Source organism: Nonomuraea sp. CA-218870, from assembly GCF_050936535.1.
Taxonomy (GTDB): Bacteria; Actinomycetota; Actinomycetes; order Streptosporangiales; family Streptosporangiaceae; genus Nonomuraea; species Nonomuraea corallina.
In genome coordinates, this window is record NZ_JBNJMN010000001.1 from 4862731 (window position 1) to 4918772 (window position 56042).

The following is a 56042-nucleotide window of genomic DNA, read 5'->3' on the forward strand; positions in this document are numbered from 1 at the left end:
TCAATCGGGAGTGTGCATACCGATCAGTGTAGAGCCCGCGCCTGCGGCTCCACCTCTGCGTAACGCGTCGCGCACAGCAGAACGCCGGGCGGCCCCGCGACGATTCCGTCAGTCCTCCGGCAGGTGCGCGGCGATCAGGGCCAGGTTCTGGATCGCGGCCAGCCCGTACTGGGCGGCGTCGTTGGTGCTCACGAACGGCGCGTCCCAGACCGCCGCCGGCACGTGCGGCCCCTCGACGCGGGTCAGCCGCCACTCGGGCTCGCGCTGCAAGGGGTTGGTGTTGAGCTGGTCGCCCTCGTCGCGGAAGAACGCGCGCCAGGCCAGCGCCGCCAGGCCGGCGTCGCCCAGGCGGGCGGCGGCGTAGGCGGCCAGGCGGCTGTGCGCCTGGATCAACGAGATCCCGGTCAGCGGGCCGCCCAGCTCGGCCGCCTGCCGCTCGGGCGGGGCGAGGTAGAGGCGGCAGTAGTCGAGCCAGGCCCGTTCGAAGCCGGGCACGTCCAGATCGAGCGCGAGCAGCTCCGAGCAGATCTCGGGCAGGCCGAAGACGGCCGACAGGTGCGAGACGGCCACGGCGTCCACGGAGGTGTCGAACCGGCCCGTGGCCAGGTCGAGGAGGGCCTCGCCGGTGAAGAACCCGCGGGGCAGCGCGCCGATGCCGGCCATGGTGCCCAGCAGCTTGTCCCTGGCCCGTTCGTCGCCGTGCCGCTCCCAGCGGGTCAGCCAGGCGGCGGCCAGCGCGCCCCAGTCGGCGCCGAGCCCGATGGGCTCCGCCCGCCGGCCGGGCGGGAGCCCGTCCCGGCGCACCTTGCGCAGCGGGTCCAGGTCCGCGTACGCCTCCTCGGCGGCGGCCACCTCGTCGAGCAGGTCGCCGGTGCGCTCGTCGGCGGTCAGGTAGTAGTGGACGCGGCGGTAGGCGGCGTTCGAGATCCGCAACTGTTTGCAGCTGCATCCCCAGTGCTGCACGTTGTGCCGGCTGCCCAGGCCCTTCCACCGGCCCAGGTGGTGGACGTCGACCTCGCCGGTGTGCCGGCTCATGGCCTCGGCGAAGCGGAACACCTCGGCCCGCCCGGTGCGGAGGAACTGGTACCACAGCCACAGGTCGGGCGACAGCTCGGAGTTGTCCCAGGCGTAGCCGCCGACGTCGTAGCGCCAGGTGCGCCGGTCGGCGTCGTAGGTGTGCATGACGTCGCCGTAGTCCCAGAACCCGTACCAGCGGCGCTGCTCGCGCTCGCGGACGTACAGGTCGAACAGGAAGTCCAGGCGGTCCTCGATCGCGGCGCGGGCCGGGGTGGCGCGGTCGGGCGGCGCCCAGTCGCCGAACACCCCGGCCGCCCTGATCCGCTCGGGGCTCGCGACCAGCAGCGGGGGCTCGTTCATCGCGGCCGCGTGCGCGGCCAGCTCCGGGTGCGCGGGCGTGGCCGCGTACGCGCGCAGGGTCAGCTCGTGGGTGCGGGCGACGCCGTGCGGGTCGCCGAAGCCCGGCTCGTGGTCCTCGTACGTGATCTCCAGTCCTTCGAGCTGCTGGGCGAAGGTGTCCTGGCCCAGGCCGTCGTGCCAGAAGCGCAGGTCCATGGCGGGCGCGGACGGGGACCAGAGCCACACGGCGGCGGTGGCGGTGCCGGAGGCGGCGTCGCGGACGTCGAGCCTGGTCGGGTGCAGACGCCAGAAGTCGCGCAGGCCGAAGCCGAGCCCGCCGCCGGGACCGCCGACGTAGCCGTACCCGGCCGAACGGGTGCCGGACGGGACCGTCACCCAGGCGTGGCCCTCGGCGGTGCGCTTGCGCAGCAGGTAGCCGTCGGCGGAGTTCTGGTCGAGGGTGTAGTCGTTCCAGACGGGGACGAGGTGGAGGCGACCGGCGAGCTCCGGGTCGCCGATCGCGCCCACCGGCCGCCCCTCGACCTGGGCGCGCCGCGCCGGTTCGCCGGGGTCGCGGCGCAGGCCGGTGAGCCCGCGCACGGCCTCGGTGAGGAAACCGTCGCGGCCGGCCAGCCGGACGTGCCGGTCGTGCGGCTCGTCCCGCATCACCACGCCGGCGCGCAGGCCCAGCCCCGCGAGGAAGTCCCGGCCGGGATCGCCGTCCCAGACGAAGGTGTGCACGATCCGCACGTCCTCGGCGCCCGCGTAAAAGTACAGGCGCACGGTGAACGGCAGCCGGTCGCCGTGCCGCCCGGTCACCCTGATCACGGCGCGCACCGGCCCGTCCTGCTCGGCCACGGCCCGCTCGACCCGTCCGGTGACGCTCTCCCTCCGGACGGCGCCGCCCTCGTCGGGGGTGGGGCCGTCCTGGCGCAGGCTGACCAGGCGCACGTCGCGCAGGATCTCCCGGCCGTCGCGCCGGGCGGAGCGCACCAGGGTGTCCCCTTCCTCCTCGATCGTCCAGGTGACGGGTCCGGTGCTCACCCGGATCAGGCCGCCCTCGCGGGCGACGGTGACGGGCACGCGCGGCGCCGCGGGTTCCCTTCCCGGTACGAGCCGGTACGCGGCCCCCTCCCCCGGGCCGGGCCCGGCGGGGCGGGGGCCGATGGCGTGCGCGGACCATTTGACCGAGCCGTCCGGCCAGGTGGCCGTCACCCAGCTCTGCACCGGCACCTCCCCGCCGCCGGGCCCGGTCAGCGCGAAGGGGACGCCGGGGGCGACGGCGCCGCGCGGCCACGGGACCCCCCACGTCACCCCGGTCGCCGTCCCGCCCGGACGGTCCAGCCAGCGCAGCGGGGTCTCCACCGCGGTCACTCCTTCACCGACCCGATGAGCACGCCCTTGGCGAAGTGCTTCTGCAGGAACGGGTAGAAGAGCAGGATCGGCAGCGTGGCGATGACCACGACGGCGAACATCAGGCCCTTGGCGGGGAAGAAGACCGTGTCCAGCGCGCTGATGGCGTTGGCCGCGTCGGGGCTGGTGAGCTGCCGGACCAGGACCTGCAGGGTCCATTTGTCGTTGTCCTTGATGTACAGCAGCGGCGACATGTAGTCGTTCCAGATGCCCACCGCGTAGAACAGCGAGAACGTGGCGATGATCGGCTTCGACAACGGGAGGACGATCTTGAAGAACACGCCCATCTCGTTGCAGCCGTCGATCCGCGCCGCCTCCTCCAGAGCCTGCGGCAGCTCCTGGAAGAACGACTTCACGATGATCAGGTAGAAGGGGTTGATGGCCAGCGGCAGGATCAGCGCCCAGTAGCTGTCCAGCAGCCCCAGGTCGCGCACCACCAGGTAGGTGGGCACGAGCCCGCCGCCGAAGACCAGCGTGAACACCACCAGGTTCAGCACCAGGGCCCGGCCCGGCAGATACCGCTTCGACAGCGGATAGGCCATGGTGAAGGTCAGCGCCACCTGCACCACCGTGCCGACCGCGGTCACCGCGACCGTGGTGAGCAGCGCCCGCAGCATGGTGTCGTTGGCGAAGATGTAGGCGTACGTGCTGGTGACGAATTTCTCCGGCCACAGGAAGAACGGCCGCGTGGAGATCTCCGACTCACTGGCGAACGACCCGGCGACCACGTACAGCAGCGGCAGCACCGTGATCAGCGCGAGCCCGCCGAGCACGACGAGGTTCAGCGCGTCGAACACGCGGCTGCCGAGCGAGCCGTAGTGCTTGATCGGCGTGCCGGCGGGTTTCCCGGCCGGCGGCTTGACGGACATGGCCACGCGCTCCTTCAGAACAGTCCGCGCTGGCCCATGCGCTTGGCCAGCCAGTTGGCGCCGAAGATCAGGACGACGCCGGCGACGCCCTTGAACAGGCCGACCGCCGTGGCGTAGCTGTAGCCGGCCCCGGCGATGCCGACGTAGTAGACGAACGTGTCGAACACCTCCGCCGTGGAGCGGTTCAGCGAGTTGGTGAGCAGCCAGATCTGCTCGAAGCTCTGGTCGAGGAGGTTGCCGGAGGTCAGGATCGCCATGACCACGATCGTCGGGCGGATCGCGGGCAGCGTGACGTGCCAGAACTGCCGCCACCGGCCCGCGCCGTCCATCCGCGCCGCCTCGTACAGGTTGGGGTCCACCCCGGCCAGCGCGGCCAGGTAGATGATCGTCCCCCAGCCGGACGTCTTCCACAGCAGCTGCAGGATGACCAGCGGCCTGAACCACTCCGGCCTGGCCATGTAGTCGACCAGGGGGCCGCCGCCGCTCAGGCTGTGGATCCAGCCGGCGATGACGCCGAAGTCCACCGCGAACAGCAGGTACGTGAGCGAGAAGACGATCGTCCACGACAGGAAGTGCGGGATGTAGATCAACGACTGCACGTACCGCTTGTACGCGCTGACCCGCACCTCGTTCAGCAGCAGCGCGACCACGATCGGCGCAGGGAAGACGAAGACCGCGGTGAGCAGGGCGAGGAACAGCGTGTTGAAGAGCAGCCGGCCGAAGTCGGGTCCGGTGAACAGCGCCTCGAAGTGCTTGAGCCCGACCCACGGGCTGCCGGAGTAGCCGCTGAACGGCACGAAGTCCTGGAACGCGATGGTCAGGCCGTACATCGGCAGGTACCTGAAGATCGCGAAGTAGGCCAGGCCGGGGACGAGCATCACGTACAGCCAGCGGTAGCGCCGCAGCGCCGCGCGGAGCGGCACCCGTCCGGACCTGTCCCGGCGGCGCCCGGGGGCCGCCTCGGTGACGGGCGACGCCAGATCGGTGGCCACGACGGCCTCCTTTCCCCAGGAGGAGGCCCGGGTGTCCCCGGGCCTCCTGGTCGAGCCGGTCAGCCGCCCACCTTGGAGATCCCCGCCTGGAGCTCGGCCAGGATCCGGGTGCCGCCGCTGTCGTACCAGCGCTTGATCTCGGCCTTGAACTGCTCCTCGGTCAGGTCGCCCGCCAGGTACTTGATGCGGGCGTCGGTCGGGATCGGGTTGAGCGTGGCGCCCTGGTCGACCGCGGTCTGGGAGATCACGGGCAGCGACGGGTCGTGCACGGCCGTTCGCAGGTCGAGCTCCATGAGCTCGTCACGCTGCTTGAGCCAGTCCCGCTCGGCCTGGCTGGGGCGCATCCACTCGTACGCGTCGCCCGCCACGCCGACGCTGGAGGTCATGCCGAGCTGGATGAAGCCGAACTGGACGTCGTTGTTGATGACCTTGACGGCCGGGTCCGATTCATTGATCTTGACGGCGAAGCCGTCCTCGACCTTGAAGTTGCGGCCCTCGATGCCGTTGTTGAGCAGGATCGAGCCTTCTTTGGATGCCAGCTTGTCCAGCGTCCTCAGCACGTCGTCGAGCTGCTCCTCGGTCCGCACGCGCTGCTTGGAGACGGCGACGATGCCGTTGTAGCCGGTGAACGGGTAGGAGAACTTCTGCCCGTCGGGCCGTGCGAGGTTGCCGGCCATCGCGACCTTCTCGTGGTAGGTCTCCGGGTCCAGCTCCTTGAACTTGTCGAACAGCTCCCCTGCCCGGACGTTGACGTCGATGATGATGCCGCCCTTGCCCTGCAGGAACGGGTCGTTCCACTTGCCGGTGTCCAGGGTGGCCCAGTCGGGGTTGACCAGGCCCTCGTCGACGAACCGCTTGATGTACTTCTGGGCCTCCCAGAACTCCGGCACGTCGAACTCGGGGACGAGCCTGCCGTCGCGCACGCCGTAGTTGTTCGGGGTGCCGAACCAGACGTCGATGACGTTGTACGGGCTGGAGGCGGAGAAGACGGGGGCCGGCCACTTGGGCAGGATCAGGCCGTAGGTGTCCTTCTTGCCGTTGCCGTCCGGGTCCCTCTCGGTGAACGCCTTGGCGATCTCGTACAGGTCGTCGGTCGTCTCGGGCAGCTTCAGGTCCAGCTTCTCCAGCCAGTCCTTGCGGATGACGACCGCCGAGCGCAGCAGCGGGCGGACCCGGTAGACGCCGTAGTTGCGGCCGTCGGTCTTGGAGTTGAGCCAGGCCTGCGGGGACTTCGGCTTGAGGTTCGGATACTTGTCCAGCTTGTCGGTGAGGTCCCAGAACGCTCCCGCTTTGGCAGTCTTGACGAACGCCGTGCCCTTGTTGTCCTGGATGACCATGACGTCGGGCAGGGCGTCGGAGGCGAGCGTGACGTTGGTCTTCTCGTTGTAGTCGGCGTTGGGCACCCAGGTGATCTGGAGCTTCTTGCCGGTCAGCTTCTCGGCCGCCTGGTGGATCTCCCCCTGAGGGTCGGGGGCGGTCTGGAAGAGCGGGAGCATCAGGGTGAGCGTGTTCGCGTCCGCCGCCTCGCCGCCTCCCCCGGAGCAGGCGGTGAGAGCCAGGGCGAGGGCTAACGCGGCGGCGGCAGGCCGGCGACGACGGGATGCGGTCATCGGTTCCCTTTCGAGTGCAGGCGCGCCTCGTTCTCGTCGAAGAACCGCAGGCAGAGCCACGTGTTGAGGCAGATCCACGCGCCCACGCTGACGAGCGGCGCGAGGAGGGGCGCCGCCATCGTCGCGAAGACGATCGCGGCGAGCACGAACAGCAGCAGCGCGGAGGAGGCCGGGCGGGTGAGCGCCAGCAGCGACGCCTTCGGCAGGTAGGCCGGCAGCGGCAGGTCGTAGTGGGCGTAGAGCGGCCCCAGGTAGGACCCGACGCCGGCGAGCGCCACCAGCGCCACCACGGTGACCACCCGCCAGGCCGCCCCCTCGGGTCCCAGGGCCGTGAAGTACAGGTAGTTGCCGACCAGGACGGCGGCGGCCACCGCCGGCGGCAGGACGAGCAGGGACGCGCGGATGAACTCGCGCCGGTAGACGCCCCAGAACGCGGCCCATCCCTGAATCGATTCACCGTGAGCGTGCCTGCGGGCCAGGGTGTACGCGGCCACAGTGGCCGGTCCCAGCCCGAGCAGCACGCCGCCGAGAAGCGTGAAGACGATCCACTGCGCGTTCAGCCGGGCCGCCCAGACCACCTCGGAACAGGCGGCCTGGAACCTGATTGACATGGCGGAATGGCTCATCCGGCGGCATCTTCTCGTGGCGTGTGCGCGGGCCCGGGGACGGGACCCGTTGCCGGGTGGTTCCGGTCCCGTTACGCGGGGGTGAACGGCGGTCGGTTGCTGCGAAAGTAGTGTTGAATCGAATCAAAGTCAACCGTCTCCGGCGACGAATCCGAGGCTGGGGAAAACGCCTTCCGTCCGGACTCGTGGACGGCGGGGTCCGCTCAGGCGTCGCGCCGGACGGCCTTGCTCGACTCGCGCACGACCAGGTCGGGCTGGAAGATCACCTGCCGGTGGCGGTGCTCGTCCGCCGCCGAGACCTCCTCCAGCAGCAGCTCGATCGCGGTCCGGCCGAGCAGCTCGCGCGGCTGGCGCACCGACGACAGCGGCACGGCCGCGGCGGCGGCGAAGTCGATGTCGTCGTAGCCGACGATCGCCACGTCGTCGGGCACCCTCAGCCCGCGCAGCGCCATGGCCTGGAGGAAGCCGAGGGCGAGCAGGTCGTTGGCGCAGAAGGCGGCGGTGGGCCGGGCCGAGTCGGGCAGCGCGGCCAGGCGTTCGCCCGCGGCCCGGCCGGCGGCCACGCCGAGCGAGGCGATCTCGAGGTCGACGAGCTCGGCGCCCTCACCGGCGGCGGCGACGGCGGCCGAGGCCCCGGCGTGCCGGTCGGCGACCTGCTTGATCGACAGCGGCCCGCCCACGAACGCGATGCGCCGGTGGCCGCGCTCGACCAGGTGGGCGGCGGCCAGCCGGCCGCCGAGCCGGTCGTCGACCGCGACCGAGCACTGCGGGCCCGCGGCGGCGCTGTCGACCAGCACCACGGGCGTGCCCCTGGCGCTGAGCTGGGCCAGGCGCGGACTGGCGGCGTCGACCGGCGTGATCAGGACGCCCAGCACCCGCTGCTGCTCCAGCTGGTCGAGGTGGCGGCGCTCGCGCTCGGGGTCGGCGGCGCTGTTGCAGAGCATCATCATCGTGTCGTGCTCGTCGGCGACCGCCTCGGCGCCCTGGGCGACGTCGGCGAAGAACGGGTTGGAGACGTCGAGGACGACCAGCCCGACGGTGCGGCTGCGGCCGACGCGCAGGTGGCGGGCCACCTCGTTGCGGACGAAGCCGAGCTCGCGGATGGCCTCGAAGACCCGCTCGCGGGTCGCGGGCGAGACGATCTCGGGGCGGTTGAGCACGTTGCTCACGGTGCCGACCGAGACCCGCGCCAGCTGCGCGACCTCCTTGATGCTCCTGGTCCCCATTGATCCTCACGAGGCCGTGCCGCCGTGGACGGGGTCCATCATAGCGGCCTTGAAGATTCCTTTGAATCGTCTCAAAGCCTGGTGTCAGTGCCGCGCGGCCTCGGCGCTCATCCCGTCCAGCATCAGCCCGAGGAACCAGGTGGGCCGGGACGCCACGTGCGCGGGCAGCGAGCCGGGGTGGCAGGCGAACAGGTTGAGCAGCGCCACCACGTCGCCGGCCGTCACGTCGGCGCGCATCCGGCCGTCGGCCTGCGCCCGGCGGACCAGCCCGCCGAGCCGCTCCAGCCAGCGGTCCCGGATCTCCGCGAACCCGGGCCCGACGGTCGCCTCCTCGGGCAGGGCGGCGAGCGCGGCGGCGAGCACGCCCCGCCCCGACTCGCCCGCCCACAGCACGAACGCCCGCAGCGCGCTCCAGGCGTCGGGCTCCCGTTCGGCGGCGCGGTCGAGGGCCTCGGCCAGCGAGTGCGCGTAGTGCTCCCCCATGGCGGCCAGCAGCGCGGCCCGGTCGGGGAAGCGCCGATAGAGGGTGCCGACGCCGACGCCCGCACGACGGGCGATGAGGTCCATGGGCGCGGCCGGCCCGCGCTCGGCCATGACGGCCGCCGCGGCCTCCACGATCTTGCCCAGGTTCCGCCTGGCGTCCGCCCGCACGGAGGAAGCGTACCCGGAAAGAAATGGACGATGAGATTCCGTTTTCTGTTACGGTCGACTCAACCGGAATATCTTCGTCCGCTTAGGAGTGGTCATGATCGTGGTCACCGGCGCGACCGGCTCGATCGGCAGGGCGCTCATCTCCCTGCTGCCCCGCGACGAGGTGCTCGCCGTGGTCCGCGAGCCCGCCGACCTGGGCTGCCCGCACGCCCTCGGCGACTTCGAGCGCCCGGAGTCGATCGCCGCGCACCTGTCACCGGGGGACCGGCTGTTCCTCAACAGCTCCCTCTGGCCCGGCGTCGCCGACGCCCACCGCGCCGTGATCGACCTGGCGAGGGAGGCCGGGGCGGCGCAGGTGGTGACGGTCTCGGTACGCCACGCCAGACCGGGCGGCCGGCTCGGCCAGGACCCGCACGGCCGCATCGACGAGCACCTGCGCGCCTCCGGCCTGCCGCACGCGATCCTGCGGCCCGGCGGGTTCATGCAGAACCTGCTGACGGAGGTGCGCGACGGCCGCTTCCACGGCTCGTACGGAACCGCCCGGGTGAACCACATCGACGTCCGGGACATCGCCGAGGTGGCGGCGGCCCTGCTGACCCGGCCGGTCGGGCCGAGCGCGACCTACACCCTGACCGGCCCCGAGGCGCTCACCCACGAGGAGATAGCCGCGGCGATCACCGCCGCGACCGGCCGCCCGGTGACCTACGCCGACCTCCCGGTCCCCGCCATGACCGCCCACCTGACCGCCCAGGGGGTTCCGGAGGGCGTCGCCGCGCAGCTGGCCGCGATGATGCGGGAGATGGAGACGGAGGACTGGGCCTCCGTCTCCACCGTGGTCGAGGACCTCACCGGGCGCCCGCCCCGCTCACTGTCGGACTTCCTCGCCGGCCACGCCCACGCCTTCGACGCCTGACAGGCGCAGCGGTCCCGCCGCCCGCGCCTTCGACGCCTGACGACCGCGGCGGTCCCGCCGCCCACGGCTTCGGACCATGACGGTCGCAGGAGTCCCCCGCCGTGCGCCCGCGCCCTGGACGCCTGAGGGGTCAGGACGGGTCCACCACGCGCACCCGTACCGCCCGGAACTGGGCCGGGGTCTCCTTGAGCACCGCCAGCCTCGGGTCGGGGACCGTCAGGAACGGCTCCGCCTCCAGGGCCAGCAGCGGCGCCAGGCGGCGGTCGGCGCGCAGGGCGCCGGCCGCCGCGCGGTCGCCGCCCAGCACGACGGCGTCCAGTTCGCCCAGGTACGGCGTCAGCACCCGCAGGGCCGTCTCCACGGCCGCCTCGAACGCCTTGCCGGCCTGGTTGGACCTGCGGCGGGCGAAGCGCTGCTGGGACCAGCCGCCGGCCGCCGTGCGCCCCTGAACCAGCCGCGACCCGACCTTGGACGCGACCAGTTCGGTCCCGTCGAACACCCCGGCCGCGTACCCGCCGAGCCGCACCAGCACCACCCCCACCCGCCGGGCGGCGCGGGCGTGCTCGACGAGCCGCGTCACGTGCGGCGGCCCCGGCCGCATCGGCGGGAAGGGCACGTGCAGCTCGGCCAGCGCGCCGTCACGGGCCGTCAGCCGCACCACGCGCGCGTCGCCGGCGGCCTCGAACGGTCCGTGGCGGGCGGCGAACCCGTCGATCCACGGGTGCAGCCGCTCCGGCGGCACGGACACCCACCGGCCGCCGCCCTTCGCCGGTCGCGCGCTCATGCGGGAAGGCTAACGGAAGGCCCGGCCGGCGGCGGAGCCGCGGCCCGCGACCGGACCCGTGCGCTGACCTGTGCGCTGACCCGTGCGCTGACCCGTGCGCTGACGCGTGCTCTGACGCGGTGGGTAACGACTCGTCCGGTGCTCTGGGCAGATCGCGGCGGGCCAGGATAGGAAGGAGGCGTGACGCGATCGATCAACAGACGTGCCCTGCTCGGCACGGGCATGCTCGCCGGGGTGGCCGCCTGCACGCCCGCCGCCTCCCCTGCCCCCTCCCCGGCCAGTTCCCCCACCGGCGCACCCGCCTTCGACGCGAGTGACTGGGAGTCGGTGCGCGCGCAGTTCACCCTCGATCCCGCGTACGGGCAGTTCGCCGCGTTCGTGCTGGCCCCCGCACCCGCCCCGGTGCGCGCGGCGATCGAGCGGCACCGCGCCGGCCTGGACGCCGACCCGCACTACCTGCCCTCCGGCCGCGCCACCCCCGACGACGCCGTGCTGGAGGCCGCGGCGCGCTACATCGGCGCCGACGCCCGCGAGATCGCGCTCACCGACAGCACCACCATGGGCCTGGGCCTGCTCTACTCCGGCCTGCGGCTCACGAAGGGCCAGGACGTGCTCACCACCGAGCACGACTTCCTGGCCACCCACGAGGGGGTGCGGCTGCTCGCCGACCGCACCGGCGCGAAGGTGCGCAGGGTCAGGCTGTACGACGAACCGGCCAAGGCGTCGGCCGACCGGATCGTCGAGACGATCAAGGAGGGCCTGGGGCCGCGGACCCGCGTGGTGGCGGTGACGTGGGTGCACTCCAGCACCGGTGTGCGGCTGCCGATCAGGGCCATCGCCGACATGCTGGCCGAGGCCAACCGGGACCGCGACGAGGACGACCGGGCGCTGCTGTGCGTCGACGGGGTGCACGGGTTCGGCGCGATCGCCGACGGGATGGACGACCTGGGCTGCGACTTCATGGCCAGCGGCACCCACAAGTGGCTGTTCGGGCCGCGCGGCACCGGGATCCTGTGGGGCCGGGCCTGGGAGGCGCTCGCGCCGGTCATCCCGGGTTTCGGGCGGGCGTCGTTCGTGGCCTGGCAGCGCGGGGCTGGGCCGGGCGCGACCACGGCCGAGCTGGCCACGCCGGGCGGCTACAAGGCGTTCGAGCACCGGTGGGCGATGACGCAGGCGTTCAACTTCCAGACGGCGATCGGCAAGGACCGCGTCCAGCAGCGCACACAGGAGCTGGCCACCCGGCTCAAGGCCGGCCTGCGCGAGCTCCCGCACGTCCGGCTGGCCACCCCGGACTCCCCCGAGCTGTCGGCGGGGCTGGTGTGCTGCTCGATCGACGGCCTGGACCCGGCCGAGGCGGTGGCCCGCCTGCACGAGCGCAAGGTGATCGCCTCGACCACCCCGTACGTGCCGCCGCTCCTCCGCTTCGGCACCAGCATCGTCACCACCCCCGAGCAGGTCGACCAGGCCGTCGAGGCGGTGAAGGGACTGGTATGAACGGGTCCGCACCGTACGGGCCGCTGATCGGGCGCTGCGAGGTCGCCGGCCCCGAGCCGGGCTCGGACCACTACGGGGTGCTCGCCGAGCTGCGCCACTGAAAGCGGGGCGGTGTCCGTCGCCGAGCCCCAGGACATCGCCGGCGGAAGCGTCCAGATCCACGGCTGAACCGACCTGGCCACGACCCGATCTCTCCGGAGATCCGCGAAGCCACCCGGTCATACCAGCCGCATCAGCCTCAGAGCCGGCAGGCGTAGATGTCGGTGACGAGGATGGCGCGGGCGCCGATGTCCCACAGCTTGTCCATGACCTGCTGGTGGCCCTGACGGCGGACCATCGCGCGGACGGCCACCCAGCCCTCGCGGTGCAGCGGTGAGACCGTCGGCCCCTCCATGCCGGGGGTGAGGGCGATGGCCTCGTCGATCCGCTCGGCGCGGATGTCGTAGTCCATCATCACGAAGTCACGGGCGTGCACCACGCCCTGGAGACGGCGGATGATCTGCTGGACGCCCGGCGTGTCGGCGGCGTCGTGCCGCCGGATCAGCACGGCCTCGGAACGCATGATCGGCTCGCCGAACACCTCCAGCCCGACGTTGCGCAGCGTGGTGCCGGTCTCGACCACGTCGGCCACGGCGTCGGCGACGCCCAGCCTGATGGCGGTCTCCACGGCGCCGTCGAGCTTGATCACGCGCGCGTCGACGCCCTGGTCGGACAGGTACTTGTCGAGCAGGCCGGTGTAGGAGGTGGCCACCCGCAGACCCTGCAGGTCGTGCACGCCGGTCATGGCGCCCGTCCTGGCCGCCAGCCGGAACGTGGAGGCGCCGAAACCGAGCGGCATGATCTCCTCGACGGGCGCGCCCGAGTCGATGAGCATGTCCCTGCCGGTGATGCCGAGGTCGAGCGTGCCCTCGCCGACGTAGACGGCGATGTCGCGAGGGCGCAGGAAGAACAGCTCGCAGCCGTTGGCCTCGTCGACGACGAACAGCTCTTTGCTGTCTCTGCGGGGCCGGTAGCCGGCCTCCTTGAGCATGATCTGGGCGGCCTCGCTGAGAGCGCCCTTGTTGGGTACGGCCAGACGTAGCATGTCGATGGTTCCTCAGATGTGTCGCGGAAAGTATGCGGGACGGGCGGAAACGGGCGCGGGGCGCCCTAGAGATGCTTGTACACCTCGTCGAGCCCGATCCCCTTCGCGATCATCAGCACCTGCACGTGGTAGAGGAGCTGCGAGATCTCTTCGGCGGCCCGGTCGTTGGACTCGTGCTCGGCGGCCATCCAGCTCTCGGCGGCCTCCTCGACGACCTTCTTGCCGATGGCATGGACGCCGGCGTCGAGCGCGGCCACGGTGCCCGACCCCGCGGGCCGGGTCTGCGCCTTCTCTGACAGCTCGGCGAACAGCTCTTCGAAGGTCTTCATGATCTCTCTCGTCGTTCGGCAGGAGTGCTCTACAAGCCTAGTCTGCGCCAGGCACCGGACTCACCGAGGACCGCCGCGTTCACCGGGCGCGTCGCCCTCCCCTTCCCTGGTGCAAGCCCTTGGTGCGGGCACCTGGCACAGGCCGCCGGGGAGGGCGCGACGCGCCCCTGTTCTGCGTCGCGCCCCCGTCCGCGGGCATCCCTCAGCCGGCCGTCACCAGGGAACCGGGCCCTCCACGCTGAAGAACCCGCCGGTCGGCCCGTCGGAGCCGAGCGCGGCCAGCCGCACCACGATCGCGGCACCCTGTGCGGGGGTGAGGAACCCGCGATGGTCGTTGATGTCGGTGGCGACGTAGCCGGGAGCCGCGGCGTTGACCAGGATGCCGTGCTTGCGCAGTTCGTTGGCGTACTGCACGGTCAGTGCGTTCAGCGCCGTCTTGGAGGGCGCGTACGCGGCCGACTGCGGCAGCGCCGCCAGCGGGCCTCCAGGGTCGCTGGTGACGGTCAGCGACGCGGCCCCGCTGCTGAGGTTGACGATGCGGGGGGCCGACGACCGCCTCAGCAACGGGAGCATGGCGTTGGTCACCGCGATCACGCCGAAGACGTTGGTCTCGAACACCGCCCGGACCATGTCCAGGTCGACGCCGCTGGGGATCTGGTCGACGGCGTCCTCGGGCGCGACCCGGCCAGAACCGGTGATGGCGGCATTGTTGACCAGCACGTCGAGGTGGCCGAAGCGCTCCCCGATCCATCGCGCGGCGTCCTCGGCGGTGGCCGGGTCGGTGACGTCCAGGGTGACCGCGTGCGCGGCGCCGCCCCCCGCGCGCACCGCCGCCGCGGCCTCCTCGCCGAGCCTCGGGTCCCTGGCTCCCATCAGGACCGTCATGCCCAGCTTGGCCAGTCGCTCCGCGGTCGCCCGCCCGATCCCCTTGTTCGCCCCGGTGATCAGCGCGACCCTCCGGCGCACGGTGTGCTCGTCCACGGTCAAGGCTCCTGTCTCGGTGGCGCTGTGTCTCCCCCCGGGACGAGACAGGCCGGCCGTCCTGTGACATGGCCGTCGTCGTCCCGTACGCATGTCACAGAACACCTGGGCTGTCTCGTCCCGGGAACGTGGATCTGGCCACCGACGTCGGGAAGGTGATGGTCATGCGGGTGTTCGTGGCGGGCGGCGCCGGGGTGCTGGGACGACGGCTGGTGTCCCGGCTCGTGGCGCGCGGTCACCAGGTGACGGCGACGACGACGGGTCCGGGCAAGCTGGGCGTCCTGGAGAGCCTGGGGGCCGAGGCGGTCGTGATGGACGGGCTGGACGCGGAGGCGGTCGGTGAGGCGGTGGCCCGGGCCCGCCCGGACGCGATCGTGCACCAGATGACGGCCATCAGCGGCAAGCCGGACATCAGGCATTTCGACCGTTGGTTCGCCACCACCAACCGGCTGCGCACCGAGGGGACGGACCATCTGCTGGCCGCCGCCGAGGCGACCGGCGTCCCCCACGTCGTGGCGCAGAGTTACGCCTCGTGGAACGGCATCCGCGAGGGCGGATGGGTCAAGACCGAGGAGGACCCGCTGGACCCGACGAGCACCGGGCAGGGCGCGCGGGCGATCCGCCACCTGGAGCGCGCGGTCGTCGAGGCCGGGGGCGCGGTGCTGCGCTACGGCGCCTTCTACGGTCCGGGCGCCACCGACGCCCAGGTCGAACTGGTGCGCAAACGGCAGTATCCCGTCATCGGCGACGGCCGCGGCCACAGCTCGTGGGTGCATCTCGACGACGCGGCCGAGGCCACCGTCCTGGCCGTGGAGCAGCGGGCGCGGGGCGTGTTCAACATCGTCGACGACGAACCGGCCCCGGCGCGCGAGTGGCTGCCTCACCTGGCAGCGTGCGCGGGCGCCAGGCCGCCGATGCGGATCCCGACCTGGCTGGCCAGGCCACTGGCCGGGAGGACCGCGGTGGCGATGATGACGGAAGGACGCGCCTTCTCCAACGCCAAGGCCAAGCGGGAGCTCGGCTGGCGGCCGCGCCACCCGTCCTGGCGTCAGGGGTTCGAGGAGGAGCTTCTCAAGGAGGAGCCGCGGTGAGCAGGACGGAGGAGTTCCAGGAGCTGCGGCCGCTGCTGTTCTCGATCGCCTACCGCATCCTGGGCAGCGTGAGCGAGGCCGAGGACGTGGTCCAGGAGGCCTGGCTGCGTTACGACGCCTATCCGGGACGGCCCGCCTCGGCCAAGGCGTTCCTGTCGGCCACGGTGTCCAGGATCGCGATCGACGTGCTGCGCTCGGCCCGGGTCCGGCGTGAGGAGTACACGGGGCGGTGGTTCCCCGAACCTCTGCTTGCCGACCCGTACGAGGACCCGGAGCGGTCGGCGGAGCTGGCCGACTCGGTGTCGACGGCGGCCCTGCTGCTGCTGGAGCGGCTCAGCCCGCTGGAGCGCGCGGTCTTCGTGCTGCGGGAGGTGTTCGGGTTCGGCTTCGGCGAGGTCGCCGCGGCGGTGGGGCGCTCGGAGTCGGCCTGCCGTCAGCTCGCCGTGCGGGCGCGCCGCCACATGGCCGAGGGGCAGGTCCGGTTCACGACCGACCGCCGGGAGCGGGAGGAACTGGCGGGACGGTTCTTCCACGCTTTCCGCGAGGGGGACGTCGACGGGCTGCGCGCGTTGCTCGCCGCCGACGTGGCGATGGTCGGCGACAGCGGCGGCCGGGCCCCGCTGTGGGGCCGCGGCGTCTTCGGCGCCGCCGAGGTGGCCCGTACTCTGGCCGCGATCGTCGGGCCGTTCGCCCGCATCGGCGGCGTGGTGGAGCCGCGCGAGATCAACGGCCAGCCGGGGGCGATCTTCCGCGACCGTGACGGCAAGATCGTCAACACTCTGGCGTTCGACATCCTGGACGGGCGGATCCAGACGATCCGCGCCGTGATCAACCCCGACAAACTACGCCACCTGGGCCCGGTGGCGGACACCTGGGCCGTCATCCGCGAGGCCGCCCGAGCCCGCCGCCCCGCCCCTCCCGCCATGACCTGACCCCGCCTCACCCCGTGCCGTCCGAGAAGGCGTGACGAACCCCTGAACCTCTCCAACCGCCGCAGCAAGTCTTCAAGGAGTGCGGGCGGCTACTTGGCGCACAGTATCTGGGGGTGCGTACGGCATGTTGGGCAGGTCAGCGGCGGTCGAGCGGCACTACCGTGAGCGGTGGCCGCCGATCAGTCGGTGTCGTGGGTGGTGGTCTTCGATGAGGACCTGACGTTGCATGTCGAGGCGTGCGCGCGTACCTGGCGGGGTCACGATCGAGCTCTATGCGCACTGCCAGTTCGAGCGGGCCGAGATCACCGGGGACGCCGGGGACATGGTGTTCGTGAATCTGTTCCATGCCCCGTGGGCCACGGCGAATGTCGATGCGCTGTTGCGGGAGACGTTCCGGGTGGTGCTACGGCATCGCCTGATGGCGGCAGGCGCGCACGGGCGGCGGATCGCGGTCCCCGCCGACAAACAACGGACCTTTCCTCCCACTGCGCGATATGAAGGGACATGTGGAGTTTGCTCGCTACTGGCATTACGACGGGTTCGGCGGCCTGGACTTGATGCGTGCGCAGTTCGTCCGGCACCGATTCGCCCGGCACAGCCATGAGACGTACGCGATCGGAACGGTGGAGGCCGGCCAGGAGGAGATCAAATTCGCCGACGGCGTGCACCGCGTGGGCGCCGGCGAGGTCGTGATGATCGAGCCGGGCGTCGTGCACACGGGCGAGCCCCACACGGCCGACGGGTGGGCGTACCGGGTGTTGTACCCCGGTGTCGAGCTGGTGCGGGAGGTCGCCGACGAGCTCGGCGTGCCGGGCGAGACCCCGTCGTTCGAGCGGCGGGTGGTCGCCGACGCGCGCCTGTCGCGCAGGGTGGTGGCCGCGCACCGCGCGGCGGAGCCCGGCGCCTCGCTGGCCGCCGACACCGAGCTGCATGCCCTGCTGGCCTGCATACTCGCCGCGTACGGCACGCGCCGGCCGCAACACCGGGCTGAGACCATCGGCAGGAGGCGGATGGCCCGGGTGCGTGAGGTGCTGCACGCACGGATGCCGGATCCGCCCGGTCTGGCCGAACTGGCGGCGATGGCGGAGGTCACCCCGTACGCCCTGCTGCGTTCCTTCCGGCGCGCGTACGGCATGCCGCCGCACGCGTACGTGACGCAGTTGCGCGTCGCCAGGGCCCGCGAGCTGCTGCGACGGGGCGTGCCGCCGGCTGAGGCGGCGCTGGCGGCCGGATTCTGCGATCAGTCGCATCTGTCGCGGCACTTCCGGCGGTTCGTCGGGGTGCCGCCCCGTGCCTACCAGCGCGCGGTGCAATAACGTCCAATCCTTGGCTCGCGTGCTGCGCCTACCGTGCCCGCATGACGACTGGTGAGCACGCTCTCCCTCTTGACCTCGACCCCTCCGCCGTGGCGCGGCTGGGCCGGCACGCGGTGGACTTCCTGGCGGACTGGGTGCGCGAGCTGGACACGGCGCCCGCGAGCCACTACGAGCCGGACGGAGGGCTGCTCACCGCGCTGCGCCGGCCGCCCGGCGACGGGCCCGGCAACTTCACCGCGCTGCTGGAGCTGTTCCGCCAGGCCGCCGGGCAGGGCGTCGACACCGCCGGCCCCGGCTACCTGGCCTACTTCCCTGCGGGCGGGCTGGTCACCGTCGCACTGGCCGAGCTGCTGGCGCAGACCGTCAATCGTTTCACCGGCGTGGCCCAGGTGGCGCCGGCGCTGGTCGCCATGGAGCACGGGGTGCTGAGCTGGTTCTGCGAACGGTTCGGGCTGCCGGCCGGCGCGGGCGGGCTGGTCACCACGGGCGCCTCGGTGGCGACGCTGTCGGCGCTGCTCGCCGCCCGCCACGCCCGCGGCGACGGCACGATCTACGTGACTGAGCACACGCACTACTGCGTGGCCAAGGCGGCCCACGTCATCGGCCTGCCCGCCGACCGGATCCGCACCGTGCCCGCCACCACCGGCCTGCGCATGGACGTCGCCGCCGCGGCCACCATGATCGCCGCCGACCGTGCCCGCGGGATGCGCCCCGTCCTGCTGGCCGGCACCGCCGGGACCACCAGCTCCGGCACCATCGACCCGCTCGCCGAGCTGGGTGAACTGGCCCGCGAACAGGACCTGTGGTTCCACGTGGACGCCGCCTACGGCGGCGGCTTCCAGCTCACCGGACGCGGCCGGACCCGCCTGCGCGGCATCGAGACGGCCGACTCGATCATCCTGGACCCGCACAAGAGCCTGTTCTTCCCCTACGGCACCGGCCTGCTGCTGGTCCGCGACCCCGCCGCCCTGCACGCCGCCCACGCCGCCGACGGCCACTATCTGCAAGATCTCAGCCCGGCCGGCGACCTGCCCGACTTCGGGCATCTCGGCGTGGAGCTGACCCGCGAGTTCCGCGGCCTGCGCCTGTGGCTGCCCCTGCACCTGCACGGCGTCCAAGCCTTCGAACGCGAGCTCGACGAGAAGCTCGACCTCGCCGCTCACGTGCACCGCCACCTCGCCGCGGACCCGCGCCTGGAGGTGCCCTGGCAGCCGGACCTGACCGTGGTGCTCTTCCGGCTACGGGGCACCGACCAGGACAACGGGCGGCTCCTCGCGAAGATCAATGCCAGCCGGCGCGTCTTCCTCAGCAGCACCACCATCGACGGCAGGTACTTCCTGCGCCTGTGCGTGCTCAGCTTCCGCACCCACGCCGACCGCGTGGAGGAGGCCCTCGCGATCATCCGCGCAGCCTGCTGACCCGCTGAAAGGGCCCGACAAGCCGTCCGGCGAGGCAAGCGCGGAAAAGGAAACAGGCGGGCCCTGCGGTGGGGCGGGGGGGTGGATGGCGGGGCTCGCCCTCGGCTGGTCGTGTCCGCATACGCGAGCACCCCCGCGCCGCTCGTCAGAACGGCACGGGGGTGCTCGGTGATGGCCTGTCAGGCCCGCCTGTCACGCGGATCGCGCCGTACGCGCAGGCAGGATGGACCTGAGGTCAGCGGTCGAAGCGGCGGCCGGATCCGCCACGGCGGAAGCCGCCGCCCCTGGCGCCGCGGTCGTCGGAGCGGAAGCCGCCCGGGCGGTAGCCGTCGCGGGGACGGTCGTCGGGACGGCTGACGGAGCGGTCCCGGTCGCCCCCGGCGGGACGGCCGCGGTCGGCGGAGTAGCGGTTGGCCCGGTCGTCGGAGCGGAACCCGCCGGCGCGCGTCCCGCGGTCGTCACGGTAGCCGCCCCGGTCATAGCCGGGCCGGTCGTCGCGGTAGCCGCCGCGCGGGCGGTCACCCTCGCGGAACGGGCGGTCGTCGGAACGGTAACCGCGCTGCTCGGAGCGGAACCCGCTGTCGCGGCGGTCCTCGCCGAACGCGCGGGGCTCCCGGTCGCCGCCGTGGCGGCGGTCGTCGCGGAACGGCCGGTCGCCGCCCTCGTGCCGACGCCGGCCCGAGAAACCGTCCTCGTGGCGGCGCGGCCCGGAGAAGCCCTCCTCACGACGCGGGCCGGAGAAGCCCTCCTCACGGCGCGGGCCGGAGAAACCATCCTCGCGGCGCGGGCCGGAGAAGCCCTCGTCGTGACGCCTGGGGCGCTGGCCGTCGTAGTCGCGGCGCGGGCGGCGGGTGCGGGCGCCGTGGGCGTCACGGCCGTCGCGGCGCGGGCGCAGGGGCTTGCGGACGTCCGGCTCCCAGACGGGGATCGACTCGCCGCTGGGCGTGCGGGCGCCGGTGACCTCGGCCACCCGCGGGTGACCCGGGGTCGCCTTGAGGCGGAACGGTTGGATGCCGGCCCGCCGGGTCAGCGACTCGGTGGAGCGGCGCTCGTTCGGCAGCACCAGCGTGACGACGGTGCCCTTCTCGCCGGCGCGGGCGGTGCGGCCGCCCCGGTGCAGGTAGCTCTTGCTGTCCTGGGGCGGGTCGACGTGCAGCACCAGGCTGATGTTGTCGACGTGGATGCCGCGGGCGGCGACGTCGGTGCAGACGAGCACGTTGACGGAGCCTTCGCGGAACTCGGCCAGGATGCGGGTGCGCTGGTTCTGGCGCTTGCCGCCGTGCAGGCCGCCCGCCTTGACGCCGACCCTGGCCAGCTGCTTGCAGAGGCGGTCGACGCCGTGCTGGGTGCGCACGAAGATGATCGTGCGGCCCTCGCGGTTGGCGATCTCGGCGGTGATGTCGAACTTGTCGTCCCGGGTCACCTGCAGCACGTGGTGCTCCATGGTGTCGACGGGCGAGGTGGCGGGGGCGACGGAGTGGCTGACCGGGTCCTTGAGGAAGCGCTGGACGAGCTTGTCCACGTCGCCGTCGAGGGTGGCCGAGAACAGCAGGCGCTGCCCGGTGGGCGGGGTCTGCGCGAGCAGTTCGGTCACGACCGGGAAGAACCCGAGGTCGCACATGTGGTCGGCCTCGTCCAGGACGCTGACCTCGATGTCCTCCAGCGAGCACTCGCCCTGGCGGATCAGGTCGCCCAGCCGGCCGGGGGTGGCGATGACGAGGTCGACGCCGCGGCGCAGCGCCTCGATCTGCTTGCCCATGGACATGCCGCCGACGATGACCTTCATGCGCAGGCCGAGGCCGCGGCCGAGGGGTTCGAGGGCGTCGTGCACCTGGAGGGCGAGCTCACGGGTGGGGACGAGGACCATCGCGCGGGGGCGGCCGGGGGCCGGCCTGACGCCGGCGATGCGGGCCATCATGGGGAGCCCGAAGGCGAGGGTCTTGCCGGAGCCGGTCTGGCCGCGGCCGAGCACGTCGGCGCCGGCGAGCACGTCCGGGATGGCCGCGCTCTGGATGGGGAACGGGGAGGCGATGCCCTGCCTGGCCAGACCGTTCACGAGCGGCTTGGGCAGACCGAGCAACTCGAACTCGGAGGGCCCCTGCTCGGGGGTCGTCTCGGGCATGACAGCGTCAAGCATGGTCACGAAACTCGTGCCTTTCAGTCGAAGTGGCACGTCACTTCTGCGAAAGGACGAGCCAGGACGTACGGCCACGTTGCCGTACACATTGCAGTGCGCCCGCCATCGGGGCGGAGCTTGGGGGAAGGCGCACCTGAGGGCGCCGGCCGCAGGCGGCGCGGGACGCGCGATGAGGCGTCAGGTGTCCTTGTGTGCCAACAAGGGAGAGATCGCGATGTATTCCCGAGGGAGGACTCGGACTTTCCGAAACCCTCCGGCACGCTGAGACGGCCGGCGCCGGGGCGCCAGCCTCCAGCCGAAAAGATCAGACGTTGAAGCCTAGCATACGAAGCTGCTCACGGCCCTCATCTGTGATCTTGTCAGGGCCCCACGGCGGCAGCCAGACCCAGTTGATCTTCACGTCGGAGACCATGCCGTCGAGCGCGGAGTGCGCCTGGTCCTCGATGACGTCGGTCAGCGGGCAGGCCGCGCTGGTCAGGGTCATGTCGATGGTGGCGACGGGCTTGCCGTCCTCGTTCGGATCCAGGTTGAGACCGTAGATCAGGCCGAGGTCGACGACGTTGATGCCCAGCTCGGGGTCGACGACGTCCTTGAGCGCCTCCATGACCTCCTCGACGGTCGCGTCACCGTCGAAGCCGGTCGGGGTCTCGACAGGCTTGCTCATCGGGCAGCACTCCTCACCACAGCGTCCTTGTAGGCCATCCACGACAGCAGCGCGCACTTGACGCGCGCCGGGAACTTGGCCACCCCGGCGAACGCCACCGCGTCGCCGAGCACGTCCTCGTCGGGTTCGACCTGCCCCCTGCCCTGCATGAGGCGGGTGAACTCGTCGACCACCGACAGGCTCTCCTCCACGGTCGAGCCGGTCGTCAGCTCGTGCAGCACCGACGCCGCGGCCTGGCTGATGGAACAGCCCTGCCCGTCGTACGACACGTCCTCGATCTTGCCGGCGTCGCCGACCCTGACCCGCAGCGTGATCTCGTCGCCGCACGTCGGGTTCACGTGGTGAACCTCGGCGTCGTACGGCTCGCGCAGCCCCCGCCCCTGCGGGTGCTTGTAGTGCTCCAGGATCAGCTCCTGGTACATCGACTCGCCGATCATGGCTATGCGAACACCTTCTGGACGTGGTGGAGGCCGCGCACCAGGGCGTCGATCTCGCCCGTGGTGTTGTACAGATAGAACGACGCCCGGGTGGTCGCCGGTATTCCGAACCGTAGATGCAGCGGGCGCGCGCAGTGGTGGCCGACGCGCACCGCGATGCCGAAATCGTCGTCGAGGATCTGACCGACGTCGTGCGGGTGGATGCCGTCCAGGGTGAACGACAGCGTGCCGCCGCGCAGTTCGAGCGAGTCGGGGCCGATCAGCCGCAGGCCCGGCAGGTCGCGGAGCGCGTCCAGGGCGTACGCGGTGAGCTCGCGCTCGTGGGCCTCGACCGCGGTCATGCCGATCCCGGTCAGGTAGTCGACGGCCGCGCCGAGACCGATGGCCTCGACGATCGGCGGCGTGCCCGCCTCGAACTTGTGCGGGATGGGGGCGAACGTCGAGCGGTCCATCCAGACCGCCTCGATCATCTCGCCGCCGCCGAGGAACGGGGGCATGGCGTCGAGCAGCTCGCCGCGACCCCACAGCACGCCGATGCCCGAGGGGCCGACCATCTTGTGACCGGTGAAGGCGACGAAGTCGACGCCCAGCGCGGCCACGTCCACCGGGTGGTGGGGCACCGACTGGGAGGCGTCGAGCATCACCAGCGCGCCGGCCTGGCGGGCGCGGGCCAGCACGTCGGCGACCGGGTTGACGGTGCCGAGCACGTTCGACTGGTGGGCGATGGAGATGATCTTGGTCCGCTCGCCGACCAGGTCGTCCAGCTTGGACAGGTCGAGCCGGCCCTCGTCGGTGACGCCGAACCACCTCAGCGTCGCACCGGTGCGCTGCGCCAGCAGCTGCCACGGCACGATGTTGGAGTGGTGCTCCATCTCGGAGATGACGATCTCGTCACCGGGGCCGAGCCGGAAGCGGTCGTCGGCGTTGGCCGGGTTGCCGAAGGAGTAGGCGACCAGGTTGAGCGCCTCGGAGGCGTTCTTGGTGAAGACGACCTCGTCGCGCGAGGGCGCGCCGACGAAAGCGGCGATCTTGTCGCGGGCGCTCTCGTAGGCCTCCGTGGACTCCGCCCCCAGCACGTGCATGGCGCGGCCGACGTTGCCGTAGTGCATCGCCAGGTGTTCGCGCATGGTCTCGATGACCTGCGTGGGCTTCTGGGAGGAGTTGCCCGAGTCGAGGTAGACGAGCGCGCGCCCGCCGGGCAGCTCGCGGGAGAGAACCGGGAAGTCCTTCCTGATCCTCTCCACGTCCAAGCTGGTCTGAGTCATGCAGATGCCTTCGTGTACTGCTCGTAGCCCTCGGACTCGAGCTTGTCGGCCAGCTCCGGTCCGCCCTCCTCCACGATCTTGCCGGCGGCGAAGACGTGCACGAATTCGGGCTTCACGTAGCGGAGGATGCGGGTGTAGTGGGTGATCAGCAGCACGCCGGTCTCACCGGAGGCGCGGAAGCGGTTGATGCCCTCCGACACCACCCGCAGCGCGTCGACGTCGAGGCCCGAGTCGGTCTCGTCGAGCACCGCGATCTTCGGCTTGAGCAGCTCCAGCTGGAGGATCTCGTGGCGCTTCTTCTCGCCGCCGGAGAAGCCCTCGTTGAGGTTGCGCTGGGCGAAGGCGGCGTCGATGGCGAGCGCGTCCATGCCGTTCTTCAGATCCTTGGCGAACTCGCGCAGCTTGGGCGCCTCGCCGCGGACCGAGGTGACGGCCGAGCGCAGGAAGTTGGACACCGACACGCCGGGGACCTCGACGGGGTACTGCATGGCCAGGAACAGGCCGGCGCGGGCCCGCTCGTCGACCGACAGCTCCAGCAGGTCGACGCCGTCGAGCAGGACCTGCCCGCCGGTGATCGTGTACTTGGGGTGACCGGCGATCGCGTAGGCGAGCGTGGACTTGCCCGAGCCGTTCGGACCCATGATGGCGTGGGTCTCGCCGGACTTCACGGTCAGGTTGACGCCGCGCAGGATTTCCTTGTCCTCGACGGCGACGTGGAGGTCACGGATCTCAAGGGTGGACATGTGCTTATGACTCCTTCGAGAGCGAGACGAGCACGTCATCGCCGTCGATCTTGACTGTGTAGACGTTCACGGGACGGGTGGCGGGCGGGCCGGTGGGCTTGCCGGTGCGGACGTCGAAGCACGAGCCGTGCAGCCAGCACTCGAGCGTGCCGTCGTAGACGTCGCCCTCGCTGAGCCGCACCTCGGCGTGGGAGCAGACGTCGTGCAGGGCGAACACGGCGCCGCCCTGGCGCACCAGCGCGACCGGGATGTCCCCGACCTCGACGCCCAGGACACCCCCGTCGGGGATGTCGCCGATCACGCAGACCTTCTCGAAACTCATCGCGAGAGCTCCGCCTCCAGCGCCGCCATGACCCGCTCGCGGATCTCCTCGATCTGGATCTTCTCGACGAGCTGGCCGAGGAAGCCCCGGATGACCAGGCGGCGCGCCTCGTCGTACGGGATGCCCCGGGCCTGCAGGTAGAACAGGTGCTCGTCGTCGAGCCGGCCGGAGGCCGAGGCGTGCCCCGCGCCGGCCACCTCGCCGGTGAGGATCTCCAGGTTGGGCACCGAGTCGGCGCGGGCGCCGTCGGTGAGGATGAGGTTGCGGTTGAGCTCGTACGTGTCGGTGCCCTCGGCCTCGACCCGGATGATCACGTCGCCGATCCAGACGGCGTGCGCGTCCTGGCCCTGCAGGGCGCCGCGGTAATCGACGTTGCTCTTGCAGTTGGGCTGCGAGTGGTCGACCAGGAGGCGGTGCTCCAGGTGCTGGCCGGCGTCGACGAAGTAGACGCCGAGCAGGTCGGCGTCGCCGCCGGGCGCGGCGTAGGACACGCTGGGCGACAGGCGCACGACGTCGCCGCCGAGCGTCACCACGAAGCTGCGGAAGGTGGCGTCCCTGCCGAGCCTGGCGTGATGGTGGCTGACGTGGACGGCGTCGTCGTCCCAGTCCTGCAGGCTGACCACGCGCAGGGTGGCGCCGTCGCCGACGGCGAACTCCACGTTGTCGGCGTAGACGGCGCTGCCCTTGTGGTCGAGCACGACCACGGCCTCGGCCATCGGCTCGACCTGGACCAGCAGGTGACCGTAGGCGGCGCCGTCGCCGGCCCCGGTGAGCGTGACGACGGTCGGCCGGGAGGCCACCGCCTCGCGCGGCACCGTGAGCACGGTCGCCTTCTCGAACGCGGTGTAGGCCTGCGCGCTGACCCGGTCGGCGGGCACGTAGACCTGGCCGAGCCGCGGGTCGTCGCGGCCCACGGTCTCGACGGTGACCTCGGGCGCGGCGTCCACGTCGACCCTGACATGACCTCCGGGGACGGCCTTGCCGTCGTGCAGGCCCTTCAGGCGCGCGAGCGGGGTGAACCGCCACGCCTCCTCACGCCCGGCCGGCACGTCGAAGTCGGCCAGGTCGTACGACGCCTTCTCGTGCAGGGTCGACAGGGGCTTCTCGTTCAGGCCCATCAGCCGACGGCTCCTTCCATCTGCAGCTCGATCAGCCGGTTCAGCTCGAGCGCGTACTCCATGGGCAGCTCACGCGCGATCGGCTCGACGAAGCCGCGCACGATCATCGCCATCGCCTCGTCCTCGTCGAGCCCGCGGCTCATGAGGTAGAACAGCTGGTCCTCGCTGACCTTGGAGACCGTGGCCTCGTGGCCCATCGAGACGTCGTCCTCGCGGACGTCGACGTAGGGGTAGGTGTCGGAGCGGCTGATCTGGTCGACGAGCAGCGCGTCGCACTTGACGGTGCTGGCGCTGCCGTGGGCGCCCTCCTCGATCTGCACGAGACCGCGGTAGGAGGTGCGTCCGCCGCCGCGCGCCACCGACTTGGAGATGACGGTGGAGCTGGTGTGCGGCGCGAGGTGGACCATCTTGGACCCGGCGTCCTGGTGCTGGCCCTCGCCGGCGAACGCGACGCTCAGGGTCTCGCCCTTGGCGTGCTCGCCCATGAGGTAGACGGCGGGGTACTTCATCGTGACCTTGGAGCCGATGTTGCCGTCGATCCACTCCATGGTCGCGCCCTCGTAGGCGACGGCGCGCTTGGTGACCAGGTTGTAGACGTTGTTCGACCAGTTCTGGATGGTCGTGTAACGGCAGCGGGCGTTCTTCTTCACGATGATCTCGACGACCGCGGAGTGCAGGGAGTCGGAGGAGTAGATCGGCGCGGTGCAGCCCTCGACGTAGTGGACGTAGCTGTTCTCGTCCACGATGATCAGGGTGCGCTCGAACTGGCCCATGTTCTCGGTGTTGATCCGGAAGTAGGCCTGCAGCGGGATCTCGACCTCGACGTTCGGCGGCACGTAGATGAACGAGCCACCGGACCACACGGCGGTGTTGAGCGCGGCGAACTTGTTGTCGCCGACCGGGATCACGGAGCCGAAGTACTCCTTGAAGAGCTCCTCGTGCTCCTTCAGGCCCGTGTCGGTGTCGACGAAGATGACGCCCTTCTCCTCGAGGTCCTCACGGATCTTGTGGTAGACGACCTCGGACTCGTACTGGGCGGCGACGCCGGCGATGAGGCGCTGCTTCTCCGCCTCGGGGATGCCGAGCTTGTCGTAGGTGTTCTTGATGTCGGCCGGCAGCTCGTCCCAGGACGTCGCCTGCTTCTCGGTCGAGCGGACGAAGTACTTGATGTTGTCGAAGTCGATGGCGGTGAGGTCGGAACCCCAGGTCGGCAGCGGCTTCCGGTCGAACAGGCGGAGGCCCTTCAGGCGAAGGTCGAGCATCCATTCCGGCTCGTTCTTCAGCGCGGAGATGTCGCGTACGACCTCCTCGGACAGGCCTCGCTTGGCCGCCGCGCCGGCGGCGTCGGGGTCGGCCCAGCCGAACTTGTAATTCCCGAGGCCTTCCAGCTCCGGGCGGTCGGTGACAGTCACCCTCCGGTCTCCTTGCTTCTGTCGCGGATGCTTCTCTCGCGAACGCCTCCGTGGCGAACGCTCCGGTCGCCGGCCTCGTGGCCGCGACCGCTCTCATCTGCTCTATGTGAGGCCCCCAGCGTCTGGGGGCTGACGTGCGTGGTGCAGACCCCGTCGCCGTGGGCGATCGTGGCCAGGCGCTGCACGGGGGTGCCGAGCAGCTGCGCGAACGCCTCCGTCTCGGCCTCGCACAGCTGCGGGAACTCCGCCGCCGCGTGGGCCACCGGGCAGTGGTGCTGGCAGAGCTGGTCGCCGCCCGACTTGGCCTTGCTGGCCGAGGCGGCGTAGCCCTCCGCGGACAAAGCCTGCGCCAGCACCTGGACGCGCTGGCCCGCCGGCACCGTCCGCATGACCGGCTCCAGCCGCCGCAGCAGGCCCTCGACCTGGGTGCGGGCGAAGTCGGCCACCGCCTCCTCGCCCAGGCGCTCGGCCAGGAAGCGCAGCGCGCTCCCGGCCAGGTCGTCGTAGGCGTGCTCGAAGGCGTTGCGCCCCGCGTCGGTGATGGCGAACAGCTTGGCCGGCCGTCCCCGCCCCCGCTGGCCGCGCGGCCGCACCGTACGGGGCTCGATCATCCCGTCGGCGAGCAGCGCGTCGAGGTGACGCCGGACGGCCGCGGGCGTCAGCCCGAGCCGCTCGCCCAGCGCCGCCGCGGCGATGGGCCCGTGCTCCAGGATGAGCCGGGCGACGCGCGCACGGGTGCTGCGCTCGCTGCCGGGCTCTATCAAGGGCACGTTTTTCACAACATCAGTGTGCCGTAATTCCTTCCCGGTCCACAAATGGTTCCGACCAGCCGGTCAATGCAATTTCTCACGCAGGTAAGCCTTACCTAACACCCCTGGGCACCAGGACGGCGAAGGTCAGGGCGGAGCAGGCGAACAGGACCGTCATGACGACGGCCATGGGCAGCGCGGTGCCCGCGCCGAACAGGCCGACGAACGGAGCCGCGAACGCGCCCAGCGCGAACTGCAGCACGCCGAGCAGCGCCGAGGCCGCCCCCGCCACCTGCGGCGCCTGACCGGCCAGGGCGAGCGCGCCGGTGCCCGGCAGGATCAGCCCCTGGCCGCACATGATGACGAACAGCCCCGCCACGACGGCGGCCAGCCCCAGCCCGGTGGAGACGGCCACCAGCAGGAGCGCCGCGCCGGCCAGGGCGACGAACAGGCCGGCGAGGACGAGCCCGGCCTGCGACAGCCGACCGGCCAGCCGGCCGCCGACCTGGGCCATGATCGTCAGGCCCACCGCGTTGAGCGCGAAGATCAGCGCGTACTGCTGGGCCGTGGCCCCGTACACGTCCTGGAGCACGAACGGCGAGCCGGAGATGTAGGCGAACATCGCGGCGAACGCGAGCCCCGCGGTCAGCGCGCTGCCCATGAACGGCCGGTCGCCCAGCAGCCGGCGGAAACTGCGCAGCGTGTGCCGGAGACCACCGCTCTCCCGCTGGTCCGCCGGGAGCGTCTCGCGCACCCCGGCCAGCACCGCCAGCATCAGCACCAGCCCGGTCAGGCTCAGCGCCACGAACACGCCGCGCCACGAGGTGAACGTCAGCAGCTGCGCGCCCGCGATCGGCGCCAGGATCGGCGCCAGGCCGCTGACCAGCATGAGGCTGGCGAAGATGCGCGCGATCGCGGGCCCCTCGTACAGGTCGCGCACCACGGCGCGCACGATGACCAGCGCGGCGCCGCCGAGCAGGCCCTGCAGCAGCCGCAGCGCGATGAGCACGGGCACCGACGGCGCGAAGGCGCACAGCAGCGAGGCGACCATGAACCCGGCCACGCCGACGATCAGCGGCATCCGGCGGCCGCGCACGTCGCTGAGCGGCCCGGCCACCACCTGCCCGACCGAGACGCCGACGAGGCAGGCGGTCAGCGTGAGCTGCACCTGGGCGGGGACGCTGAGCATCTCCTCGGTGATGGCCGGCAGCGCCGGCAGGTACATGTCGATGGACAGAGGCCCGATCGCGGACAGCGCGCCGAGGATGAACAGCAGGAGCCCCCGGCGGCTCCGCCGGGCGACCGGTTGGGCGGCTTCTGCCACGGACATGCGCGTGCACCTCTTCCCCAGGAGGCCGGAACGTCGGTCTCCAGGCAGGCTAGGGCGTGGGATCCGCGAACGGCCGAGGAGAGAGAACCGGTTTCCGGCAAACCGCATTCCCGATTTCCGGAAATTTCCGGTAAATCGATGGTCCATGGCTTAAATCCCCGGGCCAGACCGGTGCGGGGCTGCCCGGCGAACCACGCTTCGCGGTCCCTAGACTCGGGGTCATGACATCCCCAGCCGTCGAGATCGTCGGTCTCGTGAAGCGGTACGGCGGCACCGCCGCGATCGACGGGCTCACGCTGAGCGCCGCCCGCGGGGCGGTGACGGCCGTCCTCGGGCCCAACGGCGCGGGCAAGACCTCCACCGTGGAGATCTGCGAGGGGTTCCGCACCGCCGACGCCGGCACGGTGCGGGTGCTCGGGCTGCCGCCCGCCTCGGCCGAGCTGCGCCCGCGGGTGGGCATCATGCCGCAGTCGGGCGGCGTCCCGCCCGCCGCGCGCTGCGGCGAGTGGCTGCGGCTGGTGGCGCGCTTCCACGCCCGGCCGCTCGACCCGGCCGCCCTCCTGGACCGGCTGGGGCTCTCCGACCACGTACGGACCCCGTTCCGCCGTCTGTCGGGCGGGCAGCAGCAGCGGCTGTCGCTGGCCGCGGCCGTGATCGGCCGGCCGGAGCTGGTGTTCCTCGACGAGCCGACGGCCGGGCTCGACCCGCAGGCGCGGCACGCCTGCTGGGAGCTGGTGGGCCAGTTGCGCGCCGCCGGGGTGTCGGTGGTGCTGACCACCCATCACATGGACGAGGCCGAACGGCTGGCCGACCAGGTCGTGATCATCGACAGGGGCCGGGTGGTGGCCGAGGGCAGCCCGGCCGCCCTGACCGGGGCCGAGCGGCAGCTGCGCTTCCGCGCCCGCCCGGGGCTGGCGCTGGAGGAGCTGCTCAACGCGCTGCCGGTCGGCAGCGCGGCCAAGGAGTCGCCGTCCGGCCACTACATCGTCGAGGGCCAGGTCGACCCCGAGCTGCTGGCCACCGTGACCGCGTGGTGCGCGGCGGAGGGCGTGACGGCCGACGACCTGCGCATCGAGCGGCGCACGCTGGAGGACGTGTTCCTGGAGCTGACGGGCAGGGAGCTGCGGTGACGACACCCACACTCGACTTCACGCCCGCCCCGGGGGCCGCGCCGTTCCCCCGGATGGTGCTGGCGCAGGCGGGGGCCGAGGTCCGCGGCATGCTCCGCAACGGCGAGCAGCTCCTGCTCACCATGATCATCCCGGTGCTGCTGCTGGTCGGCTTCTCGCTGGCGCCGCTGATCGACGTGGGCGGCGGCCGCCGGGTCGACTTCCTGGCGCCGGGCGTGCTGGCGCTGGCGGTGATGTCCACGGCGTTCACCGGCCAGGCGATCGCGACCGGGTTCGAGCGGCGCTACGGGGTGCTGAAGCGGCTGGGCGCGACCCCGCTGTCCAGGGGCGGGCTGATGCTGGCCAAGACCGCGGCGGTGCTCGTGGTGGAGGCCGTCCAGGTGGTGGTGCTGGTCGCGGTGGCGTCCGCGCTGGGCTGGAGCCCGCAGGGCTCGCCGGTGGCCGCCGTGCTGGGCGGCGCGGCGCTGGTGCTGCTGGGCACCGCCGCCTTCAGCGGGCTCGCGCTGCTCATGGCCGGCCTGCTGCGGGCCGAGGCGACGCTGGCCGCGGCCAACCTGGTCTACCTGCTGCTGCTGGCGGCGGGCGGGGTGGTGTTCCCGCTGGAGAAGTTCCCCGCCGCGGTGAGGCCGGTGCTCGAACTGCTGCCGATCTCGGCGCTGACCGGCGGCCTGCGCACGGTGCTCACCGGGGGCGCGCTGCCGCTGGCCGCGCTGGCCGTGCTGGCGGCCTGGGCCGTGGTCTCGCTCGCGCTGGCCGCCCGCACCTTCCGCTGGGAGTGAGCGGCGGCCCCGCTCACTCCGGGCGGGGGCCGAGGCGCTCATGTGCCCCGGCGTCCGGGCCGGGAGGTCTCGAATCTGTGAAGCGCTCCCTGGTCAGGAATGCCGTGGCAGGTCGATACGCTTCAGTCCGTTGTGCCCGGCCGAAGGAGCTCAGTGACCGCGTTCGCCCTCGACAACCCGCTCGACCGCGGCGGCCTGCCCCGGCCCGGCAACCTGCTGCGCACCGCCGCCGACTCCATCCCGCCGTCGGGGCTGGTGCTGCTGGCGATCTTCTCGGTGCAGATCGGCGCGGGGTTCGCCAAACAGCTGTTCGCGGCGCTGCCGCCGAGCGCGGTGGTGTTCCTGCGCATCGCCATGGGCGCGCTGGTCATCGGCGCGCTGGCGCGGCCGAAGCTGCGGGGCCTGCGGGGCCGTGACTGGGCGGTGGGGGTCGGGTTCGGCGTGACGCTCGCGCTGATGAACCTGACGTTCTACGAGGCGCTGGCGCGGCTCCCGATGGGCGTCGCGGTCGCGATCGAGTTCCTCGGCCCGCTTGGTGTGGCGGTGGCCGCCTCCCGGCGCCGCCTGGACCTGGTGTGGGTGGGGCTGGCGGGGCTCGGGGTGGTGCTGCTCGCGCCGTGGGGCGAGTCGTCGGCGGCGAGCTGGATCGGCATCGCCTTCGCGCTGGCGGCGGGGGGCTTCTGGGCGGGCTACATCCTGCTGTCGGCGGCGGCGGGCAGCCGGTTCCCCGGCACGACCGGGCTGGCGTTCGCGATGATCGTGTCGGCCGTGGTGGTCGCGCCGGTGGGCGTCACCACCGGCGGCGCCGACCTGCTCCGGCCGGAGCTGCTGCTGATCGGGCTGGGCGTGGCCCTGCTGTCGTCGGTGATCCCGTACTCGCTGGAGCTGCAGGCGCTGCGGCGGATGCCCAAGCACGTGTTCGGCATCCTGATGAGCCTGGAGCCGGCCGCGGCCGCGCTGATGGGCGTGCTGGTGCTCGGCGAGATGCTGCACGCCCAGCAGTGGACCGCCGTGATCTGCATCGTCGCGGCCAGCCTCGGCGTCACCCGGGCGGCGCGCGGCGGCTAGCCTTCGCGGGCCGCCCAGATGCCCCTGACGTGCTGGATGTGCTCGCTCATGATGTGCTCGGCGGCGCGCTCGTCGCCGTTCTCCAGCGCGTCGAGCAGCGCCAGGTGCTCGCGGGCGGAGTCGGCGAGCGTGCCGCGCTCCGCCAGTTGCGACAGGCCGTAGAGGCGGGCGCGGGTGCGCAGGTCCCTCACCACCTCGACCAGGTGGCCGTTGCCGGACAGGCCGAGCAGCTCCAGGTGGAAGCGCAGGTCGGCGTTGACGTAGGCGAGCAGGTCACCCCCCTCGGCGGCGGCGAGGATCTCCTCGGCGGCCGGGCGCAGCCGCCGGAAGTCGGGGGCTCTGCCGGCGTCGGCCAGCCTGGCGACCGTCGGCACCTCGATGAGCTCGCGCAGCTGGGTCAGCTCGTCGAGGTCGCGCTCGGACAGCTCGGTCACCCGGAAGCCCTTGTTGCGCACGGCCTCCACCAGGCCCGCCTTGGCCAGGTCGAGCATGGCCTCGCGGACCGGCGTGGCCGAGACGCCGAACTGGGCCGCCAGCACCGGCGCCGAGTAGACCACCCCTGGACGCATCTGACCGGTGATCAGCGCCGCCCTGAGCGCCTGCGCCACCTGCTCGCGCAGGCTCTGCCGTTCGCCCACCATCGGCAGGTCGAGCCGGTCCTCGGCAGCCATCCGCCCTTCCCTTCGCTAGGTCTCCTCGTGCCAGGCCTCGTACGCGGCGGCCGCGACCACCAGGTCCTGCCATGCCATGCCGGTGCCCTTGAACACGCGCGGCCCGGCCGCGGCCGTCACCCGGCCGGCGATCAGGTCGGCGAGGTTTCCGGCGAGATGGCGGGTGGTGATCGTACCGTGGCTCACCGGGATGACGACATCGCCGGCTTCGGCCAGGGCGGCCGAACGGGCCTCGACGACCACCGTGGCGCGGGCGACGAGGCCGCCGTCCAGCTCGCGCGCGTCCGGCTCGTGCGAGCCGATGGCGACGACCGTGGCGCCGTCGCGGACGAGCCCGCCGTCGAACAGCGGCTCCCTGGCGGTGGTACAGCAGACGATCAGGTCGGCCCCGGCGACGGCCCTGGCCTGCTCGGACGGGCCGGCCAGGGCGGTCGGCTCCAGGCCGAGGGCCGCGCAGCGGGCCGCGAAGGCCGCCGTGCGGTCCGGGTCGCGGCCGGCGACGGCGACGCGGCGGAGCGGCCGGACCTCACGCAGCGCGAGGACGTGCCCCCACGCCTGCGGGCCGGTGCCGAACACCACCAGGTCCCCGGCGTCCGGGGCCGCGAGGTGGCGGACCGCCAGGGCCGAGACGGCGGGGGTGCGCAGCGAGGTGAGCGCGATCCCGTCCATCACGGCCAGCGGCGCCAGGGTCTCGCCGTCGTACAGCAGGTAGGTGCCCTGGACGCGGGGCAGCCCGCGGGCGGGGTTGCCGGGCGCGACCGTGGCGGCCTTCACGCCGGCGTAGCGTCCGGCCGCGGCGGGCATGAGCAGGAGCTGCCCGGCGGGCAGCTCCACGACGGGCCGCCGCGGCGTCCGCTCGGGGTCGAGCCCGGCGCGCAGCGCGTCCTCCAGCAGCTGTACGGCGCGCGCCACCGGCACCAGCCGCGCCACGTCCGCGGCGTCGAGGTAGGGCAGCCCGCTCATCGGAGCGTGAACCCGGTGCCGAGCGGGTCGGCGGGGTCGAGCTCGAAGGCGTGGCGGCCGGTCCGGTAGGCCATGCCCTCGATCTCGGCGATCACGCCGCCCTCGACGACCCCGGCCACCCGGGCCAGGAACGTGGTGCCGACGACGCTCTCGTGCACGAGGGTGCCGCGCAGCCCGTCCTGGTGCAGCAGCGCCAGCCGGGCCGCGGTGCCGGACCCGCACGGCGACCGGTCGACCTCGCCGTCGGCGAACACGGTCACGTTGCGCTGACGCACCCGGCCCGGCTCCCCGTCCAGCTCCTCGTGGAAGATCACCCCGTACACGCCGGACAGCCGGTCGTCGCCGGGGTGCCGGGTCGCCGGGTGGCCGGCCAGGGCCGCCTTGACGCGGCGCGCGCAGGCGATCAGCTCGGTCAGGTGCTCCGGCCCCGCCTTCAGCCCGACGGCCGCGGCCGGCAGCGAGGCGTAGATCGCTCCGCCGTACGCGAGGTCGACCCGGACGCCGGCGGCCTCGACGCCGCGTGCGATCACGTACGAGGGGACGTTGACGAAGGTGACGGCGGTGACGCGGCCGCCGTCGCAGCGCACCCGCGCCGTGACGCGGCCGGAGGGCACGTCGACGACCACGTCCGTCTCGCCGTCGGGGTCGGCCTCGACCAGCCCCTCGCGCACCGCGTGCACGCCGAGCGCGATCGTGCCGTGGCCGCAGGCGGTGGAGTAGCCGTCCTTGTGCCAGAACAGCGCGCCGAGGTGCGCGCCGGGGTCGTCGGGCGGTACGAGGAAGCAGCCGTACATGTCGGCGTGGCCGCGCGGCTCGTGGCACAGCAGCCGACGGACGTGGTCGACCGGGGCGGTGTTGGCGCGGCGTTCCAGGACGGTGGCGCCGGGGATGCCGGGGACGCCGCCGGTGACGATCCGGAACGGCTCTCCCGCCGTGTGGTAGTCGACGGTGGTGATCGTCACAGCTCGAAACCCTCCGGGAACGGGTCGCGCGGGTCCAGGAAGTACTGGGCGGTGCCGGTGATCCAGGCGCGGCCGGTGATGGACGGCAGCACGGCGGGCCGGCCGCCGACCGTGGTCTCCTCCAGGAGCCTGCCCACGAACCGGGTGCCGATGAACGACTCGTTGACGAAGTCGCGGCCGGTCGGCAGCGCGCCGCGGGCGTGCAGCTGGGCCATCCGCGCGCTGGTGCCGGTGCCGCACGGCGAGCGGTCGAACCAGCCGGGGTGGATGGCCATGGCGTGCCGCGAGTGGTGGGCGTCGGAGCCGGGGGCGGCGAAGTAGACGTGGTGGCAGCCGCGGATGCGGTCGTCCTCCGGGTGCACCGGCTCGGCGGCGGCGTTGATCGCCTCCATGGTGGCCAGGCCGGCGGCCAGGATGTCGTTGCCCGCCTTGCGGTCGAACGGCAGTCCGTAGGCGTCGAGGTCCACGATGGCGTAGAAGTTGCCGCCGTAGGCCAGGTCGTAGCGGATCTCCCCGTACCCGGGAACCGTCACCGCGGCGTCGAGCCGGTCGGCGTAGGAGGGGACGTTGCGCAGCGTCACGGACGTGGCCGTGCCGTCCTCGACGGCCACGTCCACCACCACCAGCCCGGCCGGGACCTCCAGCCGGACGGTGGTGACGGGCTCGGTCACCTCGACCATGCCGGTCTCGACGAGCACGGTGGCCACGCCGATGGTGCCGTGGCCGCACATCGGCAGCAGGCCGGACACCTCGATGAACAGCACGCCCCAGTCGGCGTCGGGCCGGGTGGGCGGCTGCAGGATGGCGCCGCTCATCGCGGCGTGGCCGCGCGGCTCTCTCATCAGCAGCTTGCGGATGTGGTCGAGGTGGTCGCGGAAGTGGATCCGCCGCTCGGCCATGGTGGCGCCGGGGACGGTGCCGACGCCGCCGGTGATGACCCGGGTGGGCATGCCCTCGGTGTGCGAGTCGACGGCGTGGAAGACCCGCCGGGTCCTCATCGCAGGCCCTCCGCGAGCGCCTTCTCGGTGGCGGCGCGCACCGCGGCCTCCTGCTCGCCGGTCAGCGGCTGCCGGGGATGGCGGCACGGGCCGCCGGGGCGGCCGGCGAGGTCCATGGAGAGCTTGATGGCCTGCACGAACTCGGTCTTGGAGTCCCAGCGCAGCAGCGGGTGCAGCTTCCTGTAGAGCGGCAGCGCCGTCTCCAGGTCGTGGGCCAGGGCCGCCCGGTAGAGGGCGACGTTGGAGGCGGGCAGCGCGTTCGGGTAGCCCGCGATCCAGCCGACGGCTCCGGCCAGGGCCAGCTCCAGCAGCACGTCGTCGGAGCCGATGAGCAGGTCGAGGCCGGGAGCCAGCTCGGCGAGCTCGTAGGCGCGCCGCGGGTCGCCGGTGAACTCCTTGACCGCCACGATCAGCCCCTCCTCGTGCAGCCTGGCCAGCAGCGCCGGGGTGAGGTCGACCTTGGTGTCGTAGGGGTTGTTGTACGCGACGACGGGGACGCCCGCCCCGGCCACTTCACGATAGTGCGCCAGGACGGCCCGCTCGTCCGCCCGGTAGGCGTTCGGCGGCAGCAGCAGCACCGATCCGCAGCCCAGGCCGGCGGCGTGCTCGGCCCACCGCCGCGACTCGGCCGCGCCGTACGCGCCCGCGCCGGCCATCACGCGGTCACCGCCGACCGCCTCGACGGCCGTCTCCAGGACCTTGGCGCGCTCCTCGGGGGTGAGGGTCTGGTACTCGCCGAGCGAGCCGTTGGGCACCACGCCGTCGCAGCCGTTCTCGACCAGCCAGCGGCAGTGCGCGGCGTAGGCGTCGTAGTCGACGGACAGGTCGTCGCGCAGCGGGAGCGCGGTGGCGACCATGACGCCGCGCCAGGGCTTGGTCCGTTCAGTCATGGGGTTCCTCCAGGGTGAGTTCGGCGAGAGCGGCCAGGGTGACGGGCTGGGCGATGGGCCGGCGGGGCGCGGCCTGGTCGCCGTCGGCGAGACAGGCGACGGGGTGACCGCAGATCCGTCCCTGGCACCAGCCCATGCCCGCCCGGGACAGCAGCTTGACGGAGCGCGCGTCGGTGGCGCCGAGGTCGCGCGCCTCGCGGATCCTGGCCAGCGGCACCTCCTCGCACCGGCACACGAGGGTGTCGTCGCGCAGCCATCCCCGCCATCCGTCCTTGACGGGGTAGGCGGCGAGCAGGGCGGCGGCGAACGCGCGCAGCCTGGCCCGCCTGCGCAGCAGGAGCCCGGGCGGGCCGGGGCCGTCGTCGTGGTCGGCGGCTGCCGACAGGCCGGCGATGCGGCCTTCGAGCTCGGACAGGTGCCGGCCGCCGACGCCCGTGGGCTCGCCTGCGGCCCAGACGCCGGGGACGGTGGTGCGCTGGGCGGCGTCGGCGCGGAGCACCGGAGTGCCGTCGGCGTCCGGCCGGGTGGCGCAGCCGAGCTGGACGCCGAGGTCGATCTGGGGGGTGAACCCGTAGCCGGTGGCGAGCGTGTCGCAGGGGACGCGGCGGGTGTCCAGCACGTTCCAGTCGCGGTCCAGGCGGGCCACGGTGACGGCCTCCAGCTCCCGGTCGCCGTGCGCGGCCACGACCGCGTGGCGGGTCCGGTACGGCACGCGATGCCGCGCCAACGCGGCCAGATGACCGGCCGCCTCTCCGGCCCTGCCCAGGGCGAGCAGGGGGTGGCGGGCCAGGCCCAGTCCGCCGTTGGCCTCGTACACGCCCGGGACCCGCGCCCCGGCCGCGGCCAGGCCCGCCGCGACGGGCAGCAGGAACGGCCCGGTGCCGGCCACCACGACCCGGTCGCCCGCCACCACGCCCTGGCCCTTGAGCAGGGCCTGCGCGCCTCCGGCGGTGAGCACCCCCGGCAGGTCCCAGCCGGGGAACGGCAGCGGCCGGTCGTGCGCGCCGGTCGCGATCAGCAGCCTCCGGCACCGGACGGCGGTCCCGCCCAGGCAGTGCGCGGTGAAGCCGTCGGCCTCCCGGGTGACGGCCCACACCTGCCGGCTCGTCAGGACCTCGGCCCGTTCCGTCAGCGCCCGCACCTGCCGGGCGAAGCGCGCGAATCCCGCGGTCGCGGGCTCGCCGGGCACGCCCCGGTGCCGGAAGTACTGCCCGCCGAGCCGCGCTCCGGAGTCGACGAGCGCCACCCGCAGCCCGCGCAGCGCCGCCGTCAGCGCTCCCGCCACCCCGGCGGGCCCGCCGCCGACGACGGCGAGATCGTGGATCGTGGGCGACGGGGAGGGGCCGGTCATGACGTGGTCACCTGGTCCCCCGGGCGGGCCTCGGTGAGGCAGGCGCGCTCGACCGGGCCGCCGTTGACGCTGACCAGGCAGTCGAAGCAGACCCCGATCCCGCAGAAGAGCCCGCGCGGCCGGCCGCCGAAGCGGGTGGTGCGCCAGGCGCGGATGCCCGCCGCGTGCAGGGCGGCCCCGACGGTCTGGCCGGGTCGCGCCGGCACGGGCCGGCCGTCGACGGTGATCTCGAAGCTCATCGGTGCTCCCCGGAGCCGAAGCGGTCGGGACGGAACGGGTGGAGGTCCAGGTCGGGGCGGCCTCCGGTGAGCACCTGGGCGAGCAGGTGGCCGGTGGCGGGGGCCAGGCCGATGCCCGCGCCCTCGTGGCCGCAGGCGTGGTGGAGCCCGGGCGCGCGCGGGTCGGCGCCGATCACGGGCAGGTGGTCCGGGCAGTACGGGCGGAACCCGCAGTAGGAGCGGATGGCGCGGACCGCGCCCAGCGCGGGGAACAGGGCGACGGCCTGCGCGGCCAGCCGTGACAGCACCGGCAGCGACGTGGTCCGGTCGAACCCGACCCGTTCCCTGCTGGCCCCGATGAGCACGGTGCCGGCCGGCGTGCCCTCGACGACGGCAGAGGTCTGCAGCCCGGCCGAGTCGCTGGCGACGTCGGTGACGTACGCGGCCGTGTAGACCTTGTGCCGGATGAGCGGCTCGGGCAGCGGCTCGGTGACGAGGACGAACCCGCGCCTGGGCAGCACGGGCAGGCTCACCCCGGCCAGGGCGGCCAGGTCGCCGCCCCAGGTGCCGGCCGCGTTGACCACGGCCCCGGCCAGCATGTCGCCGTCGTCGGTGCGCACGCCGGTGACGCGGTCGCCCGAGCGGACGAAGCCGGTGACGGTGACGCCGAGGCGCAGCTTCAGCGCGCCGTGACCGAAGCTCTCGGCGCCGTGCCGCAGCAGCCGGGCGGCGGCCAGCATGGGCTGCACCTGGGCGTCCTGCGGGTAGTGGACGCCGCCGGCCAGCCCTTCGGCCAGGTGGGGCTCCAGCGCGCGCAGGCCGCCTGCGGGCACCACGTCGTGCGGGAGTCCCTGCTCGGCGGCCAGCTCCACCAGCCGCTCCTGGACCGCGGGCGTCTCGGCCACGACCAGCCCGCCCTTGGGCTCGTACTCGAAGCCGCCGGACGTCTCGGCCAGCTCCCGCCACAGGCGGCTGGAGAGCACGGCCAGGTCCAGTTCGGGGCCGGGTTCCTTGTCGGAGACGAGCACGTTGCCCTCGCCCGCCCCGGTGGTGCCGCCGGCCACGGGGCCGCGGTCGAGGACGGTGACGTCCAGTCCGGCACGGGCGGCGTAGTAGGCGCACGCGGCGCCGACGACCCCGGCGCCGACGATGATCACGTCGGACATCGCCACCTCCGCTCAGTAATATGTCACATACGCCGGGGGTTGAAAAGCCGGTGAAAGGACCGCGCCACCAGGCCCGTACCATCGATGACGTGAAGCTACCCACGGACCACTCCTCTCCTCTCGTGCGGGGGCTGTTCTCGTTCTGGGCGCCGACTCCCGCGGCCATGCGGGGCTGGGCGCTGGCGTCCGTCGTGGTCAACGCCGGCATCACGGTGAGCGGCGCGGTGGTGCGCGTCACCGGCTCCGGCCTGGGCTGTCCCACCTGGCCGCGGTGCACCGCCGACAGCTTCGTCCCGGTCCCGCACCCCGAGATCGACCCGCTCAACATGGCGATCGAGTTCGGCAACCGGCTGGTGACGTTCCTGGTGCTGGTGGTGGGCCTGGCCTGCGTGATCGGGGCGATGCGGCTGTCGCCCCGGCGCCCGTCGCTGGTGCGGCTGGCCTGGCTGCAGCCGGTGGGCATCCTGGCCCAGGCGCTGTGGGGCGCCGTCGTGGTGAACTCCCTGCTCAACCCGTTCACGGTGAGCATGCACTTCCTGCTGTCGATCGGCCTCACCGCCGCCTGCTGGGCGCTCTACGCCCGCGCCGGCGAGGGCGACGCGCCCGTCCGGCCCGTGACCCACGGCGCCATCCGGCGGCTCGGCCACGTCCTGCTGGCGGCGGTGTTCGTGCTCGTGGTCCTGGGCGTGGTGGTGACGGGCACCGGCCCGCACTCGGGTGACGTGGCGGCCTCGCGGTTCGGCTTCGACATCGAGACCGTGGCGCGGCTGCACGCCGACGCCGCCTACCTGGTGGTGGGGCTGACGTTCGCGCTGCTGTTCGCGCTGTACGTGACCGGCGCGCCGCGACGGGTCCGGCAGGCGGCGCTGGCGCTGCTGGTGGTGGAGCTGCTGCAGGGGGTGATCGGCTACGTCCAGTACTTCCTCGGCGTGCCCGCGGCCCTGGTGACGCTGCACGTGCTCGGCGCGACCCTGGTCTGGATCTTCACGCTGCGGGTGGTCACCTCGCTGCGCACGCGCGGCCCGCTGACCGAGCCCGCCACCCCGGCGCCCGTCGCGGCGCCCAGCCCCGTCTGACCACTCCCCCGCCGGGTCCCCCGCCGCGACTCCGACCGTTCTGCCAGTCTTCGGGATGGGATGTCCGCCACTCCCCCACCGGCTGGAGGCCCGTTTTGCGGGCGTTCGTCCGCCCCTCTCGAACGCTCCCGGGGGCGCGTACCAGGCGGCGGTGCCGGCGCCCTCGGCGCGGCGGGCGCCGGGTCAGCCGGGCGCGTAGCCGGCCTTGCCGGCGGGCGCGGGCGGCACCGGGAAACCGGCGCGGGCGGTGCTCATGCACTCCAGCAGGGCCCGCTGCTCCTCGTGGAAGGTCTGCTCGTCCACCATGCGCCGGGCGGCCCGCTCGTGCAGCAGGCCCAGCTCGGTGGCGGCCAGCTGGTAGTCGCTCATCGCCCGCAGCCCCTTCTTGCCGCCGTACATCCGCGCCCACTGCCGGGCGTGCCTGCGCCGGGGCAGCGCCGACAGCATGTGGATGTCCTCACTGGTCACCAGCTTGGTCGGCTCGTACGGGGGGAGGTAGCGCTGGATGAGGGCGACGATGCGGCGCCGGTCGCGGATGATGACGCCGACGAGCACCACGAGCACCGCCATCAGCACCAGGTAGGCCACGGCCAGGCCGGGGAAGCCGCCGTAGGAGACGAGCCCGTTCCAGAGGCCGTGCAGGACCATCGCGCCCGACCAGCCGGCCATGATGGAGAAGGTCCGCTCCGGCCCGTGCCGCTGCGCCGCGTAGGCGACCGCGACGCCGATCATCGAGGTGAACAGCGGGTGCGCGAACGGCGACAGGATGCCGCGCAGCACCACGGTCACGGCCAGCCCCACCCCGCCGGCCTCGCTGTTGAGCGCGGCCAGGTAGTAGCTGACGTTCTCGCTCATGGCGAAGCCGAGCCCGACCATGCTGGCGTAGATGATGCCGTCGGTGAGCCCGTCCAGCTCGAACCGGCGAAAACGCAGCAGCCCGAGCAGCACCAGCCCCTTCATCGTCTCCTCGACCACCGGGGCGCCGAAGGTGGCCGCGATGTTGCGGGCGGTGGCCTCCGACAGGTTGACGGTGTCCATGATGTAGTGCAGGTTGAGCGAGTTGACCACGCCCGCGACCAGCACGGCCACGCCCGCTCCCCAGGCGAAGGCGAAGATCAGGTTGCTGCGCGGCTCCGGCTCCATCCGGTCGAGCGCGAGCACCGCGGCCAGCAGCAGCGGCACCGGCGCCAGGGCGAGGGCCAGGGCGATGAAGAACTGCACCGGCTCGCCGTTGAGCACGTCGAAGGAGAACGAGACGAGGGTGCAGATGCCGGTGAGGACAAGCCCGATGATCAACGCTGAAGACGGGCGGTCCTTGAACACCCAGCGTGGATCATGGGACGGCATACGGTGACTGTAACCGATACGGGAGACGATGTCCTTCCCGGCTCAAACGCCGTCCTTCCCGGCTCAAACGCCCACCGCCCCGGCAGGTCAGGCCAGCAGCGGGTCGATGGCCACGGCCAGGAACAGCAGCGCGAGGTAGGCGTTCGACCAGTGGAAGAACCGCATCGGCCGCAGGTCGACCCCGGTCTTGCCGGCGTTGAGCCGGGTCAGCAGGGCGTGCGCCTCCCACAGGAACAGCGCGCCCAGCGCGGCTGCCACGACCGGGTAGAACAGCGTGGTGCCGGCGACCGGCCACAGCGCCAGCGAGCACAGCACGGTCGCCCAGCTGTAGGCGATCGACTCCATGATGACCCGGCGCTCGGTGGCGACCACGGGCAGCATCGGCACCGCGGCGGCCGCGTAGTCCTCCTTGTAGCGCATGGCGAGGGTCCAGGTGTGCGGCGGCGTCCAGAAGAACACCACGCCGAACAGGACCAGCGGCGCCCAGTCGAGCCGCTCGGTGATGCCCGCCCAGCCGATCAGCACCGGCATGCAGCCCGCGATGCCGCCCCAGACGATGTTCTGGGCGGTGCGCCGCTTGAGGATCAGCGAGTAGACCAGCACGTAGTAGAGGATCGCGGCGGTCGACAGCGTCGCGGCGAGCCAGTTGGTGGTCAGCCACAGCCCGACGGAGGACAGCACGCCCAGCACGATGCCGAAGATCAGCGCGGCGCGCGGCGACACCTGGTGCCTGGCCAGCGGGCGGCGCCGGGTGCGGCGCATCTTCTGGTCGATGTCGCGGTCGATGTAGCAGTTGAGTGCGTTGGCGCTGCCGGCCGACATCGTGCCGAACACCATCACCGAGACCGCCGTCCACAGCGGGGGCAGGCCGCCCGCCGCCAGGAACATCACCGGGAGCGTCGAGATCAGCAGCAGCTCGATGACGCGCGGCTTCATCAGGGCGACGTAGGCCTTGACGACCCCGCCGATCGACCGCGGCGCGGCGTGCGCCACGGCGGCGGAACCCTCGTGCGGCCTGCTCGCCTGCCTGTTCGTCAGCACCGTCAAGGCGCTTCCAGCACGTGCGGAGTCAACGCGTAACCTCGGATTAGAGCGGATTCGTGAGGGCAGCCGTGGCGTCCCTGGGAACAAACAAACTGTAGTCGCAAGGGCGGGCGGTCCGGCCAATGGGGGGCGTGCGCTTGCTCGGGGACACGCGTGAGTGGACGGGGAATCTACGTCCGTCGCCACTCGGTTAGGGTCCGTGTGGGCGGGATTGCCAACCGGCACCATCAGACAACTAGATTCCGGAGATCGAGCGTGAGCACCGAACTCGTGCCAGCCCTTGAGTGGACCGACCTCGACAGGCAGGCCGTCGACGTCGTCCGAGCGCTGGCGATGGACGCAGTGGAGAAGGCGGGTTCGGGACACCCCGGCACCGCGATGAGCCTGGCTCCCGCCGCATATCTGCTCTTTCAGCACGCGATGCGGCACGATCCGACCGACCCGCAGTGGGTGGGCCGCGACCGCTTCGTGCTCTCCGCCGGCCACACCAGCCTGACCCTGTACATCCAGCTCTACCTGTCGGGCTACGGGCTGACGCTGGACGACCTGCGGCGGCTGCGCCAGTGGGACAGCCTCACGCCCGGCCATCCCGAGCACGGCCACACCGCCGGCGTCGAGACCACCACGGGCCCGCTCGGCCAGGGTCTGGGCAACGCCGTGGGCATGGCGATGGCGGCCCGCCGCGAGCGCGGCCTGTTCGACCCCGACGCCGAGCCCGGCCGCTCGCCCTTCGACCACCACATCTGGTGCGTCGTGAGCGACGGCGACATCGAGGAGGGCATCAGCCACGAGGCCAGCTCGCTCGCCGGCCACCAGAAGCTGGGCAACCTCATCGTCATCTACGACGACAACCACATCTCCATCGAGGACGACACCCTCATCGCCAAGTCCGAGGACGTGGTCAAGCGCTACGAGGCCTACGGCTGGCACACCGTGAGCGTCGACTGGACCGAGTCCGGCGACTACACCGAGGACGTGCAGGCGCTGTACGACGCGCTGGAGGAGGCCAAGGCCGAGACCGGCCGGCCCTCGTTCGTCCGGCTGCGCACGATCATCGGCTGGCCCGCACCCAACAAGCAGAACACCGGCAAGATCCACGGCTCGGCGCTCGGCGCCGAGGAGGTCGCGGCCACCAAGCAGGTGCTCGGCATGGACCCGGCCAAGACCTTCGACGTGTCCGACGAGGTGCTCAAGCACGCCCGCCAGGTGGCGGCCAGGGGCCGCGAGGCGCACGCCGAGTGGGAGCAGGGCTACCGGCGCTGGCGCGAGGCCAACCCGGAGCGGGCCGCGGAGTTCGACCGCATCTCCCACCGCGAGCTGCCCGCCGGCTGGACGAGCGCGCTGCCGTCGTTCGAGGTGGGCGCCTCGATGGCCACCCGCAAGGCCTCCGGCGAGGTGCTGAGCGCGCTGGCGCCGGTGCTGCCGGAGCTGTGGGGCGGCTCGGCGGACCTGGCCGAGTCCAACAACACCACGATGAAGGGCGAGCCGTCCTTCATCCCCGAGGAGTTCCAGACCAAGGACTTCCCCGGCCACCGCTACGGCCGCACGCTCCACTTCGGCATCCGCGAGCACGCCATGGGCGCCATACTCAACGGCATCGCGCTGCACGGCGGCACCCGCCCGTACGGCGGCACGTTCCTGGTGTTCTCCGACTACATGCGCCCGTCGGTGCGGCTGGCCGCGCTGATGAAGCTGCCGGTCACGTACGTGTGGACGCACGACTCCATCGGCCTGGGCGAGGACGGGCCGACCCACCAGCCGGTCGAGCACCTCTGGTCGCTGCGCGCCATCCCCGGCCTGGACGTCGTGCGCCCCGCCGACGCCAACGAGACCGCGGCGGCCTGGAAGACGGTGCTGGAGCACACCGACCGGCCCGCGGCCATCGCGCTGACCCGGCAGAACCTGCCGGTCCTGGAGGGCACGAGCGCCGACGGCGTGGCCCACGGCGGCTACGTCCTGCGCGAGGCCTCCGACGGCCAGCCCAGGGTCATCCTCATCGCCACCGGCAGCGAGGTGGAGATCGCCGTCCAGGGCGGGGAACTGCTGGAGTCGCAGGGCATTTCGACACGAGTCGTGTCGATGCCGTGTGTCGAGTGGTTCAAGGGGCAGGACTCCGCGTATAGGCAGACCGTCCTGCCGTCGTCGATCCGGGCTCGGGTCGCCGTCGAGGCGGGAATCGCCCTCGGCTGGCACGAGTTCGTCGGAGAGTGCGGCGAGGTCGTCAGCCTCGAACACTTCGGCGCCTCCGCGCCGTACAAGACCTTGTACGAGCAGTTCGGGCTGACGGCGGAGCGGGTGGCCGCGGCGGCCAGGGCGTCTCTGGCCAAGCTGGGGCAGGACAAGGGCGAGACGACGGGAAACTGAGAGACATGAGCGAGATCCTCAAGAAGCTGTCCGGCCAGGGCGTGGCCGTCTGGCTCGACGACATCAGCCGCGAACGCCTGCGCACCGGCAACCTGGAGCAGGTGATCCGGGACAAGAACGTGGTCGGGGTGACGTCCAACCCGACGATCTTCGCCAGCGCGCTGAGCAAGGGCGACGCGTACGACACGCAGATGCACGACCTGGCGGTGCGCGGCGTCGACATCGGCGAGGCCGTGCGTGCCATCACCACCTACGACATCCGGTGGGCCGCCGACGTGCTGCGGCCGGTCTACGACGCCACCTCGGGCGTCGACGGCCGGGTGTCGCTGGAGGTGGACCCGCGCCTGGCCCGCGACACCGACAAGACGGTCGCCGAGGCCCGCGCGCTGTGGTGGCTGGTCGACCGGCCCAACCTGTTCATCAAGATCCCGGCGACCATGGAAGGACTGCCGGCGATCACGCAGGCGATCGGTGAGGGCATCAGCGTCAACGTCACGCTGATCTTCTCCCTGGAGCGCTACCGCGCCGTCATGGACGCCTGGCTGTCCGGCCTGGAGGCCGCGCAGGCCAAGGGGCTCAACCTGGCCACGATCGAGTCGGTGGCCTCGTTCTTCGTCAGCCGCGTCGACACCGAGATCGACAAGCGGCTCGACGGCGTGGGCAGGCCCGAGCTGAAGGGCAAGGCGGGCGTGGCCAACGCGCGCCTGGCCTACGCCGCCTTCGAGGAGGTCATGACCTCCGACCGCTGGCAGCGGCTGCGCGCCGCCGGGGCCCGCCCGCAGCGCCCGCTGTGGGCCTCCACCGGCGTCAAGAACCCCGACTACTCCGACACCATGTACGTCGACCAGCTCGTCGCGCCCGGCACCGTCAACACCATGCCGGAGAAGACGCTCGACGCGGTCGCCGACCACGGCGACGTCACCGGTGACACCGTGCGCCCCTACTACGAGCAGGCCTGGAACACCATGGCCGAGCTCAAGGACGCCGGCGTCGACTACGACGACGTGGTCAGGGCGCTGGAGGAGGAGGGCGTGCAGAAGTTCGAGGCGTCCTGGAACGAACTGCTCGAAAGCGTACGCAAGAACCTGGTTCCCTAGCGCCATCCGCGCCGCGGCGGAGGAGGCGGCTCCTCCGCCGCGGCGCGCCCGTACAGGAGGTTTGAGATGAGTGACCCGGCAGGGCCCCCGGCGGAGGCGCTCGCCGTGGCCGCGGCCGTCGCCGGCACCTCGACCACGATCGAGGTGGCGGCCGCCAACCCGCTGCGCGACCCGCGCGACAAACGGCTGCCACGGGTGGCGGGGCCGTGCGTGATGGTGCTGTTCGGTGTGACGGGCGACCTGGCCAAACGCAAGCTGCTGCCGGCCATCTACGACCTGGGCAACCGAGGGCTGCTGCCGCCCGGGTTCTCGCTGGTCGGGTTCGCCCGGCGCGACTGGCAGGACCAGGACTTCGCCCAGTTGACGCACGACGCCGTGAAGACGCACGCCAGGACGCCGTTCCGGGAGGAGGTCTGGCGGCAGCTCCGTGAGGGCATCCACTTCGTGCCGGGCGAGTTCTCCGACGACGGCGCGTTCGACGCGCTGGCGATGGCGCTGCGGGAGATCGACGACCTGCGCGGCACGGGCGGCAACTACGCGTTCTACCTGTCGGTGCCGCCGAAGTTCTTCCCCGTGGTGGTGGAGCAGCTCAAGCGCACCGGGCTGGCCGAGGCGCCCGACGGCTCCTGGCGGCGGGTGGTGATCGAGAAGCCGTTCGGCCACGACCTGAAGTCGGCGCACGAGCTGAACGAGATCACCACGTCGGCCTTCCCGGAGAGCTCGATCTTCCGGATCGACCACTACCTGGGCAAGGAGACCGTCCAGAACATCATGGCGCTGCGGTTCGCCAACAACCTGTACGAGCCGATCTGGAACCGCAGCTTCGTCGACCACGTGCAGATCACCATGGCCGAGGACATCGGCATCGGCGGCCGGGCCGGCTACTACGACGGCATCGGCGCGGCCCGCGACGTGATCCAGAACCACCTGCTGCAACTGCTGGCGCTGGTGGCCATGGAGGACCCGACCTCCTTCGACGCCAAGGCGCTGCGCCGGGAGAAGGAGAAGGTGCTGATGGCGGTGCGGCTGCCGTCCGACCTGGCGCTCAACACCGCGCGCGGCCAGTACGCGGCGGGCTGGCAGGGCGGCGAGAAGGTGCCGGGCTACCTGCAGGAGGACGGCATCTCGGCCGACTCGATGACCGAGACGTACGCGGCGGTGAAGCTGGAGATCGCCAACCGGCGCTGGGCCGGGGTGCCGTTCTACCTGCGCACCGGCAAACGGCTGGGCCGCCGGGTGACGGAGGTGGCGGTGGTCTTCCAGCGGGCGCCGCACCTGCCGTTCAGCAAGGACGACACCGAGATCCTGGGCCAGAACGCGCTGGTGATCCGGGTGCAGCCCGACGAGGGCATCACGGTACGGTTCGGCTCGAAGGTGCCGGGCACCGCGATGGAGGTGCGCGACGTGTCCATGGACTTCGCCTACGGCGAGTCGTTCCTGGAGTCCTCGCCCGAGGCGTACGAGCGGCTGCTGCTCGACGTCATGATCGGCGACCCGCCGCTCTTCCCGCACCAGCGCGAGGTGGAGCTGTCGTGGCAGATCCTCGACCCGATCGAGGAGTTCTGGGCCACGCAGGGCCAGCCGGAGCCCTACCCGTCGGGGTCGTGGGGGCCGCCGTCGGCCGACGCGATGATGGCCCGCGACGGGCGCACGTGGAGGAGGCTCTAGTGATCGGGCGAAGCGGGAGCGGCGCCGCTGTCGTCACCGGACCGGTGGAGGAGCGTTCGTGACCACCTTCATGCTGGCTGACACGACAGCCGGGAAGATCGCCAGTCAGCTCACGCAGCTGCGCCACCAGATGGGCGCGCCCGCGGTCGGCATGGTGCTGACGCTGGTGGTGGTGTGCGAGGAGCGCGACCAGTACGACGCGGTGCGCGCGGCCACGGACGCGGCGCGCGAGCACCCGTCGCGCATCCTCGTGGTGATCAACCGGGAGACCGACGAGGTCAACCGGCTCGACGCCGAGCTGCGCATCGGCGAGTCCGCGCCGGGCGAGACGGTGGTGCTGCGGCTCTACGGGGAGCTGACCGACCACGCCGACTCGGTGGTGAGCCCGCTGCTGCTGCCGGACACGCCGGTGGTCGCCTGGTGGCCCAGCCGCGCGCCGGAGGTGCCGTCGGCGGACCCGATCGGGATGCTCGCCCAGCGCAGGCTCACCGACGCCAAGACCGCCGCCGACGGGGTCGCCTCGCTGATGGACCGGGCCAAGGGCTACGCCGGCGGCGACACCGACCTGGCGTGGGCGCGGCTGACGCCATGGCGCAGCCTGCTGGCGGCCGCGTTCGACCAGCCGGTGGGCGAGGTGTACGGCGGCCGGGTGGCGGGCTCGCCCGGCAACCCGAGCGCGCCGCTGCTGGCCGCCTGGCTGTCGGAACGGCTGAACGTCCCGGTCGGCGTCGCCGAGTCCGGAGGTCCCGGGCTCACCGAGGTGCGTCTCACGATCGACGGCGGCGAGCTGGCGGTGGTGCGCGAGGACGCCCGGCTGGCCACGCTGTCGCGTCCCGGCCAGCCGGACAGGAACGTCGCGCTGACCCGCCGGCACCTGTCGGAGCTGCTCGCGGAGGAGCTGCGCCGGCTCGACTCCGACGAGACCTACGAACTGGCCGTCAAACGGCTCGCCCGTACGTACGCCCACTAAGGTGATGCAGGTGAGCGTTCCCACTGTTGTCGTGCACCGTGACGCCGACGTGCTGGCCAAGGCCGTCGCCGCGCGGATCATCACCCGGCTGGTCGACGTGCAGTCCGCGCAGGGCTCGGCGTCACTCGTGCTGACGGGCGGCAGCGTCGGCATCGCCACGCTGGCCGCGATCCGCGACACCCCGGCCCGGGACGCCGTCGACTGGCGCCGGCTCGACGTCTGGTGGGGCGACGAGCGCTTCCTGCCGTCGGGCCACCCCGAGCGCAACGAGACCGGGGCCCGGCAGGCGCTGCTCGACCACGTGGACGTCGACCCGTCGCGGGTGCACGTGATGGTGGGCCCCGACTCGGGCCTGTCGGCCGAGGAGTCGGCCGACGCCTACGCCGTCGAGCTGGCCAAGGCCGCCCGGCCGGAGGACCACGGCCCGGCGCCCGCCTTCGACGTGATGCTGCTGGGCATGGGGCCCGACGCGCACGTGGCGTCGCTGTTCCCGGGGATGCCCGCGCTCTACGACACCCGGCCGGTGGTGGCGGTGCACGGCGCGCCGAAGCCGCCGCCGACGCGGATCTCGCTGACGCTGCCGACCATCCAGGGCTCGCGCGAGGTGTGGGTGGTGGCGGCCGGCGAGGAGAAGTCGGGCGCGGTCCGGCTGGCCCTGTCGGAGTCCGGCCCGGTGCAGGTGCCCGCGGCGGGCGCGCGGGCCCGCCGCCGCACGCTGTTCCTGCTGGACCGCGCGGCGGCCGGCAAGATCCCGCCCGGCCTCGGCCGCATCGCCTCCCCCTGACGTTCTCCGAGACGGCCGCCCCCGGATGATCTCCGGCGGGCGGCCGCCGACGTCTCCGGCCCGAGCCCTTCGGCGTTCTGCACGTGCAGACACGTCGAAGACCCGGCACCGATGGCATCACTCTTGGTGGCCGGCGCGGGAAGTCCTTCGGGGTTGACGTGAGTTCAGGCGGAGGCGGCTTGGAGAAGGACTTCGGCTGCGGCGGTGCGCGCGTAGAGGACGGACCGGCCGGCGCGGTGGGCGCTGACCAGGCCCGCGTTACGTAGCGCGGTGAGGTATTGGGATACCCCGGCCAGGGAGAGTCCGGTGCGGTGGGCCAGCTGTGTGGTGGAGGCCGGGACCTCCAACTCGGTCAGCAGCAAGGTCCGTGAGCGCCCTAGTACGGCGGAGAGGGTGTCGGCCCGTGTAACGGGCCGTGCCTGCCAGAGTGAGCCGACACCACGCGCCTGATAGGCGAGCTGGGGTGGATCCGGCGGCGTCGTTCGGGTGCGCAGCCCTGCTCCGGTGAAGGCCGAGGGGATCAGCAGGAGTCCCGTGCCTGCCGTCGTGCGGGTCAGTGGCTGCTTTCGGCGGGCCATCCGCAGCGCGTTGTCATCCCAGCTCAGCGACGTGTGCAGGTCGCTGAGGAGGTGGCCGGTGCCGTGCTCGGCCGCCAGGCGGGCCCGGTAGAGGATGTCCGCGTCCAGGACTGCTCGGATTCGTGCCCAGTAGGGCGCGAGTGCCAGTCCCCAGTAGGTTTCGACTTCCTCTGTGACCTTGGCGAGGAGGCCCTGAGGGTCGTTGTGCAGGGCTCGTAGCCGAGGGCCGAGGGTTCCCTGGTGGCGGGCCAGGTGGTTGAGGTCATGGCGTACCCGGTCGGCGGGCGCTGCCCGGATCGCGTCCCGCTCTGCCTCCAGGGTGGGGGCCGGTCCGGTGGGGGCCGGGTTGAGGAAGTCGGGGACGTAGCCGCCGCTGGGCGGGATCAACTCGTAGAGCCATCCCCGGTCCAGTCCGGCGGCCACCAGGCGCGGCCGTACCTGGTCGACCCAGGGTCGGTGGACCGAACGCGTCGTGCCGGACATCAGCAACCGGAAGCTGGGCGCGACCTCCCACATCGGTGAGACGGCGAACCGCACCTGCGCCAGATCGCTCGTCGAGAACGCCAGCTCCGCCAGGACAACCCCTCCTCAATAGATTCAGGCATGCATGAATCAATGGCGAGCCAGCCTACCGCGCGGAGATCATCCCGTCATGACCTCACAGACGATCACCGCAGCGGCATCGGGCACCTGGAAGCTGGGCGACCTGACGGTCAACCGGATCGGTTTCGGCGCGATGCGCCTGCCGCAGCACGGCGAGGCCTTGGCACCCGATGCCGTCCCACGCGACCGTGACCAGGCGATCCGTGTGCTGCGCCGCGCGGCTGAGCTCGGCGTGAACCACATCGACACCGCCGGCTTCTACTTCTCGCCGCTGCGCTCGGCCAACGAGCTGATCAACCAGGCGCTGGCCCCCTACCCGGACGACCTCGTCATCACCACCAAGGTCGGACCGGGCCGCGACCCCTCGGGGCAGTGGCTGCCGCACGCCACTCCCGAGCAGCTGCGCGGCCAGGTCGAGGAGAATGTGCGCCAGCTCGGCCGTGACCACCTCGACGTGGTGAACCTGCGCATCGTCGGGACCGATTCGATCGCCGAACGCTTCGGCGCGCTGGCCGAACTGCGCGAGGCCGGACTCATCCGTCACTTGGGCCTGTCCAACGTCCGCCCCCACCACCTCGCTGAGGCCCAGGCCATCGCGCCGGTGGTCTGCGTCCAGAACATGTACGGCATCGGCGCATCGTCCGAAGAGAAGGAGTTCCTGGACCTCTGCGGTCAACAGCGCATCGCGTTCGTGCCGTTCTACGCGATCGCCGGCGCCGGACGCACTGCCGGTGCGATCATCGCCGACAGCCCGGAGGTGCACACCATCGCCCGCGCCCACGGCGTGAGCGCAGCCCAGATCCGCCTGGCCTGGACGCTGCACCAGGGGTCCCACGTGCTGGCCATCCCCGGCACTGGCGACCTCGACCACCTCGTCCAGAACGTCGCCGCCGGCTCCCTGCGCCTGTCGGAGGAAGAACTCATCGCCCTGGACCCCCTCCATCACGAGACGGCATGAGCAAGACCCCCCATCGCATGGTGATCCACTTCTGCTGAGGCTCCGAGCATTCGAAGACCGCTACAACACCGCGGCACAGCCGTTCCGGTGGAGGTTCACCACCTCCGACCTGGACGATCTACTGGCCCGGCTCGACCGGCACACAACCGCCGATCTTCACTCCCTGTCGAGACCGCCGGCCTCATCACCATGACCAGGAATCACGCCGGCGCTTTCGACCCGGGACAGGCACCGCGATAGCCGTGGTGACCGGAGAGCCCGGCCCGACCGTACGGGTGTCAGCGGGACGGACGGCCGCGGCGAGAGGCGGGTCGGCGCGGTGAAAGTTTCATCGCTTCGGCCGGACCCGGCCCGGCCCGCTCCCTGCCTCCCTCCACCCCCGCCGACCTGCGTCGGCCCGCGGTCGCGGCGGCCGCGAAGGCACGGCCCGGCAGGCGGTGAGCGGCTCCGGTGGCCGGGTCGTGGTCCCACCGGCTTTCCGTGATCCGGGTGCTGTGCTTGAGTCGGCAGCACTTCGGAAAGCGCTTACCAAGGAGTCGGCTGATGCGCCTCGGAACGGTCACCGCCCGCGCCGCCCTCGTGGCCGACATGCTCGCCAGGGTGTCGCCGGCGCACGCGGCCGCCACCCGGTACGAGGCGGAGACCACACCGGCGGTCCGCACCGGCAACATCTTCGACCGGCTGGTCACCGGAGACGACCACGAGTCGGGCCTGCACCTGCAGGGCACGTCGAGCGGCGACCAGATCGTCGACCTCGACAGCCACGGCAACCGCGACCCGCGCGAGAACGGCGAGAGCGCCGACGGAGTCGCGATCAAGGAGGGGTCCGGCGGCGGCAACGCGATACGCGGCTGGGACCTGCCTGACTACACCGCCGACGGCAACGGCTTCAAACTCGGCGGCGGCGACCCGGACCCGGCGGCCGGCCTACGGCGCCGACATCGGCGCCCGCCTCTGATCGGCCTCACCACCACAGCATCGACCCCCCAGCCTGACAAGAGAGAGGTAGGACGAGGATGAGACGACCAGTCGCATGGCGACTCCCGGCCGTGCTGACCACGGCGGCCGTCGCGGCCGCGTTCGGCCTGGCTTCGCCGGCGTTGCAGGCCTCGGCCGCCGCCGGCGGCGTCACCGGCTACGCGACCGCCAACGGCGGCACCACCGGCGGCGCCGGCGGGCAGACCGTTCGGGCCACGACGGGGACCGCCATCCACACGGCCCTGTGCAACCGGGCGAGCAGCAGCACTCCGATCATCATCCAGGTCGAGGGCACCATCAACCACGGCAACACCGGCAAGGTGTCGGGCAACAGCTGCAACACCGCCGCCGGCGTGATCGAGCTCAAGCAGATCAGCAACGTCACGATCGTCGGGGTCGGCGGCGGCGCCGTCTTCGACCAACTGGGCATCCACATCCGCGAGGCCCGCAACATCATCATCCAGAACGTGACGGTCCGGAACGTCAAGAAGTCCGGCTCGCCCACGTCGAACGGCGGCGACGCCATCGGGATGGAGAGCGGCGTACGCAACGTCTGGGTCGACCACGTCACCCTGGAGGCCTCGGGCGGCGAGTCGGAGGGGTTCGACGGCCTCTTCGACATGAAGGACGACACGCAGTACGTGACGCTGTCGTACAGCATCCTGCGCAACTCGGGCCGCGGCGGGCTCATCGGATCGAGTGAGAGCGACCGTTCGAACGGCTACGTCACCTTCCACCACAACCTGTACGAGAACATCGACTCACGCACGCCCCTGCTGCGGGGCGGCATCGCGCACATCTACAACAACTCGTACGTGAGCATCAACGAGTCAGGCATCAACTCCCGGGCCGGCGGCCGGGCCAAGGTGGAGAACAACTACTTCAGGAACTCCAAGGACGTCCTGGGCACCTTCTACACCGACGAGGCCGGCTACTGGCAGGTCAGCGGCAACATCTTCGACAACGTGACCTGGTCCGCCCGCAGCGGCGACCACAACCCGGCCGGGCCGAACCCCCAGTCCAACACCTCCGTCAGCGTCCCGTACTCCTACAGCATGGACGGGGCCTCCTGCGTGCCGAGCGTCGTCAGCCAGACGGCGGGCGCCGGCAAGGGCCTGCGGGTGTCGGACGGCAGCTGCACCCCGCAGTCGCCGTCACCGACGAACACCCCCACGAACACGCCGACCAGCACCCCGACGGTCACCCCGACGGTCACCCCGACCCAGGGCGGCCCCAACCTCAGCATCGGGGCCGGCGCCGACGGCTCCAGCAAGGCCTCCGGGACCAGCTACGGCAACGTGGTGGACGGCAACCTGGGCACCCACTGGTCGCCGGCCGGCTCGACCGGTGACATCTCGGTCAAGTGGGGTTCCGCCCAGACGGTGTCCAGGATCGTCATCCGTGAGGCGTCGGGCTCGTCCATCGGGTCCTGGCAGGTCGTCAACCACGACACCTCCGCCGTCCTGGCCTCCGGCAGCGGGGCGGGCGCCATCGCCTTCTCCCCCACCACGCTGAAGAAGATCACCTTCCGGATCACCGGGTCGTCCGGCACGCCGAAGGTGGCCGAGTTCGAGACGTACGCCGGGTAGCGAGCGATTCGCCACCTGATCGAGGCGGGGCCGCCTCAAGGCGCCCCGCCTTCCGGCGGTCCGGCTTCCGGCGCTTGGGGAAGCGGACGTCTCAGCGGCTCCCGGCGGACTCGCGGTACGTGACGAGCTTGTCCCCTTCCCCGGGTACGCCATGATCAGCAGCCGCTGGGCGCCTTCTCCTCGCCCTTCCAGGGCGGCGGCCGTGGGCGAGCAGCGGCAACTCCGGCGGCCCCCGGAAAGGCGGACAAGATCAACCGTGTGGCCGCGTCAGGCGGTGAGGCAGGCGTGCAGGCGGCGGGCCTGCCGGACCAGTTCGCTGCCCCGCGACCGGGCCGCCAGCTCCGCGATCACGGGTAGTTCGCCCCGCGCGCCGGCCCAGGACGCCACGTCGGCCGCGAGCGTCACCACCCGCGTGTGCGCCGTCGTGGCCCGCTCCCCCGGCCCCGGCAGGCAGGCGGGCAGCCATCCGGTCATGACGTCCCACACCTCCCGGTGCGCGCCCCGCCCGGCCGCCTCCCTGAGCGCCGCGAGAGCGTACCTCGGCCCTTCCTCCGAGTGCCGCAGCACGTCGGCGAGCTGCCTGCCCAGCTCCTCCCCCGCCACCCCGCCCGAGGCGGCCAGCCGCAGGAACCTTTCCACCGCCTCGCCGTCGTAGTCGTTGACCAGCCGGCAGGCCAGCAGCCACGACATCCCCGGTCCCGCGGGGCCGTCGGCGGTGGCCAGCAGGTCGAGGGGGACGCTCCTGAACGCGCCGAAGTACGCGAACGACGACCACGCGCACCGGGCGGCGACCAGCTCGCGGTGCCCGGCGAAGACGGCGAGCGTCAGGTCCGGCGACTCCTCGTGCCAGCGGTGCACCAGCAGATCCCCCACCGCCTCCCGGTGCTCGGGCCCGAAGGAGAACTCCGAGAACACCTGGATCCCGCCCTGGTGCTCCTCCCTGCGGAGCGTCACCTCCGGATCGGCGGGCCGGTCGGTGAGCCAGCGGGCGACCTTGCGTCCCGCCGGACCGGAGAGCCGTTCCGCCCGCGCCGCCACCTCCGGCCCGGCGGCACGCCCCATCCGGAGCAGCGCCTGCCGCAGGTCCAGGGGCAGCGCCTCCACGCCGGCGCGCTCGTACCCTTCGAGCCGCTCCACCAGCGTCTCCGGGTCGAGCAGGCCGTTGGCCCGGGTGGGCGTGGCCAGCAGAAAGGGAGGCAGCCGCCGGTCGGCCAGGGCCCGGTGGACCTCCGCGTACCGCATGAGCGGCATGAGTCTCCAGGCTGCGGCGTGCGTCATCTCCGGGATCCGCTCCTCCGGCGGGGCGGCGTGCGGCACCCGGCTCTCCGCCCCCGGATCAGTCAGCTCCCTAGCCATCGCGCCGATCCACTGAGCGGTGTGCCACCACGGCCGCCAGGCGTACTCGTCGTCCGTCACGGTGCGCCCGGCCAGCGCGGCGGTCAGGCGGTCGCGTCCGGGGCCCGAGGCGAGCTTGACGAAGCCGTCCAGCCAGCGTTCCTCCCCCATCCAGTTGCCCTCCCGCGGCGTG

51 protein-coding genes (1 of these 51 running past the window's edge) are annotated in these 56042 nt (G+C 72.3%); 18 read left to right on the forward strand and 33 right to left on the reverse strand.

Annotated elements, in window-relative coordinates; all coding sequences use genetic code 11:
• Positions 1–108 precede the first annotated feature (108 nt).
• The 7 genes from ACQEUU_RS23475 to ACQEUU_RS23505 all read right to left on the reverse strand — a co-directional run bounded on the left by ACQEUU_RS23475 (position 109) and on the right by ACQEUU_RS23505 (position 8743).
• On the reverse strand, positions 109–2721 hold the full coding sequence (locus ACQEUU_RS23475; RefSeq protein ID WP_433069319.1) for a Tat pathway signal sequence domain protein: 2613 nt from the start codon (positions 2719–2721) through the stop codon (positions 109–111).
• A gap of 5 nt (positions 2722–2726) precedes the next feature.
• Positions 2727–3638, reverse strand: coding sequence for a carbohydrate ABC transporter permease (locus ACQEUU_RS23480; protein WP_433069321.1), 912 nt, complete (start codon positions 3636–3638; stop codon positions 2727–2729).
• 14 nt (positions 3639–3652) lie between these two features.
• Positions 3653–4630 carry an ABC transporter permease gene (locus tag ACQEUU_RS23485; RefSeq protein WP_433069324.1) on the reverse strand — a complete coding sequence of 326 codons (978 nt, stop codon included), beginning with the start codon at positions 4628–4630 and terminating at the stop codon, positions 3653–3655.
• Between the two features lie 59 nt (positions 4631–4689).
• Complete coding sequence (locus ACQEUU_RS23490) at positions 4690–6240, reverse strand: extracellular solute-binding protein (protein ID WP_433069327.1); 1551 nt, start codon at positions 6238–6240, stop codon at positions 4690–4692.
• Entirely contained in the window at positions 6237–6851 is a 615-nt protein-coding gene (locus tag ACQEUU_RS23495; protein ID WP_433069330.1) for a YesL family protein, read from the reverse strand. Before ACQEUU_RS23495 ends, ACQEUU_RS23490 begins: the two co-directional genes overlap by 4 nt.
• 218 nt (positions 6852–7069) lie before the next feature.
• Positions 7070–8092, reverse strand: coding sequence for a LacI family DNA-binding transcriptional regulator (locus tag ACQEUU_RS23500; protein ID WP_433069332.1), 1023 nt, complete (start codon positions 8090–8092; stop codon positions 7070–7072).
• Between the two features lie 84 nt (positions 8093–8176).
• Positions 8177–8743: a TetR/AcrR family transcriptional regulator gene (locus ACQEUU_RS23505; protein ID WP_433069335.1), complete on the reverse strand. Its 567-nt coding sequence runs from the start codon at positions 8741–8743 to the stop codon at positions 8177–8179.
• A 94-nt stretch (positions 8744–8837) separates the two neighbouring features.
• On the opposite strand from ACQEUU_RS23505, the gene ACQEUU_RS23510 reads away from it, so the two are divergent.
• Positions 8838–9656 (forward strand): NAD(P)H-binding protein, encoded by an 819-nt coding sequence (locus tag ACQEUU_RS23510; protein ID WP_433069336.1) that lies wholly within the window; start codon positions 8838–8840, stop codon positions 9654–9656.
• Between the two features lie 130 nt (positions 9657–9786).
• On the opposite strand, the gene ACQEUU_RS23515 is transcribed toward ACQEUU_RS23510, so the two are convergent.
• On the reverse strand, positions 9787–10440 hold the full coding sequence (locus ACQEUU_RS23515; protein WP_433069339.1) for an acVLRF1 family peptidyl-tRNA hydrolase: 654 nt from the start codon (positions 10438–10440) through the stop codon (positions 9787–9789).
• 180 nt (positions 10441–10620) lie between these two features.
• On the opposite strand from ACQEUU_RS23515, the gene ACQEUU_RS23520 reads away from it, so the two are divergent.
• Positions 10621–11934, forward strand: coding sequence for an aminotransferase class V-fold PLP-dependent enzyme (locus ACQEUU_RS23520; protein WP_433069342.1), 1314 nt, complete (start codon positions 10621–10623; stop codon positions 11932–11934).
• Between the two features lie 238 nt (positions 11935–12172).
• On the opposite strand, the gene hisG is transcribed toward ACQEUU_RS23520, so the two are convergent.
• The 3 genes from hisG to ACQEUU_RS23535 form a co-directional block, all read right to left on the reverse strand.
• Entirely contained in the window at positions 12173–13018 is an 846-nt protein-coding gene (gene hisG, locus ACQEUU_RS23525) for an ATP phosphoribosyltransferase (RefSeq protein WP_433069345.1), read from the reverse strand.
• A 65-nt stretch (positions 13019–13083) separates the two neighbouring features.
• On the reverse strand, positions 13084–13347 hold the full coding sequence (locus ACQEUU_RS23530) for a phosphoribosyl-ATP diphosphatase (protein ID WP_148031308.1): 264 nt from the start codon (positions 13345–13347) through the stop codon (positions 13084–13086).
• A 213-nt stretch (positions 13348–13560) separates the two neighbouring features.
• Positions 13561–14328, reverse strand: a complete 768-nt coding sequence (locus ACQEUU_RS23535; protein WP_433069348.1) for an SDR family NAD(P)-dependent oxidoreductase — start codon at positions 14326–14328, stop codon at positions 13561–13563.
• A gap of 128 nt (positions 14329–14456) precedes the next feature.
• On the opposite strand from ACQEUU_RS23535, the gene ACQEUU_RS23540 reads away from it, so the two are divergent.
• From ACQEUU_RS23540 to ACQEUU_RS23555, 4 genes are all read left to right on the forward strand, one after another.
• Complete coding sequence (locus ACQEUU_RS23540; RefSeq protein ID WP_433069350.1) at positions 14457–15419, forward strand: NAD-dependent epimerase/dehydratase family protein; 963 nt, start codon at positions 14457–14459, stop codon at positions 15417–15419.
• The gene (locus ACQEUU_RS23545; RefSeq protein ID WP_433069353.1) at positions 15416–16351 is read left to right on the forward strand and encodes an RNA polymerase sigma-70 factor; all 936 of its coding nucleotides are present in this window, start codon (positions 15416–15418) and stop codon (positions 16349–16351) included. Before ACQEUU_RS23540 ends, ACQEUU_RS23545 begins: the two co-directional genes overlap by 4 nt.
• A 506-nt stretch (positions 16352–16857) precedes the next feature.
• On the forward strand, positions 16858–17667 hold the full coding sequence (locus ACQEUU_RS23550) for an AraC family ligand binding domain-containing protein (protein WP_433069356.1): 810 nt from the start codon (positions 16858–16860) through the stop codon (positions 17665–17667).
• Between the two features lie 41 nt (positions 17668–17708).
• On the forward strand, positions 17709–19085 hold the full coding sequence (locus ACQEUU_RS23555) for a pyridoxal phosphate-dependent decarboxylase family protein (protein ID WP_433069359.1): 1377 nt from the start codon (positions 17709–17711) through the stop codon (positions 19083–19085).
• Positions 19086–19320: 235 nt separating this feature from the next.
• Here the strand turns inward: ACQEUU_RS23555 and ACQEUU_RS23560 are convergent, their stop codons facing one another.
• The 10 genes from ACQEUU_RS23560 to ACQEUU_RS23605 form a co-directional block, all read right to left on the reverse strand.
• Complete coding sequence (locus ACQEUU_RS23560; RefSeq protein WP_433069361.1) at positions 19321–21222, reverse strand: DEAD/DEAH box helicase; 1902 nt, start codon at positions 21220–21222, stop codon at positions 19321–19323.
• 304 nt (positions 21223–21526) lie between these two features.
• A complete protein-coding gene (locus tag ACQEUU_RS23565) occupies positions 21527–21886 on the reverse strand; it encodes a metal-sulfur cluster assembly factor (RefSeq protein WP_433069364.1) in 360 nt (119 codons plus the stop codon).
• Entirely contained in the window at positions 21883–22323 is a 441-nt protein-coding gene (gene sufU, locus ACQEUU_RS23570) for a Fe-S cluster assembly sulfur transfer protein SufU (protein ID WP_433069366.1), read from the reverse strand. Before sufU ends, ACQEUU_RS23565 begins: the two co-directional genes overlap by 4 nt.
• 2 nt (positions 22324–22325) lie before the next feature.
• Positions 22326–23588, reverse strand: coding sequence for a cysteine desulfurase (locus ACQEUU_RS23575; protein ID WP_433069368.1), 1263 nt, complete (start codon positions 23586–23588; stop codon positions 22326–22328).
• Entirely contained in the window at positions 23585–24331 is a 747-nt protein-coding gene (gene sufC / locus ACQEUU_RS23580) for a Fe-S cluster assembly ATPase SufC (protein ID WP_433069371.1), read from the reverse strand. The genes ACQEUU_RS23575 and sufC overlap by 4 nt, the downstream gene beginning before the upstream one ends.
• Before the next feature lie 4 nt (positions 24332–24335).
• Complete coding sequence (locus ACQEUU_RS23585) at positions 24336–24653, reverse strand: non-heme iron oxygenase ferredoxin subunit (RefSeq protein WP_433069374.1); 318 nt, start codon at positions 24651–24653, stop codon at positions 24336–24338.
• Positions 24650–25771, reverse strand: coding sequence for a Fe-S cluster assembly protein SufD (gene sufD / locus ACQEUU_RS23590; protein ID WP_433069376.1), 1122 nt, complete (start codon positions 25769–25771; stop codon positions 24650–24652). The genes ACQEUU_RS23585 and sufD overlap by 4 nt, the downstream gene beginning before the upstream one ends.
• Positions 25771–27183, reverse strand: coding sequence for a Fe-S cluster assembly protein SufB (gene sufB / locus ACQEUU_RS23595; protein WP_433069378.1), 1413 nt, complete (start codon positions 27181–27183; stop codon positions 25771–25773). Before sufB ends, sufD begins: the two co-directional genes overlap by 1 nt.
• Complete coding sequence (locus ACQEUU_RS23600; protein WP_433069381.1) at positions 27180–27953, reverse strand: helix-turn-helix transcriptional regulator; 774 nt, start codon at positions 27951–27953, stop codon at positions 27180–27182. Before ACQEUU_RS23600 ends, sufB begins: the two co-directional genes overlap by 4 nt.
• Positions 27954–28044: 91 nt before the next feature.
• Positions 28045–29262: a multidrug effflux MFS transporter gene (locus ACQEUU_RS23605; protein WP_433069384.1), complete on the reverse strand. Its 1218-nt coding sequence runs from the start codon at positions 29260–29262 to the stop codon at positions 28045–28047.
• Between the two features lie 221 nt (positions 29263–29483).
• On the opposite strand from ACQEUU_RS23605, the gene ACQEUU_RS23610 reads away from it, so the two are divergent.
• From ACQEUU_RS23610 to ACQEUU_RS23620, 3 genes are all read left to right on the forward strand, one after another.
• On the forward strand, positions 29484–30392 hold the full coding sequence (locus ACQEUU_RS23610; protein WP_433069386.1) for an ABC transporter ATP-binding protein: 909 nt from the start codon (positions 29484–29486) through the stop codon (positions 30390–30392).
• Positions 30393–30445: 53 nt separating this feature from the next.
• On the forward strand, positions 30446–31171 hold the full coding sequence (locus ACQEUU_RS23615; protein WP_433071950.1) for an ABC transporter permease: 726 nt from the start codon (positions 30446–30448) through the stop codon (positions 31169–31171).
• Between the two features lie 153 nt (positions 31172–31324).
• Positions 31325–32239: an EamA family transporter gene (locus tag ACQEUU_RS23620; RefSeq protein WP_433069388.1), complete on the forward strand. Its 915-nt coding sequence runs from the start codon at positions 31325–31327 to the stop codon at positions 32237–32239.
• On the opposite strand, the gene ACQEUU_RS23625 is transcribed toward ACQEUU_RS23620, so the two are convergent.
• Genes ACQEUU_RS23625 through ACQEUU_RS23660 form a run of 8 tightly spaced genes read right to left on the reverse strand, consistent with a single transcriptional unit; the run spans position 32236 to position 39458 of the window.
• A complete protein-coding gene (locus ACQEUU_RS23625) occupies positions 32236–32910 on the reverse strand; it encodes a GntR family transcriptional regulator (protein ID WP_433069391.1) in 675 nt (224 codons plus the stop codon). The genes ACQEUU_RS23620 and ACQEUU_RS23625 overlap by 4 nt on opposite strands.
• A gap of 15 nt (positions 32911–32925) precedes the next feature.
• Positions 32926–33873 carry an ornithine cyclodeaminase family protein gene (locus ACQEUU_RS23630; RefSeq protein ID WP_433069394.1) on the reverse strand — a complete coding sequence of 316 codons (948 nt, stop codon included), beginning with the start codon at positions 33871–33873 and terminating at the stop codon, positions 32926–32928.
• Positions 33870–34835, reverse strand: a complete 966-nt coding sequence (locus ACQEUU_RS23635; protein WP_433069397.1) for a proline racemase family protein — start codon at positions 34833–34835, stop codon at positions 33870–33872. The genes ACQEUU_RS23630 and ACQEUU_RS23635 overlap by 4 nt, the downstream gene beginning before the upstream one ends.
• Complete coding sequence (locus tag ACQEUU_RS23640; RefSeq protein WP_433069399.1) at positions 34832–35833, reverse strand: proline racemase family protein; 1002 nt, start codon at positions 35831–35833, stop codon at positions 34832–34834. The genes ACQEUU_RS23635 and ACQEUU_RS23640 overlap by 4 nt, the downstream gene beginning before the upstream one ends.
• Complete coding sequence (locus ACQEUU_RS23645; protein WP_433069402.1) at positions 35830–36723, reverse strand: dihydrodipicolinate synthase family protein; 894 nt, start codon at positions 36721–36723, stop codon at positions 35830–35832. The genes ACQEUU_RS23640 and ACQEUU_RS23645 overlap by 4 nt, the downstream gene beginning before the upstream one ends.
• Positions 36716–38074 carry an FAD-dependent oxidoreductase gene (locus ACQEUU_RS23650; RefSeq protein ID WP_433069405.1) on the reverse strand — a complete coding sequence of 453 codons (1359 nt, stop codon included), beginning with the start codon at positions 38072–38074 and terminating at the stop codon, positions 36716–36718. The genes ACQEUU_RS23645 and ACQEUU_RS23650 overlap by 8 nt, the downstream gene beginning before the upstream one ends.
• Positions 38071–38313 (reverse strand): (2Fe-2S)-binding protein, encoded by a 243-nt coding sequence (locus tag ACQEUU_RS23655; protein WP_433069408.1) that lies wholly within the window; start codon positions 38311–38313, stop codon positions 38071–38073. Before ACQEUU_RS23655 ends, ACQEUU_RS23650 begins: the two co-directional genes overlap by 4 nt.
• A complete protein-coding gene (locus ACQEUU_RS23660) occupies positions 38310–39458 on the reverse strand; it encodes an NAD(P)/FAD-dependent oxidoreductase (RefSeq protein ID WP_433069410.1) in 1149 nt (382 codons plus the stop codon). Before ACQEUU_RS23660 ends, ACQEUU_RS23655 begins: the two co-directional genes overlap by 4 nt.
• Positions 39459–39547: 89 nt before the next feature.
• Here ACQEUU_RS23660 and ACQEUU_RS23665 point away from each other — a divergent pair, with 89 nt between their 5' ends.
• Positions 39548–40534 (forward strand): COX15/CtaA family protein, encoded by a 987-nt coding sequence (locus tag ACQEUU_RS23665; protein WP_433069413.1) that lies wholly within the window; start codon positions 39548–39550, stop codon positions 40532–40534.
• Positions 40535–40717: 183 nt separating this feature from the next.
• Here ACQEUU_RS23665 and ACQEUU_RS23670 read toward each other — a convergent pair whose 3' ends face one another.
• Together ACQEUU_RS23670 and ACQEUU_RS23675 are read right to left on the reverse strand one after the other, a co-directional pair.
• Complete coding sequence (locus ACQEUU_RS23670) at positions 40718–41881, reverse strand: PrsW family intramembrane metalloprotease (RefSeq protein ID WP_433069416.1); 1164 nt, start codon at positions 41879–41881, stop codon at positions 40718–40720.
• An 87-nt stretch (positions 41882–41968) separates the two neighbouring features.
• Positions 41969–42928, reverse strand: a complete 960-nt coding sequence (locus tag ACQEUU_RS23675) for a heme o synthase (RefSeq protein ID WP_433069419.1) — start codon at positions 42926–42928, stop codon at positions 41969–41971.
• A gap of 330 nt (positions 42929–43258) precedes the next feature.
• Between ACQEUU_RS23675 and tkt the strand changes: the two genes are divergently transcribed.
• The 5 genes from tkt to pgl all read left to right on the forward strand — a co-directional run bounded on the left by tkt (position 43259) and on the right by pgl (position 49808).
• Positions 43259–45289 carry a transketolase gene (gene tkt / locus ACQEUU_RS23680; RefSeq protein ID WP_433071952.1) on the forward strand — a complete coding sequence of 677 codons (2031 nt, stop codon included), beginning with the start codon at positions 43259–43261 and terminating at the stop codon, positions 45287–45289.
• A gap of 5 nt (positions 45290–45294) precedes the next feature.
• The gene (gene tal / locus ACQEUU_RS23685; protein ID WP_433069422.1) at positions 45295–46386 is read left to right on the forward strand and encodes a transaldolase; all 1092 of its coding nucleotides are present in this window, start codon (positions 45295–45297) and stop codon (positions 46384–46386) included.
• Between the two features lie 66 nt (positions 46387–46452).
• Positions 46453–48054 (forward strand): glucose-6-phosphate dehydrogenase, encoded by a 1602-nt coding sequence (zwf, locus tag ACQEUU_RS23690; RefSeq protein ID WP_433069425.1) that lies wholly within the window; start codon positions 46453–46455, stop codon positions 48052–48054.
• Between the two features lie 58 nt (positions 48055–48112).
• Entirely contained in the window at positions 48113–49024 is a 912-nt protein-coding gene (locus tag ACQEUU_RS23695; RefSeq protein ID WP_433069428.1) for a glucose-6-phosphate dehydrogenase assembly protein OpcA, read from the forward strand.
• A gap of 10 nt (positions 49025–49034) precedes the next feature.
• Positions 49035–49808, forward strand: coding sequence for a 6-phosphogluconolactonase (gene pgl, locus ACQEUU_RS23700; protein ID WP_433069431.1), 774 nt, complete (start codon positions 49035–49037; stop codon positions 49806–49808).
• A gap of 164 nt (positions 49809–49972) precedes the next feature.
• Here pgl and ACQEUU_RS23705 read toward each other — a convergent pair whose 3' ends face one another.
• Positions 49973–50902 (reverse strand): ArsR/SmtB family transcription factor, encoded by a 930-nt coding sequence (locus ACQEUU_RS23705; RefSeq protein ID WP_433069433.1) that lies wholly within the window; start codon positions 50900–50902, stop codon positions 49973–49975.
• Between the two features lie 136 nt (positions 50903–51038).
• Between ACQEUU_RS23705 and ACQEUU_RS23710 the strand changes: the two genes are divergently transcribed.
• The 3 genes from ACQEUU_RS23710 to ACQEUU_RS23720 all read left to right on the forward strand — a co-directional run bounded on the left by ACQEUU_RS23710 (position 51039) and on the right by ACQEUU_RS23720 (position 54514).
• Positions 51039–51947 carry an aldo/keto reductase gene (locus ACQEUU_RS23710; protein WP_433069436.1) on the forward strand — a complete coding sequence of 303 codons (909 nt, stop codon included), beginning with the start codon at positions 51039–51041 and terminating at the stop codon, positions 51945–51947.
• A 543-nt stretch (positions 51948–52490) separates the two neighbouring features.
• Entirely contained in the window at positions 52491–52967 is a 477-nt protein-coding gene (locus ACQEUU_RS23715) for a hypothetical protein (protein ID WP_433069439.1), read from the forward strand.
• Positions 52964–54514: a pectate lyase family protein gene (locus ACQEUU_RS23720; RefSeq protein ID WP_433069442.1), complete on the forward strand. Its 1551-nt coding sequence runs from the start codon at positions 52964–52966 to the stop codon at positions 54512–54514. The genes ACQEUU_RS23715 and ACQEUU_RS23720 overlap by 4 nt, the downstream gene beginning before the upstream one ends.
• Positions 54515–54781: 267 nt before the next feature.
• Here the strand turns inward: ACQEUU_RS23720 and ACQEUU_RS23725 are convergent, their stop codons facing one another.
• Positions 54782–56042 carry the 3' portion of a DUF6493 family protein gene (locus ACQEUU_RS23725; protein ID WP_433069445.1) on the reverse strand. It continues 944 nt past the right edge of the window, so only the last 1261 of its 2205 coding nucleotides appear in the window; the start codon falls outside the window, past its right edge — the gene reads right to left on this strand; the stop codon is at positions 54782–54784.

What these genes read in the sequence shown, in the direction of transcription:
- ACQEUU_RS23480 (WP_433069321.1), bottom strand. Translation starts at nt 3,638, where the DNA reads ATGTCCGTCAAGCCGCCGGCCGGGAAACCCGCCGGCACGCCGATCAAG.
- ACQEUU_RS23490 (WP_433069327.1), bottom strand. Translation starts at nt 6,240, where the DNA reads ATGACCGCATCCCGTCGTCGCCGGCCTGCCGCCGCCGCGTTAGCCCTC.
- ACQEUU_RS23495 (WP_433069330.1), bottom strand. Translation starts at nt 6,851, where the DNA reads ATGTCAATCAGGTTCCAGGCCGCCTGTTCCGAGGTGGTCTGGGCGGCC.
- ACQEUU_RS23500 (WP_433069332.1), bottom strand. Translation starts at nt 8,092, where the DNA reads ATGGGGACCAGGAGCATCAAGGAGGTCGCGCAGCTGGCGCGGGTCTCG.
- ACQEUU_RS23510 (WP_433069336.1), top strand. Translation starts at nt 8,838, where the DNA reads ATGATCGTGGTCACCGGCGCGACCGGCTCGATCGGCAGGGCGCTCATC.
- ACQEUU_RS23515 (WP_433069339.1), bottom strand. Translation starts at nt 10,440, where the DNA reads ATGAGCGCGCGACCGGCGAAGGGCGGCGGCCGGTGGGTGTCCGTGCCG.
- hisG (WP_433069345.1), bottom strand. Translation starts at nt 13,018, where the DNA reads ATGCTACGTCTGGCCGTACCCAACAAGGGCGCTCTCAGCGAGGCCGCC.
- ACQEUU_RS23530 (WP_148031308.1), bottom strand. Translation starts at nt 13,347, where the DNA reads ATGAAGACCTTCGAAGAGCTGTTCGCCGAGCTGTCAGAGAAGGCGCAG.
- ACQEUU_RS23555 (WP_433069359.1), top strand. Translation starts at nt 17,709, where the DNA reads ATGACGACTGGTGAGCACGCTCTCCCTCTTGACCTCGACCCCTCCGCC.
- ACQEUU_RS23560 (WP_433069361.1), bottom strand. Translation starts at nt 21,222, where the DNA reads ATGCTTGACGCTGTCATGCCCGAGACGACCCCCGAGCAGGGGCCCTCC.
- ACQEUU_RS23565 (WP_433069364.1), bottom strand. Translation starts at nt 21,886, where the DNA reads ATGAGCAAGCCTGTCGAGACCCCGACCGGCTTCGACGGTGACGCGACC.
- sufU (WP_433069366.1), bottom strand. Translation starts at nt 22,323, where the DNA reads ATGATCGGCGAGTCGATGTACCAGGAGCTGATCCTGGAGCACTACAAG.
- ACQEUU_RS23575 (WP_433069368.1), bottom strand. Translation starts at nt 23,588, where the DNA reads ATGACTCAGACCAGCTTGGACGTGGAGAGGATCAGGAAGGACTTCCCG.
- sufC (WP_433069371.1), bottom strand. Translation starts at nt 24,331, where the DNA reads ATGTCCACCCTTGAGATCCGTGACCTCCACGTCGCCGTCGAGGACAAG.
- ACQEUU_RS23585 (WP_433069374.1), bottom strand. Translation starts at nt 24,653, where the DNA reads ATGAGTTTCGAGAAGGTCTGCGTGATCGGCGACATCCCCGACGGGGGT.
- sufD (WP_433069376.1), bottom strand. Translation starts at nt 25,771, where the DNA reads ATGGGCCTGAACGAGAAGCCCCTGTCGACCCTGCACGAGAAGGCGTCG.
- ACQEUU_RS23605 (WP_433069384.1), bottom strand. Translation starts at nt 29,262, where the DNA reads ATGTCCGTGGCAGAAGCCGCCCAACCGGTCGCCCGGCGGAGCCGCCGG.
- ACQEUU_RS23610 (WP_433069386.1), top strand. Translation starts at nt 29,484, where the DNA reads ATGACATCCCCAGCCGTCGAGATCGTCGGTCTCGTGAAGCGGTACGGC.
- ACQEUU_RS23615 (WP_433071950.1), top strand. Translation starts at nt 30,446, where the DNA reads ATGGTGCTGGCGCAGGCGGGGGCCGAGGTCCGCGGCATGCTCCGCAAC.
- ACQEUU_RS23625 (WP_433069391.1), bottom strand. Translation starts at nt 32,910, where the DNA reads ATGGCTGCCGAGGACCGGCTCGACCTGCCGATGGTGGGCGAACGGCAG.
- ACQEUU_RS23630 (WP_433069394.1), bottom strand. Translation starts at nt 33,873, where the DNA reads ATGAGCGGGCTGCCCTACCTCGACGCCGCGGACGTGGCGCGGCTGGTG.
- ACQEUU_RS23640 (WP_433069399.1), bottom strand. Translation starts at nt 35,833, where the DNA reads ATGAGGACCCGGCGGGTCTTCCACGCCGTCGACTCGCACACCGAGGGC.
- ACQEUU_RS23645 (WP_433069402.1), bottom strand. Translation starts at nt 36,723, where the DNA reads ATGACTGAACGGACCAAGCCCTGGCGCGGCGTCATGGTCGCCACCGCG.
- ACQEUU_RS23650 (WP_433069405.1), bottom strand. Translation starts at nt 38,074, where the DNA reads ATGACCGGCCCCTCCCCGTCGCCCACGATCCACGATCTCGCCGTCGTC.
- ACQEUU_RS23655 (WP_433069408.1), bottom strand. Translation starts at nt 38,313, where the DNA reads ATGAGCTTCGAGATCACCGTCGACGGCCGGCCCGTGCCGGCGCGACCC.
- ACQEUU_RS23660 (WP_433069410.1), bottom strand. Translation starts at nt 39,458, where the DNA reads ATGTCCGACGTGATCATCGTCGGCGCCGGGGTCGTCGGCGCCGCGTGC.
- ACQEUU_RS23670 (WP_433069416.1), bottom strand. Translation starts at nt 41,881, where the DNA reads ATGCCGTCCCATGATCCACGCTGGGTGTTCAAGGACCGCCCGTCTTCA.
- tkt (WP_433071952.1), top strand. Translation starts at nt 43,259, where the DNA reads ATGGACGCAGTGGAGAAGGCGGGTTCGGGACACCCCGGCACCGCGATG.
- tal (WP_433069422.1), top strand. Translation starts at nt 45,295, where the DNA reads ATGAGCGAGATCCTCAAGAAGCTGTCCGGCCAGGGCGTGGCCGTCTGG.
- zwf (WP_433069425.1), top strand. Translation starts at nt 46,453, where the DNA reads ATGAGTGACCCGGCAGGGCCCCCGGCGGAGGCGCTCGCCGTGGCCGCG.
- ACQEUU_RS23705 (WP_433069433.1), bottom strand. Translation starts at nt 50,902, where the DNA reads ATGTGGGAGGTCGCGCCCAGCTTCCGGTTGCTGATGTCCGGCACGACG.
- ACQEUU_RS23710 (WP_433069436.1), top strand. Translation starts at nt 51,039, where the DNA reads ATGACCTCACAGACGATCACCGCAGCGGCATCGGGCACCTGGAAGCTG.
- ACQEUU_RS23715 (WP_433069439.1), top strand. Translation starts at nt 52,491, where the DNA reads ATGCGCCTCGGAACGGTCACCGCCCGCGCCGCCCTCGTGGCCGACATG.
- ACQEUU_RS23720 (WP_433069442.1), top strand. Translation starts at nt 52,964, where the DNA reads ATGAGACGACCAGTCGCATGGCGACTCCCGGCCGTGCTGACCACGGCG.